This is a genomic window from Chlorobium sp. (assembly GCF_036528655.1).
Classification (GTDB): Bacteria; Bacteroidota; Chlorobiia; order Chlorobiales; family Chlorobiaceae; genus Chlorobium.
The window spans coordinates 1-56306 of the sequence record NZ_JAIGND010000013.1 but is presented as its reverse complement, the minus strand read 5'-3'; the positions used below and the strand labels follow the sequence as shown (position 1 = coordinate 56306).

Annotated in this window: 56 protein-coding genes, 1 tRNA gene, 1 other RNA gene and 1 pseudogene (1 of these 59 running past the window's edge); 31 read left to right on the top strand and 28 right to left on the bottom strand. The window is 53.5% G+C overall.

Features of this window, described 5'->3' with window-relative positions:
* The 10 genes from K4305_RS04835 to K4305_RS04795 form a co-directional block, all read left to right on the top strand.
* Nucleotides 1-231, top strand: the 3' portion of a protein-coding gene (locus tag K4305_RS04835) for a hypothetical protein (protein ID WP_331561254.1). The gene continues 345 nt to the left of window position 1, outside the view; 231 of the gene's 576 nt are visible here — the last part of the coding sequence; its start codon lies off the left edge, out of view; the stop codon is at nucleotides 229-231.
* A 29-nt stretch (nucleotides 232-260) separates the two neighbouring features.
* Nucleotides 261-1094 carry a DUF4412 domain-containing protein gene (locus K4305_RS04830; protein WP_331561253.1) on the top strand — a complete coding sequence of 278 codons (834 nt, stop codon included), beginning with the start codon at nucleotides 261-263 and terminating at the stop codon, nucleotides 1092-1094.
* 22 nt (nucleotides 1095-1116) lie between these two features.
* On the top strand, nucleotides 1117-1353 hold the full coding sequence (locus tag K4305_RS04825) for a DUF4332 domain-containing protein (RefSeq protein ID WP_331561292.1): 237 nt from the start codon (nucleotides 1117-1119) through the stop codon (nucleotides 1351-1353).
* Nucleotides 1354-1583: 230 nt separating this feature from the next.
* Complete coding sequence (locus tag K4305_RS12280; protein WP_442880425.1) at nucleotides 1584-1802, top strand: YezD family protein; 219 nt, start codon at nucleotides 1584-1586, stop codon at nucleotides 1800-1802.
* Between the two features lie 133 nt (nucleotides 1803-1935).
* Nucleotides 1936-3843, top strand: a complete 1908-nt coding sequence (locus K4305_RS04820) for a TonB-dependent receptor plug domain-containing protein (RefSeq protein WP_331561252.1) — start codon at nucleotides 1936-1938, stop codon at nucleotides 3841-3843.
* Between the two features lie 15 nt (nucleotides 3844-3858).
* Nucleotides 3859-4290 (top strand): cytochrome c, encoded by a 432-nt coding sequence (locus tag K4305_RS04815; protein WP_331561250.1) that lies wholly within the window; start codon nucleotides 3859-3861, stop codon nucleotides 4288-4290.
* 127 nt (nucleotides 4291-4417) lie between these two features.
* The gene (locus K4305_RS04810) at nucleotides 4418-6928 is read left to right on the top strand and encodes a hypothetical protein (RefSeq protein ID WP_331561248.1); all 2511 of its coding nucleotides are present in this window, start codon (nucleotides 4418-4420) and stop codon (nucleotides 6926-6928) included.
* Between the two features lie 81 nt (nucleotides 6929-7009).
* A complete protein-coding gene (locus K4305_RS04805) occupies nucleotides 7010-7897 on the top strand; it encodes an ABC transporter ATP-binding protein (RefSeq protein WP_331561246.1) in 888 nt (295 codons plus the stop codon).
* 44 nt (nucleotides 7898-7941) lie between these two features.
* Complete coding sequence (locus tag K4305_RS04800; RefSeq protein ID WP_331561245.1) at nucleotides 7942-9930, top strand: DUF4857 domain-containing protein; 1989 nt, start codon at nucleotides 7942-7944, stop codon at nucleotides 9928-9930.
* 123 nt (nucleotides 9931-10053) lie between these two features.
* Nucleotides 10054-11901 carry a TonB-dependent receptor plug domain-containing protein gene (locus tag K4305_RS04795; RefSeq protein ID WP_331561243.1) on the top strand — a complete coding sequence of 616 codons (1848 nt, stop codon included), beginning with the start codon at nucleotides 10054-10056 and terminating at the stop codon, nucleotides 11899-11901.
* Between the two features lie 67 nt (nucleotides 11902-11968).
* On the opposite strand, the gene K4305_RS04790 is transcribed toward K4305_RS04795, so the two are convergent.
* The 8 genes from K4305_RS04790 to K4305_RS04755 form a co-directional block, all read right to left on the bottom strand.
* Nucleotides 11969-12931: a sirohydrochlorin chelatase gene (locus K4305_RS04790; RefSeq protein WP_331561242.1), complete on the bottom strand. Its 963-nt coding sequence runs from the start codon at nucleotides 12929-12931 to the stop codon at nucleotides 11969-11971.
* Nucleotides 12932-13016: 85 nt separating this feature from the next.
* On the bottom strand, nucleotides 13017-13580 hold the full coding sequence (locus K4305_RS04785) for a PepSY-associated TM helix domain-containing protein (RefSeq protein ID WP_331561241.1): 564 nt from the start codon (nucleotides 13578-13580) through the stop codon (nucleotides 13017-13019).
* Between the two features lie 16 nt (nucleotides 13581-13596).
* On the bottom strand, nucleotides 13597-14541 hold the full coding sequence (locus tag K4305_RS04780) for a sirohydrochlorin chelatase (protein ID WP_331561240.1): 945 nt from the start codon (nucleotides 14539-14541) through the stop codon (nucleotides 13597-13599).
* A 450-nt stretch (nucleotides 14542-14991) separates the two neighbouring features.
* The gene (locus tag K4305_RS04775; RefSeq protein ID WP_331561239.1) at nucleotides 14992-15603 is read right to left on the bottom strand and encodes a DUF3793 family protein; all 612 of its coding nucleotides are present in this window, start codon (nucleotides 15601-15603) and stop codon (nucleotides 14992-14994) included.
* A gap of 22 nt (nucleotides 15604-15625) precedes the next feature.
* On the bottom strand, nucleotides 15626-16351 hold the full coding sequence (locus tag K4305_RS04770; RefSeq protein WP_331561238.1) for a metal-dependent transcriptional regulator: 726 nt from the start codon (nucleotides 16349-16351) through the stop codon (nucleotides 15626-15628).
* 114 nt (nucleotides 16352-16465) lie between these two features.
* The gene (locus tag K4305_RS04765; RefSeq protein ID WP_331561236.1) at nucleotides 16466-17125 is read right to left on the bottom strand and encodes an energy transducer TonB family protein; all 660 of its coding nucleotides are present in this window, start codon (nucleotides 17123-17125) and stop codon (nucleotides 16466-16468) included.
* Nucleotides 17122-17529, bottom strand: a complete 408-nt coding sequence (locus K4305_RS04760; RefSeq protein ID WP_331561234.1) for an ExbD/TolR family protein — start codon at nucleotides 17527-17529, stop codon at nucleotides 17122-17124. The genes K4305_RS04765 and K4305_RS04760 overlap by 4 nt, the downstream gene beginning before the upstream one ends.
* Nucleotides 17526-18131 (bottom strand): MotA/TolQ/ExbB proton channel family protein, encoded by a 606-nt coding sequence (locus K4305_RS04755; RefSeq protein WP_331561232.1) that lies wholly within the window; start codon nucleotides 18129-18131, stop codon nucleotides 17526-17528. The genes K4305_RS04760 and K4305_RS04755 overlap by 4 nt, the downstream gene beginning before the upstream one ends.
* A gap of 183 nt (nucleotides 18132-18314) precedes the next feature.
* Between K4305_RS04755 and K4305_RS04750 the strand changes: the two genes are divergently transcribed.
* The 5 genes from K4305_RS04750 to K4305_RS04730 all read left to right on the top strand — a co-directional run bounded on the left by K4305_RS04750 (nucleotide 18315) and on the right by K4305_RS04730 (nucleotide 21390).
* Nucleotides 18315-18800 carry a DUF456 domain-containing protein gene (locus K4305_RS04750; protein ID WP_331561231.1) on the top strand — a complete coding sequence of 162 codons (486 nt, stop codon included), beginning with the start codon at nucleotides 18315-18317 and terminating at the stop codon, nucleotides 18798-18800.
* Nucleotides 18801-18864: 64 nt separating this feature from the next.
* Nucleotides 18865-19089, top strand: coding sequence for a hypothetical protein (locus K4305_RS04745; RefSeq protein WP_331561230.1), 225 nt, complete (start codon nucleotides 18865-18867; stop codon nucleotides 19087-19089).
* Between the two features lie 41 nt (nucleotides 19090-19130).
* On the top strand, nucleotides 19131-20285 hold the full coding sequence (locus tag K4305_RS04740; RefSeq protein WP_331561229.1) for a pyridoxal phosphate-dependent aminotransferase: 1155 nt from the start codon (nucleotides 19131-19133) through the stop codon (nucleotides 20283-20285).
* Between the two features lie 41 nt (nucleotides 20286-20326).
* Nucleotides 20327-21157: a hypothetical protein gene (locus K4305_RS04735; RefSeq protein WP_331561228.1), complete on the top strand. Its 831-nt coding sequence runs from the start codon at nucleotides 20327-20329 to the stop codon at nucleotides 21155-21157.
* A gap of 41 nt (nucleotides 21158-21198) precedes the next feature.
* Nucleotides 21199-21390, top strand: a complete 192-nt coding sequence (locus K4305_RS04730) for a CPXCG motif-containing cysteine-rich protein (RefSeq protein ID WP_331561227.1) — start codon at nucleotides 21199-21201, stop codon at nucleotides 21388-21390.
* A gap of 6 nt (nucleotides 21391-21396) precedes the next feature.
* Here K4305_RS04730 and rnpB read toward each other — a convergent pair.
* From rnpB to rpmG, 4 genes are all read right to left on the bottom strand, one after another.
* Nucleotides 21397-21830, bottom strand: an RNA gene (gene rnpB / locus K4305_RS04725) — RNase P RNA component class A.
* A gap of 37 nt (nucleotides 21831-21867) precedes the next feature.
* Complete coding sequence (locus K4305_RS04720; RefSeq protein ID WP_331561226.1) at nucleotides 21868-22668, bottom strand: zinc ribbon domain-containing protein; 801 nt, start codon at nucleotides 22666-22668, stop codon at nucleotides 21868-21870.
* Between the two features lie 152 nt (nucleotides 22669-22820).
* A tRNA-Leu gene (locus K4305_RS04715) sits at nucleotides 22821-22905 on the bottom strand.
* A 66-nt stretch (nucleotides 22906-22971) separates the two neighbouring features.
* Nucleotides 22972-23154, bottom strand: coding sequence for a 50S ribosomal protein L33 (gene rpmG, locus K4305_RS04710; protein WP_331561225.1), 183 nt, complete (start codon nucleotides 23152-23154; stop codon nucleotides 22972-22974).
* Between the two features lie 151 nt (nucleotides 23155-23305).
* Here rpmG and lysA point away from each other — a divergent pair, with 151 nt between their 5' ends.
* Nucleotides 23306-24559 carry a diaminopimelate decarboxylase gene (gene lysA, locus K4305_RS04705; RefSeq protein ID WP_331561223.1) on the top strand — a complete coding sequence of 418 codons (1254 nt, stop codon included), beginning with the start codon at nucleotides 23306-23308 and terminating at the stop codon, nucleotides 24557-24559.
* A gap of 47 nt (nucleotides 24560-24606) precedes the next feature.
* Here lysA and metF read toward each other — a convergent pair whose 3' ends face one another.
* Complete coding sequence (metF, locus tag K4305_RS04700; RefSeq protein ID WP_331561221.1) at nucleotides 24607-25500, bottom strand: methylenetetrahydrofolate reductase [NAD(P)H]; 894 nt, start codon at nucleotides 25498-25500, stop codon at nucleotides 24607-24609.
* A 119-nt stretch (nucleotides 25501-25619) separates the two neighbouring features.
* Here metF and K4305_RS04695 point away from each other — a divergent pair, with 119 nt between their 5' ends.
* Entirely contained in the window at nucleotides 25620-27824 is a 2205-nt protein-coding gene (locus K4305_RS04695; protein WP_331561220.1) for a ComEC/Rec2 family competence protein, read from the top strand.
* A 123-nt stretch (nucleotides 27825-27947) separates the two neighbouring features.
* Here the strand turns inward: K4305_RS04695 and K4305_RS04690 are convergent, their stop codons facing one another.
* The 6 genes from K4305_RS04690 to K4305_RS04665 form a co-directional block, all read right to left on the bottom strand.
* Entirely contained in the window at nucleotides 27948-28322 is a 375-nt protein-coding gene (locus tag K4305_RS04690; protein WP_331561219.1) for a hypothetical protein, read from the bottom strand.
* Between the two features lie 38 nt (nucleotides 28323-28360).
* A complete protein-coding gene (locus tag K4305_RS04685) occupies nucleotides 28361-28636 on the bottom strand; it encodes a hypothetical protein (RefSeq protein ID WP_331561218.1) in 276 nt (91 codons plus the stop codon).
* Between the two features lie 12 nt (nucleotides 28637-28648).
* Nucleotides 28649-29209 (bottom strand): NUDIX hydrolase, encoded by a 561-nt coding sequence (locus tag K4305_RS04680; protein ID WP_331561217.1) that lies wholly within the window; start codon nucleotides 29207-29209, stop codon nucleotides 28649-28651.
* Nucleotides 29206-30615, bottom strand: coding sequence for an ABC transporter permease (locus tag K4305_RS04675; RefSeq protein ID WP_331561216.1), 1410 nt, complete (start codon nucleotides 30613-30615; stop codon nucleotides 29206-29208). Before K4305_RS04675 ends, K4305_RS04680 begins: the two co-directional genes overlap by 4 nt.
* Before the next feature lie 218 nt (nucleotides 30616-30833).
* Nucleotides 30834-31415 (bottom strand): 50S ribosomal protein L25/general stress protein Ctc, encoded by a 582-nt coding sequence (locus K4305_RS04670; RefSeq protein WP_331561215.1) that lies wholly within the window; start codon nucleotides 31413-31415, stop codon nucleotides 30834-30836.
* Nucleotides 31416-31446: 31 nt separating this feature from the next.
* Nucleotides 31447-32418 (bottom strand): ribose-phosphate pyrophosphokinase, encoded by a 972-nt coding sequence (locus K4305_RS04665; protein WP_331561214.1) that lies wholly within the window; start codon nucleotides 32416-32418, stop codon nucleotides 31447-31449.
* A 187-nt stretch (nucleotides 32419-32605) separates the two neighbouring features.
* On the opposite strand from K4305_RS04665, the gene lpxD reads away from it, so the two are divergent.
* Nucleotides 32606-33658 carry a UDP-3-O-(3-hydroxymyristoyl)glucosamine N-acyltransferase gene (gene lpxD, locus K4305_RS04660; protein ID WP_331561212.1) on the top strand — a complete coding sequence of 351 codons (1053 nt, stop codon included), beginning with the start codon at nucleotides 32606-32608 and terminating at the stop codon, nucleotides 33656-33658.
* Nucleotides 33659-33725: 67 nt separating this feature from the next.
* Here lpxD and K4305_RS04655 read toward each other — a convergent pair whose 3' ends face one another.
* The gene (locus tag K4305_RS04655; RefSeq protein WP_331561211.1) at nucleotides 33726-34118 is read right to left on the bottom strand and encodes a DUF4440 domain-containing protein; all 393 of its coding nucleotides are present in this window, start codon (nucleotides 34116-34118) and stop codon (nucleotides 33726-33728) included.
* 178 nt (nucleotides 34119-34296) lie between these two features.
* Entirely contained in the window at nucleotides 34297-34986 is a 690-nt protein-coding gene (locus K4305_RS04650) for an OmpA family protein (protein WP_331561210.1), read from the bottom strand.
* 307 nt (nucleotides 34987-35293) lie between these two features.
* Here K4305_RS04650 and K4305_RS04645 point away from each other — a divergent pair, with 307 nt between their 5' ends.
* Complete coding sequence (locus K4305_RS04645; protein ID WP_331561209.1) at nucleotides 35294-36214, top strand: DUF2515 family protein; 921 nt, start codon at nucleotides 35294-35296, stop codon at nucleotides 36212-36214.
* Nucleotide 36215: 1 nt separating this feature from the next.
* Here the strand turns inward: K4305_RS04645 and K4305_RS04640 are convergent, their stop codons facing one another.
* The 7 genes from K4305_RS04640 to K4305_RS04610 all read right to left on the bottom strand — a co-directional run bounded on the left by K4305_RS04640 (nucleotide 36216) and on the right by K4305_RS04610 (nucleotide 43927).
* Entirely contained in the window at nucleotides 36216-37472 is a 1257-nt protein-coding gene (locus K4305_RS04640; protein ID WP_331561207.1) for an ABC transporter permease, read from the bottom strand.
* Nucleotides 37465-38730: an ABC transporter permease gene (locus K4305_RS04635; RefSeq protein ID WP_331561206.1), complete on the bottom strand. Its 1266-nt coding sequence runs from the start codon at nucleotides 38728-38730 to the stop codon at nucleotides 37465-37467. Before K4305_RS04635 ends, K4305_RS04640 begins: the two co-directional genes overlap by 8 nt.
* On the bottom strand, nucleotides 38727-39413 hold the full coding sequence (locus tag K4305_RS04630) for an ABC transporter ATP-binding protein (RefSeq protein WP_331561205.1): 687 nt from the start codon (nucleotides 39411-39413) through the stop codon (nucleotides 38727-38729). The genes K4305_RS04635 and K4305_RS04630 overlap by 4 nt, the downstream gene beginning before the upstream one ends.
* Before the next feature lie 9 nt (nucleotides 39414-39422).
* Nucleotides 39423-40670: an efflux RND transporter periplasmic adaptor subunit gene (locus K4305_RS04625; protein WP_331561204.1), complete on the bottom strand. Its 1248-nt coding sequence runs from the start codon at nucleotides 40668-40670 to the stop codon at nucleotides 39423-39425.
* Nucleotides 40671-40696: 26 nt separating this feature from the next.
* Nucleotides 40697-42097: a TolC family protein gene (locus K4305_RS04620; RefSeq protein ID WP_331561203.1), complete on the bottom strand. Its 1401-nt coding sequence runs from the start codon at nucleotides 42095-42097 to the stop codon at nucleotides 40697-40699.
* A 132-nt stretch (nucleotides 42098-42229) separates the two neighbouring features.
* Entirely contained in the window at nucleotides 42230-42805 is a 576-nt protein-coding gene (locus tag K4305_RS04615; RefSeq protein ID WP_331561202.1) for a tetratricopeptide repeat protein, read from the bottom strand.
* A 30-nt stretch (nucleotides 42806-42835) separates the two neighbouring features.
* A complete protein-coding gene (locus K4305_RS04610) occupies nucleotides 42836-43927 on the bottom strand; it encodes a D-alanine--D-alanine ligase family protein (RefSeq protein WP_331561201.1) in 1092 nt (363 codons plus the stop codon).
* Nucleotides 43928-44211: 284 nt separating this feature from the next.
* Here K4305_RS04610 and K4305_RS04605 point away from each other — a divergent pair, with 284 nt between their 5' ends.
* The 12 genes and pseudogenes from K4305_RS04605 to K4305_RS04550 form a co-directional block, all read left to right on the top strand.
* Nucleotides 44212-44817: a DUF4136 domain-containing protein gene (locus tag K4305_RS04605; RefSeq protein WP_331561199.1), complete on the top strand. Its 606-nt coding sequence runs from the start codon at nucleotides 44212-44214 to the stop codon at nucleotides 44815-44817.
* A gap of 59 nt (nucleotides 44818-44876) precedes the next feature.
* The gene (locus K4305_RS04600; RefSeq protein WP_331561198.1) at nucleotides 44877-45713 is read left to right on the top strand and encodes a lipoate--protein ligase family protein; all 837 of its coding nucleotides are present in this window, start codon (nucleotides 44877-44879) and stop codon (nucleotides 45711-45713) included.
* On the top strand, nucleotides 45710-46543 hold the full coding sequence (panB, locus tag K4305_RS04595; RefSeq protein WP_331561197.1) for a 3-methyl-2-oxobutanoate hydroxymethyltransferase: 834 nt from the start codon (nucleotides 45710-45712) through the stop codon (nucleotides 46541-46543). The genes K4305_RS04600 and panB overlap by 4 nt, the downstream gene beginning before the upstream one ends.
* Before the next feature lie 114 nt (nucleotides 46544-46657).
* Nucleotides 46658-47458, top strand: coding sequence for a CDP-diacylglycerol--serine O-phosphatidyltransferase (gene pssA / locus K4305_RS04590; protein WP_331561196.1), 801 nt, complete (start codon nucleotides 46658-46660; stop codon nucleotides 47456-47458).
* Nucleotides 47459-47484: 26 nt separating this feature from the next.
* A complete protein-coding gene (purS, locus tag K4305_RS04585) occupies nucleotides 47485-47739 on the top strand; it encodes a phosphoribosylformylglycinamidine synthase subunit PurS (RefSeq protein WP_331561290.1) in 255 nt (84 codons plus the stop codon).
* 15 nt (nucleotides 47740-47754) lie between these two features.
* A complete protein-coding gene (gene purQ / locus K4305_RS04580; RefSeq protein WP_331561195.1) occupies nucleotides 47755-48462 on the top strand; it encodes a phosphoribosylformylglycinamidine synthase subunit PurQ in 708 nt (235 codons plus the stop codon).
* Nucleotides 48463-48483: 21 nt separating this feature from the next.
* Nucleotides 48484-49758: an MFS transporter gene (locus K4305_RS04575; protein ID WP_331561194.1), complete on the top strand. Its 1275-nt coding sequence runs from the start codon at nucleotides 48484-48486 to the stop codon at nucleotides 49756-49758.
* 81 nt (nucleotides 49759-49839) lie between these two features.
* The gene (locus K4305_RS04570) at nucleotides 49840-51117 is read left to right on the top strand and encodes a YihY family inner membrane protein (protein ID WP_331561193.1); all 1278 of its coding nucleotides are present in this window, start codon (nucleotides 49840-49842) and stop codon (nucleotides 51115-51117) included.
* Nucleotides 51114-52313: a DNA polymerase III subunit gamma/tau gene (gene dnaX, locus K4305_RS04565; protein WP_331561192.1), complete on the top strand. Its 1200-nt coding sequence runs from the start codon at nucleotides 51114-51116 to the stop codon at nucleotides 52311-52313. The genes K4305_RS04570 and dnaX overlap by 4 nt, the downstream gene beginning before the upstream one ends.
* Nucleotides 52314-52348: 35 nt before the next feature.
* Entirely contained in the window at nucleotides 52349-52933 is a 585-nt protein-coding gene (locus K4305_RS04560; RefSeq protein WP_331561191.1) for a DNA polymerase III subunit gamma/tau, read from the top strand.
* A 99-nt stretch (nucleotides 52934-53032) separates the two neighbouring features.
* A complete protein-coding gene (gene aspS / locus K4305_RS04555) occupies nucleotides 53033-54853 on the top strand; it encodes an aspartate--tRNA ligase (RefSeq protein ID WP_331561190.1) in 1821 nt (606 codons plus the stop codon).
* A gap of 559 nt (nucleotides 54854-55412) precedes the next feature.
* Nucleotides 55413-56179: pseudogene (locus K4305_RS04550) on the top strand (IS3 family transposase); the annotation flags it as partial.
* Between the last annotated feature and the right edge of the window lie 127 nt (nucleotides 56180-56306).

Genomic DNA, 56306 nt, shown 5'->3' with positions numbered 1-56306 from the left:
GTCATGTTGCTCGATCCTGACGGTACGGTCAGGATTGCAACGGACAGGAAACTTCAGGGAAGTACGTTCTCCTCGCTCTATCCCGGCATGGATGCTTTGTCGCAACAGGTAGTGTCATATTCCATATCCGAAGGAAGCAGCATGTTTCTCGTTCCGGTGATGGGGCTGAACGAGCGTATCGGAACCATAGCTTTTGTGTATTCGTTCAGCCGGCTCGTTCGTCCGCAGTGAAGGTTTTTTTAACATAATCATCTACTGCCATGCGTAAATTCATTCCAGTTTATCTTCTGGCGCTCTTTACCCTCCTGTCGCTCTCATCATGCGGCAACAGCGCCAAAGACGGCGAAAAACCGGCAGCCGGGAGCGGAGGATCCGGAGGCTCGCTGCTTTCTTTTTCTCGCGAATTCGAGGGCATCCTGACCATGCGCACCACCATTCCCGAAGCGGGAAGCACCGAGACAAGAATGTTCATCGCAAAAGAGGGCGTGCGCATGGAAACGAAATCCGATATTAAAAATATGCCGGCCGGCATGCAGATGGTTATTCTGTCTCCTTCCGAAACGCCGAATCTTGTCTATATGCTCAATGAGAGCAACAGTACCTATACCGTTATCGATACCGATGAGATGCAGGATGCCGCCGAAAAAGAGGGTTATTCGGATTTATACAAGGATGCGAAAATTGAAAATCTTGGCAAAGAAACCGTCAATGGCTATTCCTGCACGCATATCAGGATAAGTCAGGGAGATCAGGTATCCGATATGTGGGTTTCCAAAGATGTGCTTGACTATGCCACTTTTGCAAGGATGCAGAGCACGCGTGACAAGGATATGCCGGAATTCGCCAAAAAGATGAAAGCTGCAGGATACGACGGTTTTCCCGTGAAAATGGTACAGTCTCCGTCAAACATCACCACCGAGCTCGTCAAGGTCGAAAAAAAGGGGCTTGATGCGGCATTATTCGCGGTTCCGGCGGGTTACACGAAAACCGAATTGCCAACCATGAACTATAACATCTCACCCGGGCAGCGTGAAAAGATGGAAGCTGCGATGAAAAAAATGCAGGAACGGATGGGCACGCAACAAGGGCAATAATTTGTACATATTATAACCATGCATTTTCCGCGCCGATCTGGCAAGGATAAAGGGTATCAGCGCGTCGTATTCGGGGTTGCTCGAAGCTGCCGGCGTCGATACCGTGCCCGAACTTGCCCGGCGTAATCTTTCGAATCTGCAAGCGAAAATCAATGCGCTTAATTCCAAAAAGAAGCTTGTGCTGCAGCTTCCGTCGTTCGAACAGATAAGCGAATGGATCGTTCAGGCTGAATCCCTTGACAGGGTTGTGACTTACTGACAGCAAGCTTTCCTGCGATCGATTGCTGTGCCGGGTATTGTTTAATGCCGCAAACGGTTATCATGTGTAATACGGGAGACAGTCTTTTCAAGGACGGTCTCCCGTTTTTATTCGCGATTGAAATTTGAATATCCGGATTTTAATTTATATTTAGTCAAAATAAAGTATTTGTGCCGCTATTCCGGTCTTTATCTATGTTATTCTGACAACAATCGAACAACAAGAGATCAATGAGTTGTAAAACCCATGACATCGAGCCGCGCATTGTAACCGAGATTATGCGGTGTATTGCTGACATTTCTTATGGAGAGGTAGTGGTTACCATTCATGACGCACGAATCGTTCAGGTAGAGAAAAGGGAGAAGCGCCGATTTGATTTGACTTCAAGCGCTAACAGCCGTATGAAATTCAAGCAGGGTCAGGCTGATCCCGGAAGTTCGGAAAAATGATTGTAGAGTCTACTGATACACATCCCATTTAACTCATCAAGTCAGATAAAACCTTTTGCTTTATGGGGTTTTCTGTCGTTTCGTTTTTTATTTATAAAATATCTAAATAATTATTATTCCATTTGGCGCAACTATGAGAAAAAGAGATTACACCCTTTTGGCGCTGTTGTTGATTTCTTCAGCGCCGCTGCAGGCGGAAGAGGCTGAGTCTCGCTTCACGCTCGATGAAACCGTTGTGACTGCGACTCTTGCGGAGACGTCAGTCAGTAAGGTTCCGGCGGCCATAGAGATAATCACTGCGGTCGAGATAGCGGAGATGGGCGCTGAGACGCTGCATCAGATTCTTGCTGAGGCTCAGAGCGTTACGCTTGAGCCGACCAGCGGACGCCAGAGCGTCGTCCGCATGCGGGGGCTCGGGAGCAGTTCTACGCTGGTCTTGCTCGATGGCGTCAGGTTGCCGTCGGGATTCCAGGATAAGGTTGATCTTGTGGAGATTCCGGCAGGCATCATCGAGCGCATCGAAATTGTGCGTGGTTCGGGTTCGGCGCTCTATGGCAGCGATGCCATTGCCGGCGTTGTCAATGTCATAACGAAGAAGCCTTCCGGGCCGTCGAAGGCATGGTTGAGTTCCCGTTACGGCGAAAGCCGCCATGGCGAAGCGGAAGAGACGGTATTTGAAGCCGGCGTAAGCGGCAGTACCGGTTCGCTCGGGTATGTTCTTGCGGGTTCTTTCTCCGATAAGGGTCGTTTCGATTTTGACCCTGCCGACAGGAAAACCGATGGCGACGATATGCGCATCGCATCCGGTGCCGGTCGTCTGGTCTGGCAGGCGGGCGATCGTACCGTGGTCAGCCTTGGGGCGATCTATGCCGAGGTCGAACGCGAGGGTATCCGTTCGAAGAGGAACAAGGAGAATGACTGGTACAACAATTCCGACCGTATTACCGGCAGTCTCGAACTGCTGCATGAGTTGGGGGAAAGTTCGGAGCTGCTGCTGCGCTTGTCGCGTTCAGAATACGACTGGGGTCTGAAGCTGATTCCCCGCGACAATACGGCGTCAGAACTGCATAATGTGGAACAGGTTTCGACTCAGTTCGAGGGTCGCTGGAGGGGAAAGGTTATTGACGGTCATATCGTGACTGCGGGAATGGAGTACCGTGCCGATGACCGGATTGATGACGGTCTTGAGAGCGAGATTGAGAATTTTGCCCTCTTTTTGCAGGACGAGGTGTCGGTGGGCGAAAGGTTTCAGGCGGTTCTCGGGCTTCGTTACGACGATCACTCCGGTTTCGGATCGGTCTTCAGTCCGAGAATCAATCTTGCATATCGAGTGAGCGATCTGCTTCGTCTGCGCGCGGCCTATGGCGAAGGGTTCCGCGCTCCGACCGCTTTCGAGCTCTATTCCGGTTCGCCCTATACTATCAACCGGATACTTATTCCTGACCCCGATCTCGAACCGGAAACGTCGAGGAGCTGGGAGGTCGGCGCCGATCTCAAGCACGGAGGATTATCGCTTGGCCTGACGGCGTTCAGGAACGATATCCGGGATATGATAGCGGAGGTGTTTACCGGATCGTATGAAGGAACAAATCCGAAAATTCCGGTCAACAGCATGGAGAATATCGCCGATGCGATGACGCAGGGGCTCGAAGTATCGGCATCCCTGACACTGCCGGGAGGGTTTGAGCTCTCCGATGAGCTGACCTGGCTTGAGAGCGAGGATAAGGCGACCGGCGAGGATCTGCTCTATGTGCCGGATCTGTCCAATGTGCTTAAGCTTTCCTGGAGAAATAAGCCGGCAGGTTTCAACGGGAGCGTCCGGCTTGTGACGACCGGAACGCGTTCTCACGGCGCCGGAGTAAAAAGCGCCGGATATTCCATGCTGAATCTTCAGGCATCAAAAACCCTCACCCCGCAGGTAAAGCTATCTGCCGGCGTCGATAATCTTTTCGACAGGAAGGTCGAGGATGCGTATGGCAATGTCTATGGTCCGGGAAGTACCGGTACCTTCTATTATGGCGGAATCAGTCTGAATCTGTAACTGTTGTTTGCGATTATGAAAAAATTTTCAGTAAGAGCAGTCGTTTCAGGCGCTCTGTGCTGCTTTTTTGCGGCGGCAGCGCCGGTTGATGCCCTGGGCTCCGGCAAGGTTTCGGCAGATGATGCGCGAAATAAGGGGGAATCCATCTATCGCAGCAGCTGCATGGTCTGTCACTCCCTTGCGCCTCCTCCGAAAGCTGCTCCGCCGGTAAAAGGACTTGCGAGGCACTATCGTGAATCGTTCAAAAGCAGGCGTGAAGCGGTTGATCATATGGTGGTCTTTATGCAAAAGCCGGATGCATCGAAAGCTGTTTGCCGCAAGGAGGCGATAAAACGTTTCGGACTGATGCCGGCTATGAGTCTTCCGGAATCCGATCTGCGGAAGGTGTCGGAATGGGTATGGGATCAGTACGATCCCGGAATGAAGCCCGGCGACCATCAGCATTGATGAGTCCGGAAAAATCGTGTTTGGGAGAAAACGCGATGCGACTGTACCTGCAGAGCGCAAATTATTACAGTATCGAAGCTGGCGACCGGAATTCCGGAGTTTGCCTTCGGCAAGGTCAACAACAGCTATGTTCAACCAGCGAAGACTGAAAAAAAGAGCCTGCAGGACAATCATGGGACTGCTTGTCGCGGGATATGCCGGCAATGCGGCCGCCGAAGAGAAAGATGTTCCGCAGGACAGGTCGGAATACACGCTCAGGCAGATAACGGTTCTCGATGAAAAAAAGGATCCCGGCAGGAGCGAACTCAAGGGCGATTCACTGCGGACAATGCCGAATTATTCCGGTTCGATAACCGGAGCGCTCAAGGGAATGGCGGATGTGCAGTTCTCGAACGACGCGGAGAGCAGTCTTACGGCCGGCGAGATCAGGCCACCCCGGATTTCCATCAGCGGGGCCAAGCCCTATGAAAATGCGTTTGTGGTCGACGGTATCGGCAATACCAATACCTTCAATCCGAGTGGTCTTGGCGCGGAAGATAACAATGCGGGCGCCAGTTTTAACGATCTCAGTGTTCATGGCGCCGAACAGAACCTGTTTTACGATACTTCGCTTGTCGAATCCGTTTCGGTTTATTCCTGCAATATTCCGGCAAAATACGGGGGATTTACCGGCGGCGTCGTCAGTGCCGACATCAGGGATCCGCGTACCGATCGCTGGCATTTCAGTCTCAGCGGAAAGCATTCGAGAGACGAGTGGTTTCTTATGCGGGGTGTAGACGGCGACTCGGAGGAGCCGGACAACCAGCCTGATTTTTCGAAATACAGGTTGACAGCGATAGCCGACGGTCCTCTTTCCGAAAAGGTAGCTCTGATGGTTGCGGCATCGAGGCAGCATTCCGTCATGCCGCTCGTCAGGAGGGATCGGATTGGCATGACGACCTACAGCTACGATGAGGACGATCAGCACAGAACCGGCGAAAACTATTTTCTCAAGCTGGTTGCGAAGCCTTCCGACAGGTTGAGGCTGACGGTAGACGCAACATATGCCCCTTATGAAGAAAGACGCTGGAGGGCCGCATGGGCGGACAGCGACTGGAAGATCAATAACGATGCCTTCAGGCTTGCCCTTGGTGCTGACTGGACGACCGATCTTGGCGTCATCGAGGCAAAGGCGGCATGGCAGGAGAGCGGTTACAGCAGGGACAACGAGACCAGTTACCGCTACTCCTATTCAAATTCCGTTACAAAGGAAGGGGAGCAGCACGGGGGGGTAGGCGATGCCACCAATGAAAACAGAACGGCGGCATTCAGGGTCGAATTCCAGTCTGTTCCTCTGGAGCTGCCCCTGCTGAAGGGTTTTTCTACCGGCCTTGAATTCACTGCTGAAGCGCTCGATATGTGGAACGAGGAGGCGGTGGCCGACGTGTATGTGGAGAGTGCTCCCCAAATCCTGCATACCCTGACCAGATACCTTGAGCACGATCAGTCGAAATCGCTTGCGACGCTGGGTTACTATGCTTCGGCAGACCTTGGACTTGGAAGACTCTCTTTTACTCCGGGTTTCCGGATCGATTACGACGACTTTACCGGTAATGCCGATATCGCACACCGCCTGAAAGCGGAGTTCGATACGTTCGGCAACAGTATGTTTCGTCTTGTCTCGGGCTACAACCGCTATTACGGTACAGCACTCAGAGCTTACGCCTTCGACCGGTACCGGCCCTATCTGAACAATCAGTGGAAAACAGTCAAGTCTACAGGAGTGACGACGCAGACCATTACCGACAAGGTCAGCGCCGATTACAGCTTTGAAACTGACGGACTCGATACACCCTATTCCGACGAGGTGATGGGCGGTATTGCCGGTAATATCGGGAACCTCGGGTACGGGTTCAAGGCTGTAAGGCGCGATCATCGCAAGCAGCTCCTGAACAGGGTTGAGCGTATCGATTTTCCGGATGGATCCTACGATTACAGGAGCTGGATGACCAACGAGGGAAAAGGTTCCTATGAAGGACTTTCCGCCGACCTTTCCTGCGCTTTCGATGCCGGGGAGTGGGGCCGGCATTCGCTGACGCTGGGAGCCGCAAAATCGAGGATTAAAACGTTCAACGGAAACTATTACGATAATGCGTTTTCGGAAAATAACGGCGTGGAGCGGGAGTATTTCATGGTCTTCTATAACGGAGAGCCGATGCTGCGTGCGGCCATGCCGGCCGATAACTACAATGCGCCCCTGGCGATCACCTTTACCTGGCAGGGAAGTTTCTTCAACGACCAGCTTCGGCTCTACTCCGTCAACCGTTGGCGTGACTGGAGCAAAGGGCTTAAAGCAGACAAACAGATAAGCAGCGCCACGCCGTACGGGACGACATCCGGAAGCAATACGTCTCCAAGCTCATACTGGCTGAACGAGACGGGGTCGAGGTATTACGACGCGTATGTCATAGGCGATATTGCGGGCGGCTTCATGTCGGATCTTTCGGTCGAGATGGATCTTTACAAATCCGAAGGGCTAACTGCCACGCTGACGGGCGACGTCTACAACCTGTTCAACGCGAGCATCGGAACAAGCGTTGCGGAAGGAGGGACGGTTCGCGGCCGGGGGTATTATCTCGGTTTCCGATGCGAGTTTTAAGGGTTTGTTCGTGCTGCCGGTCAGGAGTGTCGTTTGCCGGCAGCGCTGTATTTGTTGATTTCAATGCGGTTGATTGCAAGTATGGATTCGCTTATAGCGTGTAAAGGTCTCAGGCATGCCTACGGCAGAAAGCAGGTGCTCCACGGTCTGACGTTCAGCGTGGAATCCGGCGGCATATTCGGCCTGCTCGGAAAAAACGGCGCAGGCAAGAGCACGGCGATCAATATCCTCATGGGCTTTCTTCGTCCGTCAGGAGGAACGTGCAGGGTGCTCGGCGAGGAGAGCCATGCGCTCTCTCCGGAAGTCCGCTCGCGTATCGGGCTTTTGCAGGAGGGTTTCGTACAGTACGATTTCATGCGTGTTGCCGAACTCGAGCGCTACTACGCGCCCTTTTATCCCAGGTGGAATCGCGAGGTTTTCTACGATCTGATCGGACGGATGCAGATGCCCGACACCAGGCGGTTATCGGCCATGTCGAACGGCCAGCGTTCGCAGGTGGTGCTCGGGCTGATTATGGCGCAGATGCCGGAACTTATGATTCTCGACGATTACAGCATGGGGCTCGATGTCGGATATCGCAGGCTTTTTGTCGATTTTCTGCGCGAATACGTTACCCTGCACGGTACGACGGTGCTTTTGACTTCTCACGTGGTGCAGGAGCTCGATCGCGTCATCGATCGCATGGTGGTGCTCAAGGAGGGGCGGGTCTGCGCCTGCATGGGAAAGCGCGAGTTCATGGACTCTTTTCGTTGCTGCAGTTTCCGGCGTACGCCGGCTTCATTGTCGATGAAGAGCGACGACACCGTTCGCAGCATCGAGCATACGGCGAAAACCACCTTTGTCCATGGTTTTTTCAGTGAACAGGAAATTGCCGCGTATCTGGAACGGCATCAGGTGCCGGCCAGCGGTCTCGTTTCGGTTCCCATGAGCTTCGAAGATGCTTTTGTGGGGTTGACCGGCAAGTACTGAGCCGGGCTCCGACGGTTGAAACATGCAATAACGAAAAACAGAATATGACGAAACAGCAGTTACGGTCCCTGATTTCAAAAGAGTGGATCAAGCTCAGGAGCGGAATATGGCTCCTGCCCCTGCTGCTGCTTTATGCCGCTGCCGACTCCCTGCTCGCGCTGCACTCCCTGCAGCGCGCCTATGGTTCCTTCGGCCTGTGGGAGACAATCGTATTCAGGCAGCCGCAGTTTTTCGGCAGCTATTTCCTCGTGGTCGTCTGCGCTGTCCTCATCGGATTTCTGCAGGCATGGCCTGAGTCGCAGGGAAAACGCCTCCGTCTGCTCTACCATACGCCGATCGAGCCGGTTTCGGGCATCGCCGTCATGCTTGCCACAGGCACCATCCTGCTGCTGCTGGTCAATATCGCTGCGACGGCCCTTTTTCTGGGGACTATGCAGTGGTTTCATTTTCCCCGGGAGATTATACATCCGGCCTTTCTGACCGTTCTGCCCTGGATTCTGCTCAGTATCGCGGCGTATTATTCGAGCGTGGCATTTTTCAGCAGCGGAAGCCCCGGCGTCAGGCTGCTGATAGGGGCGGCGCTCTATCCGATCTGGAACATGCTCGGAGCAAGGGGTGCTTATGGCCTCTACGAACATTCGATCTGGATATACGGCGTTGCAGCGTTTCTGTTCGTCTTCGTTGCCTGTTACGCCATTCTGCACTATATGCGCCATGCCGCACTGGGCAGCGCGTTTGTTTTTTCACGTATGATCACTATCATTCTGGCAATCTGCGGACTTGGTTCCGTGCTGCTTGCGCTCTACTGGAAAATCGCGATGCCTGCCGATCCGCACAGTTCGATGCACTTCAGCCCTGTATACCGCCAGTTCGTGCTCGGCGATTTTCCCGCAAGCCAGGGATCGGCTCCGGACGGCGAACCTCGCTACCGGCTTGAAAACGGCACCACCCTTTCCAGAGAACAGTATCGGGCGGCGCTCCCGTTTCTTTATGTCAGGGACCTCGTCAAATGGGAGATGTTTCCGGAGAGCATCGGCGGAGTTGCCATCTCTGCGCTTGAAGCCGAACGGGCATGGCAGTTCGTCAGACTCTCTTCGTTCAACTGGAATTGTCCGTCCCCGATGCTGCATATGCTGCTGGAATCGAATCCCGAAGGGGCAAGGCTGCAGAAGCCCGGAGATTTTTTCAGGATTTCGGATGGCGGCTACGGAATCGGGTTTATTACGCCCCATGACGGAAATAACGACCGCCGGAAAAGTCGCGCCTTTACCGAAGCTCTGGGTAAGGCCGGATTTATCTATCCGGTACAGGCCGTCGGCGGCAATCCCGATGTGAGAAAGCGATACGATGCCGGTTATTTTCTTGCCGATGCCAGGGGCTCGCTTTTTCAGATGCGGATGGTGGACGGCAAGCCTTCGTGCAGAAGGCTGGATGGAGCCATCGATGGCGCGGTCCGCCATATCCATGTCAAAGAGCATCATCGGGAGGAGTACTACGGTTTCGTCGTTACCGACAGCTCACTCTATGCCGTCATGCAGAAAGAAGGGGTCCTGAAAAATATGCCGGTCGGGCGTTTCAGTGCCGATGACGTCGCCCTGGCGCTGTGGTCCGACATTCTCTTTACGTCGGTTTCCATGGAGCCGGCCGAAAGATACAACGCCGGCAGGTCGGGCATTGCCATGACTCCCGATTTAAGGATCCTGCATCGCTTCATGCAGCCAACCGACGCCGCATACCTCGAATCGGTGAGGGTACTGAAGACCTTCGCGGCATTTCTTTTTCCGGTTCAGATCGTGCAGGAGCTTCCCGGCTCTTCGTTCAGGTATCTGCAGGTACGCTTTGCGGAACCGGTGCCGGCGGCGCTCTCGGGCAGCGTCTTTGCGCTTGTGTTGTCCGCTCTGATCTCAAGGCTGGGGTTGAGGCGCAGGAGGGTTTCGGACTATGCGCTTGTCGCCGTTTTCGGTCTGACGGCCCTGCTTGTGCTTCTGCTGTCGGAAACGGATGCGTTCCTGTCGTTTACGCGTCGGAATTGAGACGTCGGGAGATGACCGATACGGGATTATACGCCACTGCACCTGCAGAGCGCACTCAATTATACCAGTCGAGGCCTGTTACCGGACATCCGGTGCCTGTTTCGAGGAAAGCCACACACAGCTATGTCACATAAACAGAAGTTATGCAAAAAAACCTGCCGTGCGCTCATGGTGCTCGCTCTTGCCGGTTTTGCCGGAGAGGCGCAGGCGGAGACGGGCACGCAGACAGCGATACTCGACAAGATCGTGGTCAGCGCGACGAAAACACCGCATACGCTCGGCGACGTGCCGGTCGATGCCGAGGTCATCACGCGCGAGGAACTGCTGAAGCGGAATGTCCAGACTGCACAGGATGCGCTTGATCTTACGTCAGGGCTCAGTTTAAAAGCAAAAGCCGGATCATGGGGAAATAAAGGAAATGTCAGGATATTTGGGTTCGACGCTAAATATACCCTTGTGCTGGTTGATGGACAGAGGTTATTGGGCGGTCATCAGAATGCTGTCGATCTGCAACAGATTTCCGTTGAGATGATCGAACGGATAGAAATTCTCAAAGGGCCTGGATCGGCGCTCTACGGCAGCGATGCTGTTGGCGGGGTGGTCAACATCATCACTCGCAAAGGGGCTGATAAGCCGGAGTTTTCAGGATCGCTCGCCATGGGATCGCGCGGAACGGTTGTGGGCTCCGTTTCCGGCGGAGCCGGATCGGAGAATCTGAAGACACGGTTCAACTATACCTATCGGGAGTCAGATGGCATTAACGAGGATATTGACAGTTATAACGAGCATATACTGCAGGGTACGGTTTCGCTGAATGTTTCGGATAATGTCGGGTTCAGTCTCAAACCATATTATTCGTTTCAGGATATGGAAGATCAGATGGTGAATCAGGAACGCTATGGTCTCAATGCCTTGATGAACTGGGTGCCGGACGAGTTGTCTTCGCTGAAGCTGCGGGGATCTTTTTATGAATTCGGCAAATGGGATGACGGCAGCTCAGAAAAGACAGTGCTCGACAACTATGAAGTCGAATTGCTCTATTCGCGTTTGGTGTTCGATAGTCATCTCGTGACCGCCGGGTATGAGTTCTGGAACGAAAGAAGGGATTTTTTTGCTTCTCCGGGAAATAACCTCAAGATGGATCAGACTTTGCACAGCATTTATCTTCAGGACGAAATCGATTGGTCTCCCGTCGTGCTGGTACTTGGAGGGCGTATCGATTCACATGAGAAATGGGGAGATGAAATCAATCCGAAAGCAAGCATCATGCTCAAGGCAACAGACGAGTTGAAAATCCGGGCTTCCATCGGTCGGGCATTCAAGGCGCCTTCGCTCTTAAGCCTTTATGATGAATGGATGATGGGATCTATTACGGTGCATCCCAATCCTGATCTGAAGCCGGAAAAATCGATCGGCTATCAGGCTGGCGTGGAATATGCTTTTGCCAGGGACATCATCGGCAAGGTGACCTGGTTCAGGAATGATGTTGAGGATATGATACATTCGTACGTTGAATCTGTTCCGGTCCCCGGTTCGCGTCCTCAATTGCATATGTACTATGTCAACATCGATGAAGCGATGACACAGGGCGTGGAACTGAATCTCGATGCCCGTTTCAGCGAATGCGTCTCTGCAAGAGTCGGTTATACCTGGCTTGATACCGAAGATAAATTAACAGGAAAGGATCTGGCCTTCAGTCCGGAGAGCAAATTCGTTTCCGGTCTGGATTTCGCGTTCTGTCCCGCTGACCTGTCGCTTGGTCTCGAAGCTTCGTATATAGGCGAGCATTATGACGCAGATGAGACAATGCTTGAGGGTTTCTGGGTTTGCAATGCAACGTTGACCAAAAAATTCAGCGACCAGACAGAGGCGTTCATCAGGATCGACAATGTTTTTGGCGAGGAGAGGATTACCTCAGAGTACGATCTTGACGGAACGGAATTTCTTGCGGGGTTGAGGGTGAAGATCTGACAGGTGCTTTTCCCTTATCCCCGAAGCCCTGGCGTTCCTTTCGGTTCGTCAGGGCTTTTTTATGAGGTTATTGCCGGGGTTTTGCGCTTCGTATTGCTGTCGCATGCATTTCCGCAGTTTTCACAATCCACCGTTCAAGTTCCTCGTCCGGCAGGATCGCGTCGGGTCTGTAACGCACCTTTTCCTGGTTGTCGTCAACCGATGCCACCCCTCCTCCGATGATCTCTATCTGGAATTGTTCGCTGAATGAGACCAGCAGAGGAATCACGATTGCTCTTTCATGGTTTTTCAGGATCCGCCTGATTGCCGATGCCGTGCTGTCCGGGCTGTAGTGCGCGACATGGCCGCACCAGGCTGTGGCGTATCCGCCGAATTTTCCTTTCCGGACGGCTTCCCGTCCGGTTTTCGCAAACAGCTCCTCCCAGATATTACCGAATTCGCTCGATCCGTACCCGACAAGCACAAGCCCCTCTTCAGCCGGATTGCGTGAAAGCGATTGCGCTCTTCGAAGGACGTTGTTTCCAATCAGATCGGAAAAGTCGAGCGGTTGTGCAAGATGGGTTCGCGCCGCAGGGACATACCGTTCGATGCCCTCGAGTTTCATCTCTTCGATCGTTGCAGGATTTTCTTTCCTGCCGATAATGGTAGGGATGTCGTCAAAGACATGGGTTCCTGCCGAAAGAAAAACCGGGATGACGATGACGTCGGTGTACCCATTGCGGTCAAGATTTCTGAGCGACGATGCTATCGAGGGTTCGGCGTGTTCCATGAAAGCTGTGGCAAGCGTGTCGATGCTTTCGATAGCTGTGATTCGGGAGGATACCCGCCGCTCCAGTTCGAGCAATTGCCGTTTCCACTCTCCGGAGCGCGATCCGTGGTTGATGAGCAGCAGGGCTGTTTTCCTGGATTCGTCACCGTCCGCTTTACCATTCGGGGATTGATGTTCACCGGAGTCGCAGGCTGTCAGACAAATCAGCGCCAGAAGACCCATGGATAGGGAGATGCCGAAATAGTTGCGCATGGTGTTCATGGTAGAGTGAAAAAAACGCAGGGTATTGCCCTTTATGTTCCGACAGGCAAGTTGATTGTGCGAAAACGGCGGAAACGGAGTCTTCTCAGAGCTGATGCATGAGAAGGGCTAACACGGGGGGAACGGCTCCTGCGGCGAGAAGCCATTTTCCCCGGCCCTTGAGGCCATTGCTGCCTCGCAGCATGAACATGCCGGTCAGGGTAATGGCTATCAGCATGAGGGCAAAGAGATCCGAGGCCCATTTCCACCAGTCGACGCTGTTTCGGTGCAGCACGTTGACCTCATAAAAAAGCGGCCGTCTCGATATTTTTTCGTAGGTGCCCTTGCCGCTTGCGAGGTCGATCTGCATGGTTGCGTTCCTGTAATAGATCTTGACCTGCCGTTCCGATGGGAAGTCGTACAGCCGGAAGCCGTTCTCTCCTGCCAGAGCGCTGAACGCTTCGATGCGATCGGGAGTGATGTCGTTGTTGTCATACCGGCGATCAAGGGCGATCTCCTTTTTCGTGATGACGAAATCGGGGTTCCAGTCGTCCACATGGTTCAGCGCTATTCCCGAAATGCTGTAGGCGATGATCAGGGCCGCAAAGAAATATCCCAGATCGCGGTGCAGTACGTTGTTTATTTTTCTTGCCTTGTCAAATTTTGCCATGGATGGTGCCCGCTTATTATTTTTTTGACGATGAGATATCGGCCAAGGCTGTTTTTACAGCGTTCACGATCCACTGTTCGATAGAGGGGTCGGGAAGCAGCGCGTCGGGCTTGTAGAGGATCCTCGATTTTTCAGCCGAGGCTTTTTCAAGTCCCGATCCGATGATTCGTATCTGAAAGTTTTCATCGTGGGCGACGAGTACCGGAATGACGACGGCATGCTGTTTCCGCTTCAGCATTCTTTTGACGGCAACGGTCGTCGAGTCTGATCGATATCGTACGATATGGCCGCACCATGCATGGGCATAGGCATCGACTCCGGTCTCTTTTTTTACCGAAGCGCCCACTTTGTCGAACAGGTCGTTCCACTCCTTTTCGTAGGCTTCGTCACCATAGCCGATGAGCACAAGTCCTTCCTGTGAAGGTTTTTTCGAAAGGGCTTTGACCCTTCTCACAACATTCTGCTGGAGCGCTTCACCGAAATCGAGCAGGGGGGTCATGTGTATTGCCGCATCGGGCTTGTACCGTTCGATCTTTTCAAGTTTAAGTGTTTCCATCGACCGTGGATCTTCCTTCTGGCCCATGATGGTCGGCAGATCGTCGAACGAGTGTGGGCTGACGGTCAGGAAAACAGGCACGACTACGACATCGGAATATCCTTCCTTGTCGAACTCTTTCAGACGCGTCGCTATTGACGGTTCGGTGTACTCCATGAAAGCGGTTTTGATGCCCGATACCTTGCCGTCAGCCATGATTTCAGAGGTGACGGACTTTTCAAGTTCGAAGAGGGCATCGCGCCAGGTTTTGGACGGCGATCCGTGGCTTACAAGGAGTACACCTGTTTTTTTCGATTCGTTCTCCGCGCTGAAGGGTATTCTTCGGCTCTCGGAGGAACATGACTGAAGCGCCGTCGCCAGAAGGAAAACGAGGAGGAAAAGACCGGAACGGGAAATGCGGTTCATGATAGTTCGCTGAATGTGGATAAATGCACTTTGTCTATAAATAGACAGTTTAAAGATAAGATACTTTTACCTTTCAACCCAAGGCATTGTAAAAAATATGAGGAGTCGTGTTTATTATTTTGAATTTGTCTAAATATGTATTAGATTACACTCAGACAGTTGAAGAAAGTTGTTGTTTTGTTCTCCGTTCTCAGGTTGTGTTGTTCTTTCAAAAAGCCCCCGAGTGCCACGGGGGCTTTTTTTTGCATGGCGCGCGGAAGCAGCCGCCGGGCCGGGAGAATAGTGATATCCGGAATATGCTGCTGCTGTAAGAACAGGGAGGCCATTGCCTGCTTTCCGCACTCATCTCAGGCGTCTGCTGCAAAGGTAGAGGTCGGCGGGAAATGACGTTCCGCTTTTTTTCTCTTGAGGTAATAAGTAAAAAACCGGAATGGGGGATTCCGGTTTTTTTTAAGCGGCTTTGAGGTACTGAGCAGCGAACATTCGTGCCTGCTCATAGCGCGCTTTTTTTCTGATGGAGGGTTCCGGATTTCCGAAAATCCGCCAGCCGCATGTGCCGCTGCAGGGGTCGTCGGTAATTCCCATGAATCCCCATACATCTTTCATGGGGTAGCCGAGCGCGATGCCGATTTCGTGAGGGATCGAGCCCGACTTCTGCCAGCGAGAGGCGATTTCACCCAGAAACATGCCGCTGTCCAGGCCGAACGGATATTTCAGCACGCAATGCAGGATTTTTTTTGAAGCCGAAGCGAGGCGCCTGTTTACGGAGGCAGCCCGGTAGATGATGATTTTCAGGGACTGACCGGTGTCATCAAGCAACCTGAAATCCGTTTCCCATATCCGGCAGAACGACACGACCGTTTTCAGCGACAGTTCCGGATCGAGACCGAAGAGATCTTTTTTCAGGATAACCAGTTCTCCCGGTTTTCCGGCGAACAGTACCCCGGAGGCATGTACAAAGAGCAGCCGCTCAAGTGCTGCATGTCGGACGTCGGCTTCGAGCAGTTCCCGTTTCCAGTTATTCAGCTGTTCCTGTCGGCTTTTCGAAAAGCAGTAGCTCATATCGTTGTCGTTACTGTTTGCGTCAGTTTTTTAATGCGGCGGCCGGAGTTTTTCCGTTTTTGTGAGGCTTTTCTGCATTCTTGCCGTTTGTTTCCGGCAGATGGACGATTTCAATCAGTGAGGCCATCATTGCAGACAGAGGCAGGATCCGTTTGCCTGCCTTTATATTGACGGGCCCGCTGAACGGAGCCTTGTCTATAACCTCGCAACTGGTTCCGGGAGTCAGCCCCATATCGGCGATGTATTTCAGCAGCTCCGGATCCGTTGTCTGCAGTGCGGCGATCATAACGGCCGAACCGTCTGCGGTTTCGTAGAGCGTAGTAAGTTTTTTCTCCGGCATATTGCCATCCCTTGAAGGGATATCGTGGCCGTGAGGATCGGTTTTGGGGAAATCAAGCATGCTGTCCAGCGCATCGGCGAGGCGTTCGGATATAACATGTTCGAGTCGGCAGGCTTCGTCATGAACCTCATGGAGACCATATCCTGCATGCCTGAAAAGAAATGTTTCGATAAGCCTTCTTTTGCGGAGCATTTTGCAGGCAGATATCAGCCCTTTTTCGCTCAGGGTGACATGCTCGCGCCATTCATGCACAACATAGCCGTCGCTGGTAAGGTTTTTTACCTTTTCTGAAACCGTCGAGAGGCTGTAGCCGAGGGCTGCTGCTATCTCGCTGATCGATGCGTTCGATTGCTTCCGGGTCAGGCGGTAAATCGTCTGAATGTACATTTCACTTGATTCGCTCGGCATAACTGCTCTGCCCTGCGTTTCCGTATCTGTTTTACCAAGAGGAGGTCTTTATCTTACATCTCTATTTAATAAAATTATTAATTTAGACAAAATTAAAATAAAATCAATCCGTAATCAGAGAAGCTTGAAAACAAGGGGAACGCTCACGCTGATCTGTCCAAGACCGTAACCTGGAGGAGGAGGAAACGGTCCGGCTTTTCGAACAGCCTCCAGAGCCGCCTTGTCGAGCGAGGCATATCCTGATGTTTTTCCGATGACGGCAGAGATAATGGAGCCGCCGGTTCCGATGGTGACATTCACGACGACAGTGCCTTCATGCTGCAGATTGCGGGCAAACGGCGGGTAATGTTTTTTCGCCTCTATCCGGGTTCTTACAATGGAGAGATATTTTCCTGATTGAGGAGCAGGAGTATCCTGCGGCGGCAAGGCAGGGGAGCTCGGCGCCGCAGGCTCCTGCCGGGTGAGTGGAGGCATGTCACCCTTGGAGGCGGATTGTTGAGGTGGGACTTGTGCGGAAATCTGTTTTTTCCGGGATTTCTCGGGTTTTTTTTTCAGCGGAATTCTCTCGGGTTTTCTGACTTTTTCCGGTAACGGTCTTACAGGCGGGCAAGGGCTCTCCTGCTGCTGTGCGACAGCGTTATTAATGGTGAAAGTGATGCATTGTTCTGTTGCAGCATCCTGGCTGCGGCGCATCTCCAGAAATGGTATCAGCAAGGCAAGATGAAGCAGTATCGATATGCCGAAGACGCTCTGCCGGATTCGCTGCATCTTCATTCCGCATCACGTTTTTCGGTTACAACGGAAATATCCTCAGCTCCGGCCTGTTTTGCCCTGTCCATGATGTCGATGACCCGACCGAAATCGACGGTCTTGTCGGCCATAAGGTGAATCGATTTGTCCTTTCTGATTTCAAGTGCCGATTCTATTTCGCTTCTGAACCGGTTATCGGGTATCGGGCGATTGTTCATAAAGATCTGCCTGCTGCTGTTTATGCTTACCGTAAGTTCGGGTTCTTCCGATACGACAGCAGAGGCTGCTTCGGGCAGACTGACCGGAAGTACGGGCTTTGCGTAGATCGACGTAAGCAGGAAAAATATCAGAAGCTGAAAAACGATATCGATCATCGGTGTCATATCGATATGTTTTTTTTCCGGCATGTTTTCCCCGAAATCGATCATCGTTCTGCTCCGAGGTGTTTGACTGCTTCCGTGCCGTAATGCTTCATCTCCCATGCAAACGCCTGAACCCGGTGTTCGAGGAAATGGTGCGAAACCATCGCAGGAATGGCTATGACCATACCCGCCACAGTGGTCAGCAGGGCTTCCCAGATGCCTCCTGCAAGAAGGGATGGATCGATGGCGCTTTTTACTTCGGATACCTCCATGAATGCATCGACAAGTCCGAGAACCGTACCGAGCAGGCCGAGAAGGGGAGCAATTCTTCCGACAAGCTCGATAATATGGAGGTTCTGATTGAGGCGTTTAAGTTCCGAAGAGCCCCGCAGGCTGATGACCTCCTCAAGCTGCTCTTTTGCTTCGCCGGCATGCCGCAATCCCGCTTCAAGAACGGACGCAACAGGGCCCGGGGTGTTCATGGCGAGTTCGAGAGCCTGGGGAATTTCGTTCTTTTCGATAAGATCGTGTATAAAGGACGGGTTTTCCGCCTTTCTGCCAGCGAGATAATAGGCGAAAACGCGTTCAAGCGTATAGCCGAGAGCAATAATGGAACTGAACAGCAGCGGGTACATCACGGGCCCGCCCTTTACAAAGAGATCGAACATCAGGTAAAGCTTGATAGATGGAAAAAACGTTTCAGGGGGCGAGCCTGAGCTCAACTGCCGTTAATTTAAAAATAATATTATTTAGACGAAATAAAAATAAGATAAAGGGGCTCTTTTTTATTTCAGCCGCTTGCATCTGAGACGATTTTACGGCACCTTCAATAAACAATCATTCTGGCGGCCATGGAACAGAACGTTTTTTTCTGGATAATAGCAGCATTGCTGATTGTGGCGGGGTTTGCAGGACTCGTCATACCGGCACTGCCGGGTATAGTGCTGCTTTTTGCAGGATTCGTTGCGGGGGCCTGGGCCGAGAACTTCGAGTATATCGGATCGGGCACTCTGCTGATTATCGGGTTACTGGCGGCGCTGGCCTATATTCTTGATACGGTTGCGGGATTGCTTGGCGCGAAGCGGTTCGGGGCGGGGAAGTACGGTATTATCGGAGCCGGTGCAGGAACTGTCGCAGGGATGTTTTTCGGTCCAGTCGGTCTGCTTGCGGGTCCGTTTATCGGCGCTGTCGCGGGCGAGCTTTTTGCCCGCAAGGACTTGCGATCGGCCGGTCTTGCCGGAATCGGAACATGGCTCGGGATTGTTGCCGGAACAGCTGTGAAAATAGCCATCGCTTTTGCCATGGCGGGGGTATTTGTTTTTTCACGTTTTTTCTGAATTCCTGAAAATCGCCGCCTTGGTTACGGTTAACTTAAAAACAGATTAAACAGAATTGCCTATTATGGGTGAAAAACAGGTTCAGGAAGGTCAACGGGTGATTGTCACCGATATACGCATGCCGTTCCGGTCGATGGTGGTGTTCATGATCAAGTGGGTATTTGCAAGCATTCCCGCCATGATCGTGCTGTCGATCATCATGAGCGCGATCCTGTTCATTGTCGCTGCGATTACCGGTTCGATATTGAATGTCGAGAGCTTTTTCGAACATGGCGGCCCATCGTTCTGACAAGGGCCCGTCTTTGCGGAACTTTATTTATTGCATGATTCATGAGTCTTACCCTCGGCTCCCGTCATGGCTGCGTCATGCAGTCTGAAATTCGGGCGATGTCGATCGCATGTGCGCGTGTCGGCGGCATCAATCTTTCCCAGGGCGTGTGCGATACGCCGGTTCCCGCTGCGGTATTACGCTGTACCGAAGAAGTTCTCCGGCAGGATTACAATACCTATACACACTATGCAGGTCTTGGCATTCTTCGCGAAGCGATTGCCGAAAAGCAGCAGCGATTTTCCGGGTTTGCCGTCGATCCCCGGAGCGAGATTGTGGTTAGTTCCGGCGCTACCGGCGCCATGTTCTGTGCTTTTCAGGCATTGCTCAGTCCCGGCGACGAGGTGATCGTCTTCGAGCCGTACTACGGCTACCATCTGAGCACGCTGACAGCTGCAGAAGCCGTGCCGGTACTTGTGCCGCTCGGAACGCCGGACTGGTCTTTTACGGTTCACGATCTCGAAAGAGCTGTGAGCGCGAAAACAAAAGGCATCATCGTCAATACGCCGTCCAATCCTTCAGGAAAAGTTTTCAGTCGCGAGGAGCTTGAAGTCATTGCCGACTTTGCTGAGCGGTACGATCTTTTCGTCTTTACCGACGAGATATATGAGCATTTCATTTACGATTGCAGCCACATTTCCTTTGCGGCGCTTCCCGGTATGAAAGCGCGTACCATAACAGTGTCAGGGTTCTCCAAAACCTTCAGCATCACGGGATGGCGATTGGGCTACGCAATCTGCGATGCCCGCTGGGCAACGGCAATCGGCTATTTCAACGACCTTGTCTATGTGTGCGCACCTGCGCCTCTCCAGGCAGGAGTTGCCGAAGGCATGCGACGTCTCGACGATGGCTGCTACGCCATGCTTTCGGAGGAGTACCGGATAAAACGCGATCGTTTCTGCAGCGCGCTTGTCGAAGCGGGGCTAACGCCTTCCGTACCGCAAGGGGCTTATTACGTGCTTGCCGATGCCGGTCATCTTCCCGGCGAAACGGCAGTTGAAAAAGCGCACTTCATTCTCGACAGAACGGGAGTTGCCTGCGTGCCCGGCAGCGCATTCTTCGGCGGCGGCAGGGGAGAACATCTTGTTCGTTTCTGCTATGCAAAGGAGGACGGGGTGCTTGAAGAGGCCAGTCGCCGTCTTGGACGGCTTCGCTGACCGGACCTTTTTATTATGAATATATCACGGAAGGAGCCTGTATGGGTCGATTGTCTGCGGTGTTCATTGTGCTGATGAGTGCGGCGCTGCTGCAGGGCTGTATAAGGGTCAGCACAACGGTATCGGTGAATCCCGACGGATCCGGCACGGTTACCGAGCGGTTACTGATGAACCGTTCTTACTTTAAAACTATGTTTGGCCTCGGGAAAGGGGAGAAACAGACAAGTGCCGCCGATATTCCTTCCCGTGAAAATCTTGAAAAAAACGCCTCGGCCATGGGCGAGGACGTCAGGCTGAAAAGCGTCCGGAAATATACTGAGGGTCTTTTCGAAGGTTACGAAGCTGTCTACACGTTCAGGGACGTTGCCCGAATAAACATTTCAGGACGTCCGGACGAACGCCGGGATGCGGATTCGCTGCGAACAGAATCCGTTATCGGCAGCGGCAGGAATGATCGCGTGGGTTTCAGGTTTTCCAGGGATTCACTGGCAACGCTTGTCATCGTTCTGCCGGAAAGCCGTTCGCTGCTCGAACCGGAAATAAGAGGGACGCCTCCGCCAACGCCTCCCGCGCCGGATCAGCAGAAGCTGTCGCTGGCAATTTTCAGGGAAGCATTCAAAGGTACCCGGATGAGGCTTGTCGTGGGTTTTCGGGGTGAGATCGTTTCGAGCAATGCGGAATGCATGGATGGTTCGGAAGTGGTGCTCGCCGATGTCGATTTCGACCGGCTGCTGCTTGAAGAAAGCCATGAGGACGCACTGTTGAATCTGACTGGTTATGGAAGCGTTTCCCCGTCGCCGGGCGAACTGTTCAATCGCGTGCCGGGGGTGAGAGGCGAAACGAAACAGAAGGTTACCGTGGTGTTCCGGTAGCCGGATTCCGATGTTATTGCAATGCAAAAAGGAGTTTTTCCATGCATATACCGGAGCGTACGGAAGCGGAGTGCCCTTATTGTGGCGAGGTGTTTGACGTATTCATCGACCTGACGGAAGGCAGGCAGGAATTTGTCGAAGATTGTCCGGTCTGCTGCAGGCCGGTTTCAATAGCCGTAACCTTCGACGAGGAAGGGAACTGCCATGCGGAGGTTCGCGGGAATAACGAATAAAAAAAAGCCGAAACCGAAGCTGTAAGCCGAATTCTGTGGATCATATCCCTGAAGACATGAAGCTGCAGCCATTTATCTGGTGCGGCTTACCCGAAAACTCTCCCGTAAAGGGAATTGAACGGGCCGCTCTCTTTCCTCCGTAAAGGAAAAGTTTTCCTATTTAGCCTTGCTTCGGGGAGGTTTGCCAGGCATATTCCGTTGCCGGAATATCCGGTGGTCTCTTACACCGCCTTTTCACCCTTACTCCGGTTACCCGGAGCGGTATATTTTCTGTTGCACTGTCTGTGAGCATTGGTTTTCCCCCTGCTCCCCGGACTTGAATGAAGGAAGCGCAGTCTGCACTGCCCTTGCCCCTGTTCTCGACCGGCACCCTGCCCTGTGAAGTTCGGACTTTCCTCTGCGTAACCTTAAGTTACGCAGCGGCTGCACGCTTGCGGTTTCAGCTGAAATAAAGAACCTTTAAAAAATGGAAAAAATTCAGTTTTCCGCTTCGTCGAACAGCCGCTCGTGCACGACGATCCGACCGCACGATTCGCAGAGGTAGAAGCCGCCCTGGACGATCATGGTGTGTCGATTGGTCGGAACCCGGGTATTGCAGCCTGAACATGCGTTGCGGTTGAGTTTCACCACGGCGTTCTGTATTACACCGCTGCGAAGATGGTCGTATTTGTCGAGAAGTCTTTTCGCTTCTTTCCGAATGGTCTCCCGTTGTTCTTCGATTTTTTTATTCAGGGAATTCACTTCGTCCGCCGTTTCCACGACGATGCTGTCGAGCTCTTCCTTTTTATGTGCGACCTGCCTGCCAAGGTCTTCGAGCTGCTGCTGAAGCACATCGTCGGGCATCATCTCTTCTGTTATCTCATCGTACCGGTTTTCTTCGATGAGCTGCCGCCCTTTCTGCTGGGTTTCGATTGTTCGCTGTTCGGCATGAGAGATGTCCTGAAGCTGTATTTCAGCCTGGGAGATCTCCTTTTCTTCGTATTCTATCTGCTTCGAGAGCGCATCATATTCCTTGTTGTTGCGGGCAAGCGTCTGTTTTTCCTTGAAAATCCTGATTTTACTGCGGCATTCGTTTATGGTTTCGTTCAGGCGCTGGCGGATTTTCAGGTTTTCGTCGGCGACTTTCCGACGGGCGTCGATCTGTTTTCCTGTAAAGGCGAGATCTTCTTCAAGAGCAGTGATTTCTTCCGGTAAACCTTTCTGAAGGCTGATAATGTTCTCGATCTGGTTGTCAAGGTGCTGAAGCCTGACAAGAAGGTTGATTTTTGTATGATCCACTATTGCCCTGATTTTGGATTATTGAAGCATAAAAAAAGCACCTTCTGCCGAAAGGTGCATCATCATGGTTAAGCTGTATGTGACGATCCGCTTGAACTATCAGCTGTTGTGCTGTTCTCTACCGTGATCTGCATCTTGCGGTCGAAGATTTATGGTGCCCGAAAGGAGATTCGAACTCCTACACCTTGCGGCGCTCGTCCCTGAAACGAGTGCGTCTACCAGTTCCGCCATTCGGGCATCGCAGAGTTAAAACAAGACCAGAATACAATAAACTCTTTTTTGCGCTAATGTCAAAAAAGTAAGTTACTTAATCTCTTTGTGCAGAGTATGGCGCTGCAGATTCGGATTGTATTTTTTCAGAATGAGGCGGTCAGTGGTGTTTTTCTTGTTTTTCATGGTCGTGTACCGTGAAACAGGCTTGCCTTCCTTTTTCGCTTCGGTGCACTCCAGCGTGATGATAATTCTGTTTTCTTTTCCTTTTGCCATCAGAACCTCTGTAATGAATGATGAATTAAGAGGCATGAATATAAGGTCTCCGGAAGGATTTTGCAAGTGCGGGATTTTTGTTTCTCTTCTTTGTGAAGAAACGCTATACTATAAATCGTTTCATTTATCATAATTCATATCAGTTGAAGCTGTGGGCGAACATACCGTTTTTCACTATATCGACGATGTACTCTCATGTGAGGACGTCAGGCTTGACCATCTTGCCGAAACATACGGAACCCCTCTTTATGTGACTTCGAAGAGAGGTCTCGAAGAGAGCGCGAGGCAGTTCGAAGAGGCGTTTGCATCCCTGCCTCACATGACCTGCTATTCGGTAAAGGCTAATTTCAATCTCAGCGTCATCCGCACTTTTGCCGCGCAGGGTTTCGGTTGCGACGTGAATTCGGGAGGCGAGTTGTTCCGGGCGCTCAATGCGGGCGTCGGCTCAGAAAAGATCATTTTTGCGGGGGTGGGCAAAAAAGACGAGGAGATCGCATATGCGCTCGAGTCGGGCGTGCTCATGCTGAAGGCCGAATCCATTTCGGAACTGCGGGCAATCGATCGGGTGGCTTCCGTCATGGGGGTTGTCGCTCCGGTCGCACTGCGCATAAACCCTAATGTTACCGCCGAGACGCATCCCTACATCACCACCGGAGACAGCAAGGAGAAGTTCGGTATCGACGAGGCCGGTCTCGAAGAGGCTTTTTCGCTGCTTCACACGCTCGACAGCGTGCGCCTTGTCTGTCTTGACATGCATATCGGATCGCAGATTTTCGATCCGGAATATTATGTCGCAGCTGTTTCCGTACTGCTCGATATTTTCGAAACAGCAAAAGGTCTTGGTTTTTCGATCGGTTATCTCGATATCGGAGGCGGTTTTCCCGTTACCTACGATCCGCGCAAGCCGGCTACGCCGATTGCGCATTTTGCCGAAAAGCTCATTCCTATGCTCGCACCGGCCGGCGTGCCGGTGATTTTCGAACCGGGTCGTTTTCTGGTTGCCAATGCCTCCGTTTTGCTTTCGAAGATTCTTTACAGGAAGCGCAATCATACCGGAAAACGCTTTTTCATCGTCGATGCCGGCATGACCGAACTCATCCGTCCGGCTCTTTATCAGTCGCATCACGAAGTGCTCAGCATAATCCGTCATGAGGAAAGCGTGGTTGCCGACGTCGTCGGGCCGGTCTGCGAATCGAGCGATTTTTTCGCCCGCCATCGCACTGTTGACGATGCTGCCGAAGGGGAACTGATCGCCGTTATGTCCGCGGGAGCCTATGCCGCCGTCATGAGCAGCAATTATAACGGGAGGCTGCGTCCGGCGGAAGTTATGGTGGAGGGATGCGATGTGAAACTGATCCGCCGACGGGAGACCTACGAGCAGCTTATAGCTAACGAGTTGTTCTGAAAGCCTTTGACGAATGAATCCATTTGGGACAGCCTCTTCTGCCTGAGTTATGACTGAAGAGGCTGCTCTCCTTTATGGATGGTTTCGAAAATCTTCATGGTGGCTTCGGCAAGGTTCAGCGTATAGAAGTGGATGCCTTTCGACTTCTGGTCTATCAGTTCGCGAACCTGGGCTGCCGCCCAGTCGATGCCTATCCTTGCAACCTCGCTGTCGTTATCCGCTTCAAGCACCTGTTTCAGCAGCCGAGCCGGTATTCGTGCTCCGAGGGCAAGTTCGGACATTCTTATCATTCCTTTTTTTGTTGTTACCGGCATTATGCCCGGTATCACCGGAACCTCGATGCCTGCAACCCGGCAGCGTTCCACGAAATCGAAATAGTCGCGGTTATCGAAAAAGAGCTGCGTTACGATGTAATCGGCCCCGGCATCCACCTTTTCTTTCAGGTACTCGATCTCCTTCAGGCGGTTTGGTGTTTCCGGATGTCCTTCCGGAAAACCCGCGACGCCGATACCGATCGAAGGGAAGCGTTTTCTGATGAAGCGAACCAGATCGACAGCATGCGGAAAATCCCTGATGGCCTCGGCAAGCGTTGCTGTGCCGGCGGGCTTGTCGCCTCTCAGGGCCAGCACGTTGGTGATGCCGTGTTCGAGATAGTTTTCCAGAATCGATGCGGTATCCTCCCTGTCCGAGCAGACGCAGGTCAGGTGGGAGACCACGGTCAGTCCGGTGCTTTTCTGTATTCTGGTGACGAGATCGTGCGTACGAGTACGTGTGGACCCTCCTGCTCCGTATGTGACGCTGACGTAAGATGGGTGGAGGTGGTTATTAAGGTTCGCTATGGTATCAAAAAGCCTGTCCCACTCTTCGTCTCTTTTCGGAGGAAAGAACTCGAAGCTGAAGACAGGTTCACTCGCCGAATCCAGAATCTCTCTGACAAGCATGAAGGATTGTTGCGTTTACGGGTTTTTCAAAAGAAAAGAATATACAAAAACAATGATTTGCGTAAGTTAATTAATTATGGACAGTCGATACGGATAATCGAAACCAGCCCGATTCTGCAATGCAGCATCTTCTGGCCCCATATCCAGCCCTTCGTCTGCTGCTTGTTGTCGTTGCCGGCATTATTGCGGGAACGATGGGTATTCTCCCTCTCGGAAGATGGATCATACTCTCGGTTTTTTTTCTTGCACTTTTGCTTGCCGCCATCGGTATAGAATACGTACGGCGCAGAAGTATGCCGTTTCCTCATGCCGTAACCGTATTCACCTATCTGCTGTTCGTTTTTTCTGCCTTTGCCGCCGATAGTCATTTCCGGTTCAATACGGTGTCCGAACGGAGCCTCCTCAGCTATGCGGGAGAAGACGTGCTGCTTTACGGCAGGGTGGAGGGCAGGCCTTCGCGCTACGAAAAGGGAGTCGGATGGACGCTCGATGTGCGCGAGGTGTTCCTCCGGGGCCGTACGGAAGCCGTTGCAGGCAGGGCAAAGATTTTCATGCGCGTCGTTCCCGACGATATTCCTGCACTGCAGAACGGCGATATGGTGCGCGTGAAAGGCAAGCTGCAGATGATTCCGGAAGCCGCCAATCGCGGAGAGTTCGATCCCCGCCGCCATGCGAGAATGCAGGGAATATGGATACAGCTTTACTGCGTCGGTCCCTGGCATCTGCAGCAGACCGGCCACAGGGAGCTCAGCGCGTTCGAACGATACATCGTTGTTCCGGTTTATGACTATACCGTCGCCACCGTCGACCTGCTTATCCCGGAAGGAGGCGAGCGGAAGCTGGTCAGAGGGGTACTGCTCGGGGAACGGGAGGTGCTCGACCCGGAGGTGTTCGAGGCGTTCAAAATAACCGGTACCGCCCATGTGCTCGCTGTATCGGGTCTCAATGTCGGATTACTTGCGCTTGCCGTTCATGTGCTTCTGCAGCGTTTCAAAACAAACGCTGCAGGCCGCTGGTTCTCTTTCGCTCTTATCGCGTTCATCATGCTTGTTTTCAGCCATGTCACCGGAAACTCGCCTTCGGTGAAACGGGCAGCTATCATGTCGGTGGTGCTTTTCGGAGGCGAAACTCTCGGAAGAAGATCCTACGGGGTGAACTCTCTTGCCGTTTCCGACATCCTGATCCTGCTTTTCGATCCATTCGATCTCTTCAATCCGGGGTTTCTCATGACCAACGGAGCGGTTCTCGCCATTCTTCTGGTCTATCCGCTGCTCTACCCGCAGGAACATAAGGAAGAGGGGCTTGTCAGGGCTGCGGTCCGGTTTTTTCTTGGCAGTTTTTTCGTCAGTCTTGCCGCAATCATCGGAGTCTCTCCTGTCATTGCATATTACTTCGGTACGTTTTCTCTGGTGAGTCTTGCGGCAAACCTGCCGGTCGTACTCTTCTCCACGGTGATGATGTACGCGCTTATGCCGATGCTTATTTTCAATCTTTTTTCCGGCTATCTCGCCTCGTTCTTTGCCATGAGCGGATGGCTGATGGCCTCTCTTACGCTCGATTCCGCCCTCTTTTTCAGCAGGGTGCCATTCGCATCCATCACCCTGAAGCCCGATCTCGCAGAGGTGGCGATCTACTACCTTCTTGTTGCCTCTGCGGCATGGTTTTTCTCCCGCAAATCGTGGGGCCCTTTTGCCATTACGATCCTGCTTGGCCTGAACGCGCTGCTCTGGTATGCCGTACTGAAACCCGAAGGGAAAGGGAGCGGACTCGTTACGGTTAATCTCGGACGGAATCTCTCGCTGCTCTACGCTACGGGAACTGAAACCGTGATTGTCGATGGCGGCAGGAATGCGCGGGACGGGGAGCGCATCATGCGCCAGATCGCAGAGTACCGTCTGCCGCAGCCGGTCGCCGCTGTGCAGTTTTTTTCAAAGGATTCTCTCATTGCGAAGCTGGCGGTCGCCAAACACATGATGCATGGCGACGCAGGGCTCGAGCTTTCGTCCATGGTGATCGCCAGACCGATGGAAAAGGTGCTCTCCATTCGTACTCGTGACCGATCGATACTCTACGTTTCAGGTACCAGCCGCCTTCGCCATGATCCGTCGTGGAAAGCCGACCTGGTGATTCTCGCCGTCTACCGTTTCAGGGAAAAACAGCGAAGCCAGATAGAAAGCTGGCTTGACTATGCCCGGCCGGAACGGTGTGTTTTTCTTGCCGGCTCTTTCCTGACGGAGCAGGATAAGGCAGCTCTTTACCGTTTTGCCCTGCAGCGTCCGGATGTCCAGATCCGCGAACCGGATCGGCAGATCGTCATACCCTGAACTGCATCAGTTGAACTCCGGCATGAGCGGGCCGTTAATCCGGTAAAGCCGGGAAACTCCTTTTTATGCTGCAGATAGCGACGGCAGCCCGAGAGTCCCGGGGAATTCTCCGTTTTTTCAGCCTTAGCGGTCGTTCATGAGCCAGATTCTTGCTGATTCGATATCGGGAAACATCCTCAGTGTCAGCCCCCGGTTGACGACCACGTTCTCGAAGAAGCGAGCATCTTCCCGGAATTTCGGATTACATGCTATCGCGATTGTAATCCGTTTGTTCTGAATACGGGATACGAGTGATTTACCGGCATATAAGGTATCGAGCGTGTCAAGACGGTATTCAAGTGCTGTTTCATCGCACAGTACGCGTTTTGCTCCGCACCGAAGACATTCTCGAACAATGGCGTTCCCGTATGCTTCGACCTCTTCGAGGCTTTCGTCTGAACCGGATGTTCTGACGAAGAGCGTATCGCCGTTGCTTGTTGTGGTGTACTGAATGCTCATGTTGCGTATTTGTCCCGATTATGTCGCCTGTATGCTGTTTATCCTTTATGTCCGCCGGTGAAGAGATTGCTGACGACGAGTTTATCGATGATTTTCACAACCTCGGCGGATAACCCGGGAGGGTTGAGGCGGGAGATGACCTGTGCGAGGGTGTAGAGCTTGCCTTCGAGCGGAAGAAATCTGTTTACCACCACAACGTTGTCTTCTTTCAGCCGGCATTCTCCCCCGAGAAAATTTCCCTTTTCATAGCGCAGGGTGTAGCCGAGTTGCCTGATGGTCGATTCGAGCAGGGCGAGCTGTGCGGTTTTTTTCATGGCGCGCGGATCTCAATGCTGCAGCTGCATAAGGTATCTGAGCACCGGTGCGGCATGAAGCGCCTGAATCATCTTTCCTTCGAGCACGATGGATCGCAGTTCTTCGAGGCTTACAAGGTGGACGGAGATATCTTCGGTGGCGTCAAGCTTTCTTGAACCGGAAAACTCGACGTTTTCGGCCAGAAAGGTGCAGGAGATGTTGTTCTGAAGCGCCGGGTTAGCCGACAGTTCCATCAGGGGTTTCCACGATCCGCCGGTAAAACCGGTTTCCTCAAGAAGCTCGCGCTGTGCGGCCTGGAGCAGCGATTCGCCGGGTTTATCGTGAACTCCTGCGGGCAGTTCCCAATGCACCTGGCCGATACCGTGCCGGTACTGCCTGATTAGTACGGCTTGCCGCTCTCTGGTGAATGCCAGAACGTTAGTCCAGGGCGGATACTCCCACACGTAGTAGTCGTCGATGATCCTGCCGTTCGGCAGCCTTACCCTGTCCTGGCGCATGGTGAGCCAGGGACGCCGGTAGAGGTACTTCGTGCAGAGCGTATGCCATGCTTCAGGTTCGGGAGAACAGTTCATGACTGGCCGCGCATTCTCGGGTCGAGCGCGTCCCGTACGCCGTCGCCGATCAGGTTGAAGCAGACTACCGTGGTGAGGATGGCTATGCCGGGGAAGGTTGAAATCCACCAGTGGTTCAGGAGGCTGTCGCGTCCTTCGTTGATGATGTTGCCCCAGCTCGGTGTAGGCGGCTGGACGCCGAGGCCGAGGAACGAAAGTCCTGCTTCGGTGAGAATGATGCTGCCTATGCGCAGGGTTGCGGCAATGATGACCGGCGTCAGGGTGTTTGGAGCAAGGTGGCGGAAAATGATCCTCATATTCGAAAGCCCGAGGGCTTTCGCTGCAAGAATGAACTCCTGCTCCTTGAGCGAAAGCACCTGGCTTCTCACGATCCTGGCAACGCCCATCCAGCCCGTAAAGGAGAGCGTTACGACGATCAGGTATATGGAATTGCCGAATGTCGCGATAATGATAAGAATGAGGAAGAGCGCCGGAAAGGCGATCAGCACATCGACGATCCTCATCAGCAGCGCATCGATCCATCCTCCGAAATAGCCGGACGATATACCGATCACCGTGCCAAGGGTCACAGAAATAAGCACAACGAGAAATCCGATGGAAAGCGAAATCCTCGAACCGTAGATCACCCTGCTGAGAATGTCCCGTCCATACTGGTCGGTGCCGAGAATGAAGGTGCGGGTGATCGACGGACTCGCACCTGAAGGGTCTGCAAGTTCCGCAACCGGCATGGTTCGTGTGCGCATTCCCTGTCGGTAGGAGACGATGCCGTTTTCTATGCTGAAACCGTCTGTGAAGCGGAGCGCATGCGGTTCGTTACGGGTTTTCAGGGTTCTCAGGTCGCTTATGAGCGAGTATGCCTGTTTCGCCGTTGCACCGCTTGCCGTGTAAGCTTCAAGCGCCTGGATTTTCGGCTGTGCAAGCACGAGCGCCTCGAGGCGGGTGAAGGGTGGTTTGTAAGCGGTTACTAGGAAGTCCTGCTGATCGTACGGGCTGAAAGGAGCGAGCAGGGGGGCAAGGAACGCCACCGAATAAAGAACGAAAACAACTGCTGCCGCGCTTTGCGCTATGACGTTTTGCATGAACGCCTGCAGGCTTATGCTTCCCAGGCTCGACGCTTCGGTTTCATGATCGGCTGTTTTCATCGAGGCTCTTTTCCCTGATTTCACCGATATCGTCAGGAGAACCAGAGGAATTGCGACGACGGCAATCGCCGCCGCCCAGAATTCGACGATCTCTATGCTGAAAATATCATGCAGCGTTGCTGGAGCAGTAAGCAGCAGTATTGCGGCGGCGGCAAGCGAGCGGAAGCTGATGAGAACAAGATCCCATTGCAGCAGGATGACGAAGAGGTAGGCGAGAAACGAAAAGAAAAGAAAGAGTCCCGGTCCTTTCCTGTTGCGTTTCAAAAGTCCCAGCCCTGGTATAAGATGCAGAAGGGGCAATGCTTGGGTATCTTTTTGTGGTTTATGATGATCAGGTATAAACTGAATATTGTTTCAATTACCGGAAAAAACAAAACCTGCACCGGTAAAACAGGTTGAGGAACAAAAAAAGCAGCTCTCCTTTTATGGAAAAGCTGCTTTTCTGATGCGAATTCTCTCCGGAAGGCAGGAAGCCGTGATTATCAGGCTTCGCCTGGCGTTTCGATATCCTTTTTCGGAGCCATGATGGTGATAACGGGGGTATCAGGTTCGTCCATGATGCTGAGTCCGGCATAAGCAGCCATCGGGATCTCCTTTACGTGGATCGTGTGGCCGGCTTCAAGTGTTGTGACATCGATGACGAGGTGGTCGGGCATATCTTCGGGATGGCCTTTGATGGTGAGAGAATGTCGGATGATCTGCAGTTTTCCGCCTTTTTCGACACCGGCAGCATTGCCGCTTGTCGCCACGGGAACTTCAATTTCCACAGCTTCGTCAGCCGAGAAGAGCTGGAAATCGGTGTGAATGATACGATCGCTTACCGGATCGAACTGTACGTCCTTGATAAACGAACGAAGGGTTTTTCCATCCGGGAACTTCAGGTCGATAATGTGCGATTCCGCTGAATGCACCAGCTTGTTCAATGCGATTTCATTGACGCTTACAGCGACGGTTTCTTCGCCTTTATGATAAATAACTGCAGGGACACTGCCGTTCTTGCGCAGTTTTGCTGCTCCGTTTTTGGTTATTTCGCGAGGTTCTACCCCTAATGCAATTGTTTCCATGCTCTTCCCTTATCTCTTTTCTGCTTGTGATTTAGTGATTGTTCGTGATTTTTTGACTGATATTCTTGCTGTCGAAGAGGCAACTGACGGAATCGTCCTCGTAGATTCGCTTGATCGCTTCTCCGATAAGTCCGCTGACCGAAACCGTTTCGATTTTTCCGGAGTATGCATGGTCGGTGATGACCGAATCGGTGACAATGACCTTTTCGATGACCGAGGCCTCGATTCTTTCGATAGCTGGCCCCGACAGAATAGGGTGCGTTGCGGCTGCGTAGATTTTCAGGCCGCCTGCATCCCTGATCGCTTTAGCCGCATTGACAAGCGTTCCTGCGGTATCGATCATATCATCTACAAGGAGGACGTTTCTGCCTGAGACGTCGCCTATGATGTTCATCACTTCGGCAACGTTGGCCTTCGGACGGCGTTTGTCGACGATGACCAGATCGGTGCCGAGCTCTTCTGCGAATTTTCTTGCCAGTTTAACGCCGCCTACGTCAGGAGATGCCACGACAAGATTATCGCGGAATTCTCTGTGGCGGATATGGTCTATGAGTACGACGCTCGAATAAAGATGGTCAAACGGTATATCGAAAAAGCCCTGAATCTGCGGCGCATGCAGGTCCATGGTGAGAATACGATTTGCGCCGGCTTCGCTCAGCAGGTTTGCGACCAGTTTTGCGGTGATGGCTACCCTCGGTTTGTCTTTCCTGTCCTGACGGGCATAGCCGTAGTAGGGAAGGACTGCCGTAATTCTTGCTGCAGAGGAACGCCTGGCTGCATCGATCATGATCAGCAGCTCCATGAGGTTGTCGGCGGGCGGATTGGTGGATTGAATGATGAACAGGTCCGATCCCCTGACCGACTCGAAGTAGTTGACCGAAATTTCCCCGTCGGAGAAATTTTCGACTTTCGCATTGCAGAGCGGCATGCCGAGATAATGCGCTATTTTTTCAGCAATAGCCGGGTTGCTGCGACCTGCGAAGATTTTGATTGGTTTTGCCATTGTGTCCTGCATTTTCTGAATGAAACGGGTTATATTATGGCAGCATTTTACTTATGTCCCGGACTGACGATTCCTGTTTCTTTTCAGAATCGATAATAATCACAGGACTTGAAATATAATGAAAAAGGCTGAAAAGTTCATTAATTTTTTCCTCTTTCCAGGCACATCCTATCTGCTCGCATAAATTATGCTCATCACAGAAATAAGGGACTACCTCGGGCGCTTTTTCGCAAATATCGAACTGCATGGTTCCGGTGAGACGCTCATTACCGGTCCGGCAAAGATAGAAGTGGCTCGGGCTGGCCAGGTTTCGTTCATAGCGAATGAAAAATATCTCCGTTATCTTTCAGATACCGAAGCTTCACTTGTGATTGCGGGCAGTTCGGTGTCGCTGGAGATGATAGCACCGGGGACATCGGTTATCAGGGTCGCAGATCCCTATACGGCATTCATGCTGCTGCTGCAGAAATTTTCCAGGCCTCGGACAGTCGCTGCTCCCGGTATTGCCTCAACCGCCAGAATCGGGCGGGACGTAACGATCGGCAACGATGTTTCCATCGGCGACTATGCCGTAATAGGCGACCGGTGCGTAATCGGTGACAACTCCGTTATAGGGGTGCACTCCGTGCTGCTGCAGGATGTTGCCCTTGGCAGCAATACGGTGATCAATGCTCATGTCACCTGTTATGAAGGAACGGTTATCGGCAGCAGGGTCATTATCCACTCCGGTACCGTCATTGGCGCGGACGGCTTCGGCTTTGCTCCGCAACAGGACGGTTCCTATCTGAAAATACCTCAGTTGGGCAATGTGGAAATCGGCGACGATACCGAAATCGGAGCCAATGTCACCATCGATCGGGCGACCATGGGTTGTACGGTTATTGGAAAAGGAGTTAAAATCGACAATCTCGTACAGATCGCCCATAACTGCCGGATCGGAGATCACACGGTTATCGCCGCTCAGGCAGGCATTTCCGGCAGTGTGACGCTGGGCCGTTACTGCATGATCGGGGGCCAGGCCGGTTTTGCCGGTCATCTCGAACTGGCCGATCGCACCAATGTCGCTGCAAAAGCCGGCATATCGAAATCGTTTTCCGAACCGGGAATCTCTCTCAGAGGTTATCCTGCTCAGCCTATGCGCGAGCAGCTGCGACTGGAAGCCCTGCAGAGGGGTATCGGCTCAATGAAGGAAAGGATTGGAGTGCTGGAAGCCGAAATAGCTCGATTGAAGAGCTGCTGAGCGTGTATGCTCTCCCGCCCGTCGGTCATCCCGCTGATCTCTCTGCTGCGGGATGACCGATGTTTTTTTACGACAGGTTTCTCGGCACCTGAGATGAGTGGTGGTGAATGATCGGTTTTTCCCTTGATAGATCCACGACGAATGTGAACCGGGAGGGAAAGCTCAGAAGCACCTGGTCAACTTCGAACTCGAATGAGTAGACGCCGCTCAGAGTATGCAGGGTGTTGGTCATCAACTGAGTTCGAAGAGACTTGTCGTGCAGTTTCACTCCGACCCCCTGTCGTGTGGCAAGCTGCTCGAAATAACCCATGATCGCCTCCGGCGAGTCAACGGTATGCGGCGAAAAGGTCGGTATGAGTACGGCGCGTTCGTCGTAAAGCGAGGCGATATCGGCGGGTTTACCGCCGCAGACTCTTGAAACCCACTGAAAGACTACATCTTCGGGATTGGTGAACAGCATGGCAGGGTAGCGATTTGGATTACATGGATTGATTGGTACAGAAGCTTGGCGCTTGCATTTTTAACCAAAATTAAAATTTAACGAATCGCGTCAATATTTTTATTACTGCAAATAAAAAAAAGTCCGGGAAGCGTTCGACCCGGACTTGTTACTTCTGCATAATTTTCAGAAACGCCGATTACATTCTCAGTTCGCCGCTCTCTGCCTGACGTTTAAGTTCGTCGTTTGCATAGATAAGAACTTCAACGCGACGGTTGAGGCGCCGGCCGGATTCGGTTTCATTCGATGCGACCGGACGGGTCTCGCCGTATCCTACAGGGGCCAGCCTGTTGCCGGAAACGCCGTAAGCCCTGAGGAGACTGGCGACCGATTGCGCGCGGTTCTCGGAAAGCACCTGGTTGCTTTCTTCGCTGCCGACGCTGTCCGTATGGCCTTCGATCACTACGTTCGTATCATCGTAACGGTTGAGGATTCCAGCGAGTTTTTCAATGTTGTAACGGCTGGTTGAGGTAATTGTGGACGATCCTGTGCTGAACAGGATACCAGAATCGAAGACGACTCTGATGCCTTCTCCGACGCGCTCGACGGTCGCTCCTTCAACATCCCGGTCTATTTCGGCAGCCTGTTTGTCCATGTAGTTGCCGATAAGCGCGCCTCCGGCACCGCCGATAACCGCTCCGAGGATTGCGCCTTTGGCCCAGCTGCCCGATCTGCTGCCGATTATGCCGCCGATCACGCCGCCAGCTGCAGCTCCGTAGCCCGCGCCTCTTCCGGCGTTGGATGTGCTCTCGCAACCCCAGGTTAGCGATGTCATCGCAAGAATCAGGATCAGGGCAAGGGGTTTAGTGAGTTTTTGAAGGTTTTTCATGATTTCAGATGTTTTAATGGTTGTCAAAGATTGCTCATACAGGACTATCCGTAATAAACGGGTGAATTTTAGTGGGCAAACCGGAATAAAACAGGCTAATATATTATGATGCTTATTGTTACTTTTTTATAGAACTACCGTCAAAAGCTCTTAAGTTCCCGCCTGGATGTAAAAAGGCGGGGTGAAACCCGCTAAAGCTTTCTGCCTGAAAGATCGCTGTCGGGCATTCAGGTGAAAATTATTTAATCGGGTATTCTGTTTTTTCATGGCATGAATAAACAATGTAAATACTAAATGGAGCTACACGATGCCTGACCGAGATGCCTGGTGCTTACTTCTTGAAAAAGAACTTCCGGACGAATCACGGGTCGTTGCCCGCAACCTTGCCATAACGTCCATGTATGCCGAATGGTACCTCCGAAAACCCGATCTTTTCAAGTGGGCGGGTATGGCGGCTTTCGCATCCCGGCAGGTCGGTTTCGGGCTGGCTATTTTCGAACTGATTCATGCGCCTTCAGCCAGGGCCTCTTCAGTTGAACAAACGCTGAAGACGGCAGGCCTTCCTGTCTACCTTGCCTCTTTGCTTCATTCCGCTGTTGCGGACAGACTTTTTCTGCAGGACCTTGATCTTCTCCGCAAGGGAAACAACTCAATTTACCGCGACATAGCCTGGGCTCATGTTGCATACCTGCACGGTGGTCTTGCCGAGGTTGAATCGGGGTGCTGCGAACGGGAGCGGGAGTTCATGCTTGCCGGGTTCCGCATGATCGATGAGGGGCGCAAGGCGCTTGCTTCGGATGAGCGCAGCAGCGAAGCACGACTTCTGATTCGCGAGGGCAATATTCTGCTTTTACGCCATGAGCAGCTCAACACCCTGCAGCCGATTTTCGATATCATGACCTCTGCCGGAAGGGTTCTTGCTTCATTCGGCAGCGAACTCGATTTTTCGTGCGGATCGCCGGAAGCTGCGCACCGTAAAGCTTCTTTTGCCGAGTATGCCGGGTATTTCGAAACCCTTTCCGGCATGAGGAGCGTTGCGTCGCAAAAAGACCGGTGGAGCTGGATAGAACGGGCGGTGCTTCCGGCATGGGAGAGCGCCGACTGTTCGTACTGCAGCGGATCGCCTCTTCAGCGCGAGCTGCAGGAGATGGCTTCGGGCAAGGGCGACCTCGTACGTTCGACGGCCATGACGGCTTCAGACTTCTGCCGCGATATAGGTCTCGGTTGAATCATTTCGGGCGGAGTGCTTCGACGGGATCCAGTCCGGCGGCTTTCCATGCGGGAAAAATGCCGAAAGCCATGCCTATTGCCGAACAGACGGCAATCGAGACAGCAATCCAGAGCCAGGGAAAAATCATCGGCAGGTTGAGCTGAAGTGCGATGATATTACCGGTACCGACACCGGCGGCGATGCCGATAACGCCTCCGGTAATCGACAGCACGAGCGCTTCTGCGAGGAACTGGTTTCTTATGGAACTGCGCGGCGCGCCGATCGATTTGCGTATGCCGATTTCGCGTGTCCGTTCGGTTACGCTTACCAGCATGATGTTCATGATGCCTACGCCTGCAGTAAGCAGAGCCATGAAACTGATGATAAATGCCCCGCTGCCGATGATTCTCTGAACATCCCGGAAGGAGTCGATGAGCGAGTCGTTTGTTCGTATGTCGAAATCGTTTGGTTCCCTGACCGTGAGGCCCCGCGTCAGCCGCATGGCGCCGACTGCCTGATCGAGGGTTGCCGGGTACTCATTCTGAGAAAAGGCTTCGACGGTTATGCCGAGGCTGCTTCGTTCATCGATGCGGTCGAGATAGCGGGTAATCGGAATAAGCGCGAAATTGTCCTGGCTCTGACCGAATGCCGCCCCCTTTTTTTCGAAAACGCCGATGACTGTGTAAACGCCTTCATTTATCCTGATCTGTTTTCCGAGAGGGGATTCTCCGGCCGGAAAAAGTCGATCTGCCACTTCGCCGCCGAGCACGACCATGTTTCGCGCATGCTGGATATCGCCGCTTCCGAGGTTTCTGCCTTCCCTGATATCGTATCCGTTCGAAGTCGCAAACTGTTCATCTCCTCCGGTCATGGTGACATCCGGATTGGTGCTTCGGCTGCCGTATTTCGCCTGGCTTGCCGGCCGGGAGATGATAAAGCCGATGCTTCCGGCTTTATCCTGCATGAGTTTGCGGAACATCTGGGCCTGCCTGTAGGTGATATCCTTGCGGTTGGCATACCGGTTCCTGCTGTGTCCGCCGCCGAAGACGGTTGCCGGCGTTTTCTGTATCTGGAATGTATTTGCGCCGAGGCTGGTCAGGCCGGACTCCACGCTTTTGTCGATCGCATCGAGTGCCGTCATGACGGAAATGATGGAAAAAACGCCGACGGCTACGCCGAGGGTGGTCAGCCATGAACGGAGCCTGTTGATGCTGAGCGACGAGAGCGCCTGCAGGAGGATCTCCCTCGGCGGTATGGTTTTTATCAGCTTACTCATAGCGCAGCGAGTCGGCGGGATCGAGTTTGGATGCGTTAACTGCCGGCGCCAGACCGGAAATAATGCCGGTCAGCACCGATACGACAAGGCTTGCCAGAACAAGCCCGAACGAGAACTGTACGGGAAAATCCGGAAGGATTTTCTCTATGGCGAAGGTGATGCCGAGCGCGGTCAGAAGCCCCACCAGCCCTCCGAGCAGGCAGATCATCACCGACTCGATGAGAAACTGCAGAAGAATGGTGCGCCGTCTTGCTCCGAGAGCTTTGCGGAGCCCGATCTCTCTTGTCCGCTCCCGGACGCTGACGAAGGTGATGTTCATGATGCCGATGGCTCCGACGAAGAGCGACATGCCGGTAATGAAGATGCCGGCTGCGGCGATACCGTTCTTGATAGGGTCGAGCTGGCTTTTGAATGCCTGCTGCTCGTTGATCGAGAAATTCTCCTCTCTTCCCGGGGGGATTCTCCGGATGCGGCGCATCAGTCCGAGCAGTTCCTCCCTTGCCTGGGCGACACGTTCTTCGTCGCGGATCTTCACCCTGAGGGTGACGAACATGTTTCGGCCGTATACTTTTTCGAATGCGCCGAGCGGCATGATTATCTGGTTGTCAAAGCTGAAGAGGCCGAGAAATTTTCCCTGCTTCCTGAAAACGCCTACAATCCTGAATTTCCGGTTTTTAATGGTGATTTTTTTACCGATCGGGTCCTCTCCGGGAAAGAGCCCCGTTGCAATATCGTCACCAACCACGCAGACCATTTCGCTGCCGGCGGCTTCGCCCGGGGTGAAAAAGCGACCTGCGGCAAGGTCGCCGGACGCCGTTTTCAGGTAATCTTCGTTGGTGCCGAGCGAAAATACCTGCTCTATGGATCGGTCGCGGTAACTCGCCATAGCCTGATAGGTAGACATCTGCGGCACGGCGATTTCAAGTTCCGAGCCGGGATCGTCGGCGATGATGCGGTTGATCTGCATGGCATAATCCGTTTTCAGGTCGGGACGGTTACGGTATCGCCACCATTCTCCCATGGTGCTCCATGAGGTCTTCTGCACGTAAATGACATCGTAGCCGAGCATAGAGAGGCTTTTTTCGAAGCCAAGGTCAATACCGTTTATCGCCGTGCCCATCATGGTGATGGAGACGATGCCGATAATCACTCCCAGCGCGGTGAGGAACGAGCGTATCCTGTTTGCTCCGATCTGAAAGATCGCGAGTTTCAGGCTTTCTGCGGTTTCGTAGCGGAACCGCTGGAGCTGCTTCTTCATCTTGCTTCGTCGCTTTCAATTCTGCCGTCCCGCAGCCTGATGATGCGTCTGGTGAAGCGGGCGATATCCTCTTCGTGCGTGATGAGGATGATGGTGTTGCCGGCCTCTGAAAGCGCCCCGAACATCTCCATGATGTCGTGGCTTGTGGCGGTATCGAGATTGCCGGTCGGTTCGTCGGCAAGGATGATCGAGGGTTTGTTCACCAGGGCTCTGGCAATGGCGACCCGCTGCATCTGGCCGCCGGAGAGTTCCGAGGGCTTGTGGGTGATGCGGTCGCCGAGACCGACGCTCAGCAGAGCCTCTTCGGCCCGCGCCTTTCGCTCATCCGGCGGAACGCCGGCGTAGATCAATGGCAGTTCGACATTTTTCAGGCAATTGAGGCGCGGAAGCAGATTGAAGGTCTGGAAGACGAACCCGATTTCCCTGTTTCGTACCCTTGCAAGTTCGTCATCGTTCATTTCGGCCACGTTTCTGTCGTTCAGCTCGTATATGCCGGATGAGGGGGTGTCGAGACAGCCGATGATGTTCATGAGCGTTGACTTGCCGCTGCCGGAAGGGCCCATGATGGCAGCATAGTCGTTTCTGTTGAACTGCAGGTCTATGCTGTCGAGTGCTTTGACGGTCTGTTCTCCCATTTCATAATGCCGGCAGAGCGAAACCATGTTGATGATGACCGGTTTCATTGCTGCTGCTCATGGTTTGGGTTTCGTGACCGGGCAGCCATCATAAAGCTGCGATGTGATGGCGCTGTAGCTTCCGGAAACCACCTCTTCGCCTGCTTTGAGGCCGGATATGACCACTATATGCGTGTTGTCAGTGGTGCCCGTGCCTGTCTGCCGGAAGTACACCTTTCCGTTTCTGACGACAAATACTCCCTGAACGCTTTCCGGTTTTCTCTGCTGGCTGCCGGTACGGGCGTTTTCTTTTCCTGCCGAAGGAATCCTGCCGCCCGCATCCCTGACCGTGACACTCTGAATCGGTACGACAAGCGCGTTTTTCACCCGTTGCGCTTCGATGTCGGCGGTAGCGCTCATGCCGGGTTTGAGGAGGCGTTTGTGGTCGAGAATGCGGATTTTGACTGAGAAGTTTGTGACCTCCTCCTGGGTGCCTGCGGCCTGCGACACTGCCGAGTTCGAAATTTCGTGCACGATGCCCCTGAAGATTCGATCTCCGAAAGCATCGACGGTAATGGATACGGGATTGCCTTTACGAACGTTGACGATATCGTTTTCATTGACTTCGACCTCGACCTGCATGCTGTCGAGATTTGCCAGACGAAGCACCTCCGTTCCGGGGAACTGGCCGGTACCGACTACGCGTTCGCCGATTTTACTGTTGAGCTTGATGATGGTTCCGTCGATCGGAGCTTTTACTACGGTTTTGCGCATCCGTTCCTGATTCTGTTCGAGCAGGCTTCTGTTCTGTTCGATGGCGAAACGCGAGGCTTCGTAGGAGGCTTTGGCTGCGTCGGCATTGGTTTTTGCGGCAAGATAATCTGTCTCCGAAATCAGTTTTTCCCTGTAGAGCAGTGAGGCTTTGCGGAAATCGTCCTCGGCCTTGATTTTTCTCGATTGGGCTTCAAGGCTCTGCGATTTTGCCAGGTTGAGTTGCGCCTGGCTCTGTTCCACCTGGTTGATATAGACGTCAGGCTGGATCCTGAAGAGCAGTTCCCCTTTAGCCAGCTGCTGGCCGTCCCTGACAGGAAGTTCGATAATCTCGCCTGAGACGTCGGGAGACATGGCCACATCGGTTTCCGGCCCGATTTTGCCGGTTGCAGTCACGACGTGAACCACCTCTTTGCGGAAGGATGTCACCGTGGTCACCTCCACAGGTTTTTCGCGTGAGAAAAAAAACAGAGCCATCGCCACAGTAACGACAAGAAGGGCTGTCGTAGCAAGGGTTATCTTTTTCCAGTTCCGCCGGTTCTGCTGTTTTTTCATTGTCAGATACGCTGATTGCTCTCTGTTTAATCTATTGTAAGGGTTCCTGCCACGTAATCGAGCACCTCTTTCTGCAGGGCGAGGTTGTAGGTCGCCTGGCTGAGGGTGGACATGGCGCCGAAAAGCGCAGCGCGGGCCGCGCTCAGTTCGACGAAACCTGATGCCCCCAGATCGTATTTCCTCTTGATGGCCTCGTATGCGGCTTTTGCGGCTTTGAGCCCGGTTTTTGCCGACGCTATGCCGGCCGCCGCCGAACGGTATTCCAGTGCGGCCTGTTGCAGGTCGATGGCAATGTCGGATTGCAGGTCTTCGTAATCAAGCCGCCTGTTCAGATGGTTGATTTTTGCCTGTTCGACGTTGTACCGGGTCTGGAATCCGTCGAAAAGCGCCCAGCTCATATTGAGCGAAACCGTATAGCCGAACGAATTTTCAAGCTGTTCGCCAAGCGGGGGATAGGCAAACGAAGTCTCCATGCCGTCAATGGTCTGGCGGAGCGATTCGATGCCGCCCGTGCTGATATTTACGTTAAGGTCGAGCTTCGGATACCATGAGGACGCTGCCTGGCGGATCTGCCATTTTGCGGCATCCGCATCGAGTTTCCGACTTTCTATATCGGTACGGTTCTGCATACCGAGGGCGACAAGACTGTCTATATCGGGTTTGACCGGTTCGACTGCAAGCGTTGAAGCAGGAAGCGGCGAAAGCACAAGCCGCGTGCGCGGGTCGAGGCGGAGCCTGCGCAGCAGTTCCAGCCTGCTTTGTTCAAGCTGGGCTTCGGCCTGGTTCACCGAAAGTTCGCTCCGGGCGGCTTCTGCCTGTTGCTGGTAGAGGTCTGGCAGGGCCTTGAGGCCGATCTGGAACTGCCGTTCGCTCAGGGTAAGCTGGTCTTTTGCTGTCAGCAGGTTTTCGCGTGCGATAGCAAGGACTTCCTGGTTGAGCAGCACCTGGTAATAGCTCTGGATAACGTCGAATGCCACGCTCTGGCGGGCTCGGGCAAGAGAGAGTTCTGTGCTCCGTTCCGATTTAAGGGCACTTTGGAGCGCCGCGTAATCCCTGAACCCGTTAAAGAGGTTGAGGCTGGTAACTATCGAGAGATCAACGCTCTCCCGCTCTGTTTTCAGCCTGAAGGTTTCAGGTGGAACTCCGGTAGAGTTCTGGCCGTATGAGCGACTGACCGATGAAGGGATATATCCGGCGGATGCTGAAATTTTCGGCAGAAAGCCGCCGTAGCTTCTCAGGACGTCCGAGCCCTGAAGCTGCAGGGCGTTTTCGGCTTTTTTCAGCGAAGATGCGTTTTCAATCGCAATGCCGATGCACTCTCCGAGTGAGAGATGTTTTACAGTGCTTTCCCCTGCCGCGATAGCTTGCAACGGGAGCAGCAGGATGATGAAGAGTCCGACGAGGTGACGTATGGGTGCGAATTTCAAAATAATGAAGGTTGTTCTCAGGATCTTGCCAGGTAACTCGATGAGTGATGCCATTGCCCAGAGATAAGCCTGAAAAGAGCGAAAAAGTTTCCAGGGAGGGATGGTGTCTGCACGGTAGTGTCGTATCCGAGCTCAGAGTTTTTCAAGCAGGGTATCGATTTTATCCCTGTATTCATCTGCAAGATCCGGTTTGAGCTGGATGAGGGATGTGTATACCCGGATGGCCTTTTTGTATGCGCCCTGCTGCGTGAAAAGGTTTGCGAGCGTTTCCGTCGGTACGGAGATAGGCGCATCGTCGGGAAACGGCTGCTTCTGTTCCGCTATGGGAGTGGGATCGAAACTCTCCGTCGTATTCTCGGGCTGGAAATTCTGCAGGGCGGCCGTAAGCTGTTCGAGTTCGTCGGCAACCGGATCGAACTTCATGACAGATTCTTCCGGGCTCTCTTCGGCGCAGAGAGCCCGCAGTTCGATCAGTTCTTTCCATGCGACCTGGTTGGCAGGAGCGAGATGGCAGCATCGCTCCAGATGGCTCCGTGCGGCGGAATACTGCCGCATGCCTTTGAGAGCTTTGGCGAGCAGCAGGTTGACGAGGTACGAATCGGGTAAACGCTCCGCAACGGGTTGCAGCTTGTTCAGCCCCGAGCGGTATTCTCCTCTTGACAGGTCAAGGGATATGTCGGCAAAAAAGAGATGTGGTTCCGTAAGCATGGTTCAGGAGCTGAAATGAGCTTTTTCGGTTCAGTCGGCAGAGATGCCATTGTTCTCGAGGGCGCAGCGCAGCAGTCTGTCGATAAGCTCGCCGAAGGGGATTCCCGAAGCTTCGAACAGCTGCGGGTACATGCTGATATCGGTAAATCCCGGTATGGTATTGATTTCGTTGAGGACGATGGCGCCGGTTTCGTCGTTGACGAAGAAATCGACCCGCGACATGCCGCAGCAGCCAAGCGCCCGGTACACTGCGATGGCCTGTTTTCTGACTTCCTCGATCAGTGTTTCGGAAAGTCTGGCGGGAATGAAGGTTTCAGCTTCGTTCCTGATGTATTTGTCCTCGAAATCGTAAAAGTCGCTTCCCGGCTGTATTTCTCCCGGAACCGAGGCGAGAGGCTTCTCGTTGCCGAGTACGGCGACTTCTATCTCCCTGCCTCTCACGGAGGCTTCGACAAGCACTTTCCGGTCGAGACGACAGGCAAGCAGCACCGCTTCTCTGAGTTCCTCCCGACGATGTACCTTCGTGATTCCGACCGAAGAGCCGAGGCTGGCAGGCTTGACGAATACCGGCCAGGCGAATCGGTTTTCGATGTCATCGTCGATGGCCTCGGGATCGGTGTTGTAGTCCGATGCAAGCAGGGTCATTCCCGGAGCGGTCGCTATGCCGGCATCTCCGGCGCACAGTTTTGTCAGAGCCTTGTCCATGGCTATTGCCGAAGCCGATACGCCGCATCCCGTGTAGGGAATACCGAGCGTATCGAGCAGTCCCTGCACTCTTCCGTCTTCTCCGTAGCTTCCGTGCAGCACGTTAAAAGCCACATCGACGCCGAGCGCCCGGAAGTTGAAATCGAAAAGAGGCTGGCCGGATGCCGCCACAATGGAGCGGAGCTCGGCTTCGGCCTGCTGCCTTGAGGTGGAGCGCATGAGGCAGGCAAGATCGAAATCGAGAATTTCCGCCGCGATACCTTCGCAGAACCATCGGCCCTCATGGTCGATATAGATGGGTATGATCCGGTACAGCAGAGGATCGGTATTCCGGGCTATCGAGCGAGCCGATATGATGGAGATTTCGTGTTCGGTCGATTTTCCTCCAAAAAGCAGGGCGACGGTTCTCTTTGACATCGAGAGAGGATAAGATAAAGCGATATGGTTGTTCTCAACAGGATTCCGGCAGGGGCTGTGCCATTGGCTGCATGGACGTTCTGTGATTTGCCGGTTGTCATTTTCAGAAAATACCCCTCAGCATCCATACAAACAACCCGGCGGGCGGGAAAAAACCGTTTAATGTTTTTTTTATCAGTCGCCGAACGATGCGGTTCTTTTTCGAGGCAGGGAAACTTTACCGGAGGGGGCTGCATTTTTTATTGTTACAGGCAGGGCTAACAAGATTAAAGGAATCGATGGTTATGAAAAGCACAGGAAGATATTACGCATGGGCACTTACAGCGCTGGTGCTGCTGTCGACAGCATCCTGTACCGGGATTTCGGTCATGAGTGATTACGACCGCGACTATGATTTCATGCGCGGCCTCACCTATGCATGGGTTTCAGGCGCGAATGCCGACAGTGCGGACGTTCTTGCCGAAAATCCGCTTGTCACCAGGCGGGTAAGGACTGCCGTCGATAGGGAACTCGCCGCACGAGGGTTCCGGGATGCGGGCCAGTCAACGCCGGATCTTCTGCTCGTCGCTCACGGCTACATTACGCTGAAAACAGCAGTCCGTTACGTGACGCACGATCCGTTTTACTACGGCTATACCTACCGGGGCCGTTTTTTCCGCTATCGTCCATTGGTCTATCCGTTCTATGAAATGCCCGTCACGGAATCGTGGCGCGAAGGACGGCTCATTGTCGATATGATCGACGAGCGCCGTAAAGAGCTTGTCTGGCGCGGTTCGGCTACAGGTGCGCTGAAAGATTATCGTACCGGCGAGGCGATGCAGAAAGATATCGATATTGCGGTATCGAAAATCTTTTCCGATTTTCCTTCCACGCAAACAGATGAGCGGTAGGCTTACGTGAACCGATGTTCCGGAATCTGCCGCTTGCGTTGTTCGGGAGAATCCCCTGGATGATGGAATTGGATGAGATGTTTACAACGGTTTTCGGCATAGATAGCGGCCGGTCGAGTGGCCGGTGGAATATGGAGTTCGATCGAAGGCTCATGAAGGCGTTCCTCGACGGCAGGTTTCAGGCCCGGTACGGAGAGGGGAGTTGTGTCTGGCGATTTTATGAATGGCATCCCTCGGCTGTTACCCTTGGTTATAATCAGGATCCTGGCTCGATCGATTCGGAGCGGTGTTCCGCCGAAGGTATCGATATCGTCCGGCGGCCTACAGGTGGAAGGGCGGTACTGCACGCCGAAGAATTCACTTACAGTTTCATCGCGGAAACGGCGGAACAGAATGCCGTTATTTACCGTATGGTTCACGAAGTGATTCTTCATGCACTTGAAACGCTTGGCGTTCATGCCGAGTTCTGCCGTTCGTCGCTCGACCTGTCGAGGGGAACTGCCATTCCCGTAACATGCTTTACAGCCTCCGCGCGATACGAACTGCAGGCAGAGGGCAGGAAGCTGGTCGGATCTGCGCAGCGCCGTACCGGAAACGTGCTGCTTCAACACGGATCGCTGCCTTTTACGCAGGCGCATAAAAAACTCAGTCGGCTTGTAGCTGTTCATGATAACCGTGAGGCTGCGACGATCCTCGCCGAAATGGAGAGAAAAACTGTTTCCCTCGAAGAACTTCTGGGTTATATTCCAGCGTATTCCACTTTGGTCGGGCTGATCCGAGACGCGTGGTTCAGGTATTCAGGCACGACGATGTCGATGCTCGAACGCCGGGAACTCGAATTGTTTCTCGGTTTTTCCCGACACCCGTCAACAAGCAATCCTCAAGCAGAGCAATGAACTCCAGCAATCAGCAGAAACCGGCTCACGTTACCACCCGCAGGTTACTCGACATGAAAGAGAAGGGCGAGAAGATATCCGTACTGACCGCTTACGATTTCACCATGGCGCGTATTCTCGATCGTGCGGGAATCGACGTCATTCTTGTTGGGGATTCGGCAAGCAACGTGTTTTCAGGCCACAATACGACTCTGCCGATCACCATCGACGAAATGATCTATCACGCCAAAGCCGTGGTGAGGGGAGTTCAGGCAGAAACCAGCAGAGCCATGGTGGTTACCGATATGCCGTTCATGAGCTATCAGCTTTCGAGCGAGGAGGCGCTGCGCAACGCCGGCAAGATCATGAAGGAGCACGAATGCGACGCAGTTAAGCTGGAAGGAGGAAAGGTGATTGCCGACACGGTCAAACGCATTACCGATGTCGGCATTCCGGTCATGGGACATCTCGGACTGATGCCGCAGTCGATATACAAATACGGCAGCTACAAGGTTCGTGCGCAGGAAGAGCACGAAGCCGAGCAGCTGATCGAGGATGCCCGGCTGATCGAGGAGGCCGGAGCCTTTGCCATCGTGCTTGAAAAAATACCCTCTTCGCTTGCCGAAACCGTAACTGCCCAGCTGAGCATACCCACCATAGGGATCGGCGCCGGATCGTCCTGCGACGGACAGGTTCTGGTGATCAACGATATTCTCGGGCTTAACAGGGCGTTTCGCCCTCGTTTTGTCCGACGATACGCCGATCTCGGAACGGTTATCGAAGATGCCGTCAGGCAGTATGTCGAAGACGTCAAATCAAGAAGCTTTCCTTCGGCCGACGAAAGTTACTGAGCGGTTCAGAAGAAGCAGAGAATCCGTTGAATCACTATTGTCGGCGGTTAGGGTTTTCAAAGCCGCCTGAAAGATCGTACCTTTAAGTCCGAATTCTCTTAAAGGCGCTTTTTTATGACAGATAGTGACAGACAGGTTTCAGACAGACGGTATCCGCCCCTGATCAAGAATGATCCGGACGGCCCTTCCCGATACTTTCCGTTCGTTTCGCGTTCTTTCGTGCCATCGCTCTTTACCGTCATGAACATGGTATGCGGCTATATAGCCATTATCATGGCCGGCGAGGGGAGTTTCGCTGCTGCCTGCTGGTTCATTATTTTTGCAGCCTTTTTCGATACCATCGACGGATTCGTCGCAAGAATCACCAACGGCATATCGAATTTCGGCATCGAGCTCGATTCCCTTTCCGATCTTGTCTCGTTCGGGGCGGCCCCGGCATATCTCGTCTACTGCTACGCACTTCAGGGCATGGACGGCTATACGGGGCTCTTTCTCAGCGCCCTTGTCATGATCGGAAGCGGTCTTCGCCTCGCAAGGTTCAATATCACGCTTATCGGTTACAGCAAGGAGTCTTTTTCAGGGCTTCCGTCTCCGGCGCAGGCGTTGACGCTTGCGGGCTTCGTGCTCTGGATGCATGCCGAATCCATTTTTTCTACCGAGAGTGTTCAAACCGTGCTTGCCTGGTTATCGGTCGTGCTTGCGGTTCTGATGGTCAGCAAAGTCAACTACGATGCTCTGCCCAAACCGACGTTCGAGGCTTTCAAACGGCAGCCGGTGCAGTTCAGCCTCTATCTGGCGGCAATTTTCTGCGTTCTGCTCTTTCAGGCGAAAGCTTTTTTTCTCTTCATGTTGTTGTATATTCTGCTCGGGGTTATCCGCTCGCTCGGTCTCTGGATCAGGCAGTGGCAGACTTGATTTTTTCACTCTATCCTGCAAGCACCATGCCATTCAACGCCAAGATAAAGGTTACGCTTCGCCAGTCGATTCTCGATGTTCAGGGAAAAGCCGTCGAGCATGCCCTGAAAAACCTGGGCTATGCCGCCGTGGATTCGGCAAGGATCGGCAAATACATCGAAGTGAGCATCAACGAGACCGACCGCTCTGAAGCCGAACGGATCTGCAACGAGATCTGCCAGAAACTGCTCTCGAACCCGGTTATGGAAAACTACGCCTTCGAGCTGGAACACGTCAATTAAACCTGAAATTCCATTATGGCTCCAATAACTGCGGGAATTGTCGTTTTTCCCGGTTCCAACTGCGATCACGATACTGAATATGCCGTCGCTTCGTTTAAGGGAGTGAGGCCGGTTCTGCTCTGGCATAACGAGCACGATCTCAGGGGTGTGGATCTCGTCGTTCTTCCCGGAGGTTTTTCCTATGGCGACTACCTGCGCGCGGGCGCTATCGCCCGTTTTTCGCCGATCATGCAGGAAGTGGTCGATTTTGCCAGAAAGGGATACCCGGTACTTGGCATCTGCAATGGCTTTCAGGTGCTGCTCGAAAGCGGATTGCTCGAGGGGGCGCTATCGCGAAACCGCGATAAAAAATTCATCTGTTCACCAACCAACATACGGGTGGAAAACGCCGCCACCTCTTTCACGAGCCGTTGCCGGCCTCAGGAGGTGCTCTCGATACCTATAGCGCACGGCGAAGGCAACTACTTCGCTCCGCCCGAGGTGATCGACCGGCTTGAAGTTAACGGCCAGATCGTCTTCCGATACTGCGACGCTCAGGGCAACGTGACTCCCGAATCGAATCCGAACGGGTCGATCGGCAATATCGCCGGCATCATCAACAGGGAAGGAAACGTGCTTGGCCTCATGCCCCATCCCGAACGGGCAAGCGAAACCCTGCTCGGATCCGCGGATGGCAGAAAGCTGTTCGAGTCGCTTTTCGACTTTCTTGCCGGAAGGCAGTAACCCGCATAATCCCCGGATTCCGTGACAGAAAAAGGGAAAGTTTTTTCATGGCTGCTGTTCGACTTCGCCAATACCTCGTTCAGCGTGATGATGGTCACCTTCGCATTTCCCCTTTTCTTCAAGAATGTCATCTGCGGCGGCGATCCTTCGGGCGACATGCTCTGGGGAGTCGGGGTCAGCGTCTCCATGCTGCTTGTCGCACTCATCTCTCCGGTGCTCGGTGCCGCTTCCGACTACTCGGGCCACAGAAAACGCTATCTCTTCTTCTTCACCATGCTCTCGGTGGTCGCCACAGCGATGCTCGGCTTTTCCGGTCCGGGTATGGCGCTTACGGCTATTTCGATTTTCGTGCTTGCCAACATAGGCTTTGAAGGCGGGCTGGTTTTTTACGATGCATGGCTCAAGGAAATAGCAACTGAAAAGAGCATCGGCCGGGTTTCGGGCTACGGCTTCGCCATGGGGTACCTCGGCTCGCTGACCATTCTTCTGCTTATGCAGCCCCTGCTCGGCGGTGGAATCGTGCCAGAAAATGCTGCCAACGTCCGGTTGAGCTTCTGGGCTACGGCGCTTTTTTTCGCCCTTTTCTCCCTTCCACTCTTTCTCGTGCTGCGAGACCGGAACAAACGCGAAGGCCGCGCAATTTCCGCAGCCCTCGTCGCCAGATCCGTCAGGGAGGTCGGTTACACCATCCGGCACATCATGAGCTACCCCGATCTGGCGAAGTTCCTGCTCGCCTATTTCTTTTACAATGACGCCATTCTCACCATAATCGCCTTCTCTTCTATCTACGCCCAGAATACGCTTGGTTTTGGTACCGGGGAACTCATCATCTTTTTCATGCTGGTGCAGACAACCGCGCTTGTCGGTTCTATTCTCTTCGGTTTCGTGACCGACCGCATAGGACCGAAACGAACGATCGTCGTGACCCTCTCGATCTGGTTCGGCGTCGTATTTACAGCGCTTTTCGCAGAGACAAAGGAGCTTTTTTTTACGACCGGCATGCTTGCCGGCATGGCGATGGGTTCTTCCCAGGCCGCTTCACGCTCCATGATGGCAAAACTGACGCCACGTGAACATGTAGCCGAATTTTTCGGTTTCTATGATGGCACTTTCGGCAAGGCTTCGGCTATAGCCGGGCCGCTCGTGTTCGGATTTGTGTCGTCACAGGCGGCCAACCAGAAAGCGGGCCTGCTTTCGCTGCTCTTCTTTTTTGCAGCCGGCCTGCTTCTGATGCTTCGGGTACGTTCGAACAGCGGGGTTCCGGAAGAGCGCTCCGAAGAGGTTTGCGCCGAGTAACGCTTTCAGGAGCCCGCGAGTTTACCCGAAGAGCTGCCTCTTGCCGCATCTTCGGGTAAACTCCGCAGACCAGGAACCAATATGACACGACACTCCGGATTTTCCATGAACGCGCCTTCGGATAAAGGTGCCTATCTTCGCGAGCTTCTGCCGTACTTCTGGCGGAACCTTCTCGGCAGCAGAATTTTTATCAGCGCAGGCTCTCTGGCATTTCAGACCCTGCTCTCCATGGTGCCTTTTCTGGCGGTCGCGCTTGCGGTGCTCAGTGCCTTTCCTTTCTTTTCCAGCCTGAACCGCTCTATCGTGGACTTCATCCTGCTGAATTTCGTGCCCTCGTCCGGCAACGAGTTCCGTCACTACGTTGAGGAGTTCGTCGGCAAAACTTCCACCGTCTCTCTGCTCGGAGGCATTCTGCTTGTCGTCATCGCCCTTTCCCTCATCTCCACGATCGACCATACCCTCAACGGCATCTGGAAGGTTCGCACCCCGAGAAAGCCCATGCAGGCCTTCCTGCTCTACTGGACGGTGCTCACGCTCGGCCCGCTGCTGATGGGTAGCAGCCTTGCTGCAAGCTCATATATATGGTATACCGTCTTCACCGAGGGGCCGATGCGTGAACTGAAATTGCGCCTTATTTCGTTTCTGCCTTTCGTGAACTCGCTTGCGGCATTCTTTCTGCTCTATATCCTCGTGCCGAACCGCAAGGTCAGGTTGCTGCACGCTTTTTCCGGAGCCCTTTTAGCCGCTGTGCTTTTTGAACTTTCCAAAAAATGGTTTGTGTTTTATGTCAGTCGCTTTGCTACATTTGAGCATATCTATGGCGCGCTTTCGGCTGTTCCGATGCTTTTTTTCTGGGTCTATCTCGCCTGGGTGGTGGTGCTGACGGGGGCGGAACTTGCCTCATGCATGGGCTCTGTAAGGCAGGAAGCGAAAATCTCTCTTGCCGGAACCCCCCTGCAGGCTCTCTATCCGGTGCTCTCAATGCTTGCGGCGGTCAGTTCGGCCCAGGAGCGGGGAACGCTGCTCAGGACGGCAGACCTCCGCAGGCGGAACGGCATCGGGGTGATTAGCACTTCAGCCGCAGCCGCCCTTGCCGATTGCCTGCTGCAGGAAGGCGTACTGCAGGAAACGGCGGAAGGGAAACTGGTTATAGCGCTCGATCTTTACCGCATGACCCTTTACGAGTTGTACAGCAGGCTTCCCCTCGAGCAGGCGGAAACCGCTTTTGCTGCAGGATCGTCCGACCGCGGCAGCCCGGCTCTGGCCTCTCTCGACCGGGAGGTGGCCGCTTGCATGAAAGAGCGCATGGAGGTACCGGTCGCATCGTTTTTAAACGACACCAATATTGAACGTTTATGAGTTATCAGGTTATTGCGCGTAAATACCGCCCGCAGACCTTTGCCGACATTACCGCGCAGGAGCATATCACCCGCACCATACAGAACTCCCTGCGCATGGGCCGGCTTGGTCATGGTTATATCTTTTCCGGCCTTCGCGGTGTCGGTAAAACCACTGCGGCACGGGTCTTCGCAAAAGCCGTGAACTGCCAGAGGATCATCGAGGATGCCCAGTACTGCAAAACCGTCACCGAGCCCTGCGGTCAGTGCGAAAGCTGCCGCGACTTCGATTCCGGCACCAGCCTGAACATCTCTGAATTCGACGCCGCATCCAACAACAGCGTCGACGACATCCGCATGCTGCGCGAAAACGTACGCTATGGACCGCAGAAAGGCCGCTATCGGGTCTACATCATCGACGAGGTGCACATGCTTTCCATCGCCGCCTTCAACGCCTTCCTCAAAACGCTCGAAGAGCCGCCTCCGCACGCGATTTTCATTTTCGCGACCACCGAACTGCACAAGATTCCCGCGACCATCGCTTCGCGATGCCAGCGATTCAACTTCAAGCGCATTCCGCTCGACCGGATACAGCAGCAGCTCCAGCAGATCTGCGACGCCGAACGGATTGCCGTCGAACCCGATGCTCTGCAGCTTGTAGGCCGAAAGGCGCACGGTTCGATGCGCGACGCGCAGAGCATTCTCGATCAGGTCATCGCCTTTTCCGACGATTACGTGAACGGCGGGGCCATCAGCTACACCAAGGTTGCCGAACTCCTCAACCATATCGATGACGACCACCTTTTCGCTGTAACCGACGCCGTGCTTGAGCGGAATCCGGCCAATATGATCGAAACCGCCCAGTTCGTCATCTGTAATGGCTACGACGAACAGGACTTTCTCGAAAAGCTCATTGAACACCTGCGCAACATGCTGATGGTGCAGAACCTCCGCTCGACGAGGCTCGTCGAGAGGCCCGATGCCGTCAGGGAGCGCTACCAGCGCGATGCCGAAAGATTTACCCCCGCTGCGGTGATGCGCATGATCGATCTGCTGGTGCAGACCTCGCGGGAGCTGAAATTCCAGTTCGAGTACCGGTTCCGCTTTGAACTGGTGCTGCTGAAGCTTATTGAACTTGCCGGAGATGCGTCCCCGGCTTCCGCACCGACGGCGGTTCAGGCAGAACAACAAAAAAAAAAGCCCGCACTGAGCCTCTGAAACGCTCGCAGGCGCCGGATGCGCACCGTCCCCAGGTGCCTCCCGTTCAGCCGCCCGCTCCGGCCGCGCCTTCAGCTCCCTCATCCCAAAGGGTTCCAGCAGCAAAGCCGAAAACGGCCACGCCCGCCATAGACCTCGGATCATGGCAGAAAAAGCTTTCCGGGTTCGGTTCCGGATTTTCTCCTCTTTCCAGCCGGAAAGCCGAAACAGCCGCCAAGACCATCGAAGAGCAGCCGGAACTGCTGCCCTCGCTGCCGGATATCGAGACGCTCAGGATGGAATGGCATCTCTTTCTCGATTCGGTGGCTCGCGCTGATCACAGCGTGCTCAGTGCCCATCTCAGCTCATGCGATCCGGTATCGTGCACAGACCGCGGCGTATTGACCATTTCCTGCTGCAGGAAGTTTTCCTACGAAGAACTGCTGCCGGAACTGCCTGCCCTGCAGAAATCGGTGGCGGCATTCTACCGTATTCCTCTCACACTCAGGCTTGTCTATGACGCCGAAAAGGACGCCTGCAGCAAAGAGAAAACCGTTTTCACCCTCTTCGAGGAGCTTTCCCGAAAAAATCCCGTTGTGCAGTTCATCATCAGGGAGTTCGGCGGAGAACTGATCTACTGAAGCGGGGGAGGCAAGTGTTTTATAAATCAGCTAAAATTCTTCATATTCAATCTTTTCGTCCGAACCGGAACATCACCTATTTTCAAGACCATTACAGCCATGCATAGATCGGCAGAGAGCCCAGCGACCCTTCTTCAGAACAGATACAGAACAGACTATTGCGGCCTGCTTGGCCCCGACAGCGAAAACCGCACCGTCAGGCTCGGCGGATGGGTTCACCGCAAGCGCGACCACGGTGGCCTTATTTTCATAGACCTTCGCGACCATACCGGCATCTGCCAGCTCGTCATACAGCCCGAACAGGAGGAACTGTTCAAGGCCGTCGAGCATCTTCATAACGAATCGGTCATCACCATCGAAGGCCAGGCGGTCAGACGCAGTCCCGAAACCGTCAATCCTCGCCTCGCATCGGGAGAGATCGAGGTTGTCGTGCGCTCGGTCGGCATCGAAAGCAACGCACACACGCTGCCCTTTCCGGTAGCCGACGAGGTGCAGACCTCCGAAGAGCTCCGCCTGAAATATCGTTTCATCGACCTTCGCCGCGAAAAGCTGCACGAAAATATCATATTCCGCAGCCGGCTCACCGCCGAAGTGCGCCGTTTTCTTGTCGAACAGGGATTCATCGAAATCCAGACACCGATTCTCACGTCGAGTTCGCCCGAAGGCGCACGCGACTTTCTCGTGCCGAGCCGCCTGCACCCCGGCAAGTTCTATGCGCTGCCGCAGGCGCCCCAGCAGTTCAAGCAGCTGCTCATGGTAGCCGGATTTCCCCGGTATTTCCAGATAGCGCCCTGCTTCAGGGACGAAGACGCAAGAGCCGACCGCAGCCCGGGCGAATTCTACCAGATCGATATGGAAATGGCTTTCATCGAGCAGGACGACCTGTTCGTTATTCTTGAAGGCATGTTCAAGCACCTCGTCGAGAGCATGTCGGAAAAACGTATAACGCAGTATCCATTTCCGCGCATCAGCTACAAGGAGGTCATGAACCGCTATGGCAGCGACAAACCCGACCTTCGCATTCCGCTTGAAATCCGGGATGTCACCGGGCTTTTCGTCGATTCCTCCTTCAAGGTCTTCTCTTCGAACACCAAAGATGGGTGCGCAGTCAAGGCGCTCGTGCTCAAAGGCCGAGGCAACGAATCGCGACTCTTTTACGACAAAGCCGAAAAACGCGCACGCGAGCTAGGATCCGCAGGCCTTGCCTATATTCAGTTCCGTGAAGAGGGGCCAAAAGGGCCGGTCGTCAAGTTTCTCGGCGAAGCCGAGATGGCGCGCCTCAAAACGCAGCTCGGGCTTGAAACCGGCGACGTCGTCTTCTTCGGGGCAGGAAAGTGGGAACCCACCTGCAAGATCATGGGCGGCATGCGCAACTACTTCGCCGACCTCTTCGAACTCGATCGCGACGAACTCTCCTTTTGCTGGATCGTTGACTTTCCCATGTACGAGTATAACGAAGAGGCCAAAAAAATCGACTTCTCGCACAACCCGTTCTCCATGCCGCAGGGAGAAATGGAAGCACTCGACACCATGCAGCCGCTCGACATTCTCGCCTACCAGTACGACATCGTCTGCAACGGCATCGAACTCTCCAGCGGAGCGATCCGTAACCATCGCCCCGACATCATGTACCGCGCCTTCGAAATAGCCGGATACTCCAAAGAAGAGGTCGATCAGCGATTCGGCCACATGATCGATGCCTTCAAACTCGGCGCGCCTCCCCACGGAGGCATCGCACCGGGTCTTGACCGCCTTGTGATGATCCTTCGCGACGAACAGAACATCCGTGAAGTTATCGCCTTCCCCATGAACCAGCAGGCCCAGGACCTCATGATGTCCGCACCCTCCGAAGTCATGGCGCAGCAGCTCAGGGAGCTCTGCCTGAAGATCGAACTTCCGCCGGCAAAGGAGGGGAAGTAGGAGTCAGGAGTATCGGGCGGGGTGCCGCACAGGATTTCGATCCCGATTCATCGGGACAATGCGGCAATTTGATTGCGAAATTACTTTTTAGGGGGGGGCTCCCAATATTTTAACCATGATCTGCAGTTTGTTTATTCAGGAAGTCTTCTTGCCTGACACGTAGTTGCGGATAAAATGGAAAATGTTATTGGAGCGAATGAGCCGGAAAGAGATTGGGAAAAAGACGATCAATGGACGCAGCCGGAAAACGAAGCGATACCGGTCCTTTTGGGGAATCCGATCCGAGAATGCCGTTTGCAAGGAGTGACGAGAGCAGTGTTCTTGCGCTCCGTTCCTTCAGACCCGTAATACGGCAGGCGTCACCGCGTTTGAGTTCCCCTTTAAGCAGCGTGATTTCGAGTATCGTGAAAGCTTCAGGTTTTCAATTCTGTTCTATGCAATAACAGGACAATCGCCCGATAAAGCTGTCGAGATCGAAGAGTTGCTGCATGAACTATAGTGGACCCGGATTTTCAGACAAGTGTTTAAGGTGGTAACTTGCCCAAAAAAGGGACAAGTTATGAGCGAAAAGCAACGCAAAAGTTTTACGGCACAATTCAAGGCCAAAGTAGCGCTTGAGGCGATCAAGGGAGAGAAAACCCTGAACGAGATCGGCCGGGAATTCGAAGTTCACCCCAATCTGGTTGGGCAATGGAAGCGGGAGGTACAAGAGAACGCTGCCGGTTTGTTCGAGGTCAAACGGGGTACGAAGCCTCGCGATCCGCTTGCAGATCCAGAAAAGCTCTACGCCGAAATAGGTCGGCTCAAAGTTGAGCTGGGTTGGCTGAAAAAAAAAGTCGATCCGTACCTATGAAAGCGCGTAAAAGCTGGATCAGCGACAAGGAATCGTTGTCGGTATCGACCCAATGTGAACTTGCCGGAGTAACCCGGTCAGGGTACTACGGGCAATGCAAAAGCCTCATGCCAAATACTGAAGATCTGGAACTGATGAAACTTATCGACGAGGAGTACACCCGACATCCGTTTTATGGAAGCCGGCGGATGAAGCGGGTACTGCTCGCCCAAGGGCGCAAGGTCAACCGGAAACGAGTACAGCGCTTGATGCGTAACCTGGGGCTTGCGGGTATGGCGCCAGGGCCCAATACCAGCAAACCGCATCCGCAGCACAAGATCTATCCATACCTGTTGCGAGGTCTTGCCATTACCAGACCGAACCATGTCTGGTCTACCGATGTGACCTATTGCCGGTTACCCGGCGGCTTCATGTATCTGACGGCCGTCATCGACTGGTATTCCCGCAAGGTGCTGGCATGGAGGCTTTCGAATATCGGGTAACGGCGACGCATTGCTGCGCCACCGTCCCCTAAGAACCGTGCGTGCGGCTTTTACCGCACACGGCTCAAGCCTCGAGTAAGGCGCCGTGAGGCACCCGGCAACTCAACGGTGTCGTTTT

Excerpts from the sequence above, each read along its gene's own strand:
- K4305_RS04830 (WP_331561253.1), top strand. The coding sequence starts at position 261 with ATGCGTAAATTCATTCCAGTTTATCTTCTGGCGCTCTTTACCCTCCTG.
- K4305_RS12280 (WP_442880425.1), top strand. The coding sequence starts at position 1,584 with ATGAGTTGTAAAACCCATGACATCGAGCCGCGCATTGTAACCGAGATT.
- K4305_RS04820 (WP_331561252.1), top strand. The coding sequence starts at position 1,936 with ATGAGAAAAAGAGATTACACCCTTTTGGCGCTGTTGTTGATTTCTTCA.
- K4305_RS04815 (WP_331561250.1), top strand. The coding sequence starts at position 3,859 with ATGAAAAAATTTTCAGTAAGAGCAGTCGTTTCAGGCGCTCTGTGCTGC.
- K4305_RS04810 (WP_331561248.1), top strand. The coding sequence starts at position 4,418 with ATGTTCAACCAGCGAAGACTGAAAAAAAGAGCCTGCAGGACAATCATG.
- K4305_RS04805 (WP_331561246.1), top strand. The coding sequence starts at position 7,010 with ATGGATTCGCTTATAGCGTGTAAAGGTCTCAGGCATGCCTACGGCAGA.
- K4305_RS04800 (WP_331561245.1), top strand. The coding sequence starts at position 7,942 with ATGACGAAACAGCAGTTACGGTCCCTGATTTCAAAAGAGTGGATCAAG.
- K4305_RS04795 (WP_331561243.1), top strand. The coding sequence starts at position 10,054 with ATGTCACATAAACAGAAGTTATGCAAAAAAACCTGCCGTGCGCTCATG.
- K4305_RS04790 (WP_331561242.1), bottom strand. The coding sequence starts at position 12,931 with ATGAACACCATGCGCAACTATTTCGGCATCTCCCTATCCATGGGTCTT.
- K4305_RS04785 (WP_331561241.1), bottom strand. The coding sequence starts at position 13,580 with ATGGCAAAATTTGACAAGGCAAGAAAAATAAACAACGTACTGCACCGC.
- K4305_RS04780 (WP_331561240.1), bottom strand. The coding sequence starts at position 14,541 with ATGAACCGCATTTCCCGTTCCGGTCTTTTCCTCCTCGTTTTCCTTCTG.
- K4305_RS04775 (WP_331561239.1), bottom strand. The coding sequence starts at position 15,603 with ATGAGCTACTGCTTTTCGAAAAGCCGACAGGAACAGCTGAATAACTGG.
- K4305_RS04770 (WP_331561238.1), bottom strand. The coding sequence starts at position 16,351 with ATGCCGAGCGAATCAAGTGAAATGTACATTCAGACGATTTACCGCCTG.
- K4305_RS04765 (WP_331561236.1), bottom strand. The coding sequence starts at position 17,125 with ATGAAGATGCAGCGAATCCGGCAGAGCGTCTTCGGCATATCGATACTG.
- K4305_RS04760 (WP_331561234.1), bottom strand. The coding sequence starts at position 17,529 with ATGATCGATTTCGGGGAAAACATGCCGGAAAAAAAACATATCGATATG.
- K4305_RS04755 (WP_331561232.1), bottom strand. The coding sequence starts at position 18,131 with ATGTTCGATCTCTTTGTAAAGGGCGGGCCCGTGATGTACCCGCTGCTG.
- K4305_RS04750 (WP_331561231.1), top strand. The coding sequence starts at position 18,315 with ATGGAACAGAACGTTTTTTTCTGGATAATAGCAGCATTGCTGATTGTG.
- K4305_RS04745 (WP_331561230.1), top strand. The coding sequence starts at position 18,865 with ATGGGTGAAAAACAGGTTCAGGAAGGTCAACGGGTGATTGTCACCGAT.
- K4305_RS04740 (WP_331561229.1), top strand. The coding sequence starts at position 19,131 with ATGAGTCTTACCCTCGGCTCCCGTCATGGCTGCGTCATGCAGTCTGAA.
- K4305_RS04735 (WP_331561228.1), top strand. The coding sequence starts at position 20,327 with ATGGGTCGATTGTCTGCGGTGTTCATTGTGCTGATGAGTGCGGCGCTG.
- K4305_RS04730 (WP_331561227.1), top strand. The coding sequence starts at position 21,199 with ATGCATATACCGGAGCGTACGGAAGCGGAGTGCCCTTATTGTGGCGAG.
- rpmG (WP_331561225.1), bottom strand. The coding sequence starts at position 23,154 with ATGGCAAAAGGAAAAGAAAACAGAATTATCATCACGCTGGAGTGCACC.
- metF (WP_331561221.1), bottom strand. The coding sequence starts at position 25,500 with ATGCTTGTCAGAGAGATTCTGGATTCGGCGAGTGAACCTGTCTTCAGC.
- K4305_RS04695 (WP_331561220.1), top strand. The coding sequence starts at position 25,620 with ATGCAGCATCTTCTGGCCCCATATCCAGCCCTTCGTCTGCTGCTTGTT.
- K4305_RS04690 (WP_331561219.1), bottom strand. The coding sequence starts at position 28,322 with ATGAGCATTCAGTACACCACAACAAGCAACGGCGATACGCTCTTCGTC.
- K4305_RS04685 (WP_331561218.1), bottom strand. The coding sequence starts at position 28,636 with ATGAAAAAAACCGCACAGCTCGCCCTGCTCGAATCGACCATCAGGCAA.
- K4305_RS04680 (WP_331561217.1), bottom strand. The coding sequence starts at position 29,209 with ATGAACTGTTCTCCCGAACCTGAAGCATGGCATACGCTCTGCACGAAG.
- K4305_RS04670 (WP_331561215.1), bottom strand. The coding sequence starts at position 31,415 with ATGGAAACAATTGCATTAGGGGTAGAACCTCGCGAAATAACCAAAAAC.
- K4305_RS04665 (WP_331561214.1), bottom strand. The coding sequence starts at position 32,418 with ATGGCAAAACCAATCAAAATCTTCGCAGGTCGCAGCAACCCGGCTATT.
- lpxD (WP_331561212.1), top strand. The coding sequence starts at position 32,606 with ATGCTCATCACAGAAATAAGGGACTACCTCGGGCGCTTTTTCGCAAAT.
- K4305_RS04655 (WP_331561211.1), bottom strand. The coding sequence starts at position 34,118 with ATGCTGTTCACCAATCCCGAAGATGTAGTCTTTCAGTGGGTTTCAAGA.
- K4305_RS04650 (WP_331561210.1), bottom strand. The coding sequence starts at position 34,986 with ATGAAAAACCTTCAAAAACTCACTAAACCCCTTGCCCTGATCCTGATT.
- K4305_RS04645 (WP_331561209.1), top strand. The coding sequence starts at position 35,294 with ATGCCTGACCGAGATGCCTGGTGCTTACTTCTTGAAAAAGAACTTCCG.
- K4305_RS04640 (WP_331561207.1), bottom strand. The coding sequence starts at position 37,472 with ATGAGTAAGCTGATAAAAACCATACCGCCGAGGGAGATCCTCCTGCAG.
- K4305_RS04635 (WP_331561206.1), bottom strand. The coding sequence starts at position 38,730 with ATGAAGAAGCAGCTCCAGCGGTTCCGCTACGAAACCGCAGAAAGCCTG.
- K4305_RS04630 (WP_331561205.1), bottom strand. The coding sequence starts at position 39,413 with ATGAAACCGGTCATCATCAACATGGTTTCGCTCTGCCGGCATTATGAA.
- K4305_RS04625 (WP_331561204.1), bottom strand. The coding sequence starts at position 40,670 with ATGAAAAAACAGCAGAACCGGCGGAACTGGAAAAAGATAACCCTTGCT.
- K4305_RS04615 (WP_331561202.1), bottom strand. The coding sequence starts at position 42,805 with ATGCTTACGGAACCACATCTCTTTTTTGCCGACATATCCCTTGACCTG.
- K4305_RS04610 (WP_331561201.1), bottom strand. The coding sequence starts at position 43,927 with ATGTCAAAGAGAACCGTCGCCCTGCTTTTTGGAGGAAAATCGACCGAA.
- K4305_RS04605 (WP_331561199.1), top strand. The coding sequence starts at position 44,212 with ATGAAAAGCACAGGAAGATATTACGCATGGGCACTTACAGCGCTGGTG.
- K4305_RS04600 (WP_331561198.1), top strand. The coding sequence starts at position 44,877 with ATGATGGAATTGGATGAGATGTTTACAACGGTTTTCGGCATAGATAGC.
- panB (WP_331561197.1), top strand. The coding sequence starts at position 45,710 with ATGAACTCCAGCAATCAGCAGAAACCGGCTCACGTTACCACCCGCAGG.
- pssA (WP_331561196.1), top strand. The coding sequence starts at position 46,658 with ATGACAGATAGTGACAGACAGGTTTCAGACAGACGGTATCCGCCCCTG.
- purS (WP_331561290.1), top strand. The coding sequence starts at position 47,485 with ATGCCATTCAACGCCAAGATAAAGGTTACGCTTCGCCAGTCGATTCTC.
- purQ (WP_331561195.1), top strand. The coding sequence starts at position 47,755 with ATGGCTCCAATAACTGCGGGAATTGTCGTTTTTCCCGGTTCCAACTGC.
- K4305_RS04570 (WP_331561193.1), top strand. The coding sequence starts at position 49,840 with ATGACACGACACTCCGGATTTTCCATGAACGCGCCTTCGGATAAAGGT.
- dnaX (WP_331561192.1), top strand. The coding sequence starts at position 51,114 with ATGAGTTATCAGGTTATTGCGCGTAAATACCGCCCGCAGACCTTTGCC.
- aspS (WP_331561190.1), top strand. The coding sequence starts at position 53,033 with ATGCATAGATCGGCAGAGAGCCCAGCGACCCTTCTTCAGAACAGATAC.